At 45.1% G+C, this 56,405-nt stretch carries 58 protein-coding genes, 1 tRNA gene and 1 other RNA gene (1 of these 60 running past the window's edge); 29 read left to right on the forward strand and 31 right to left on the reverse strand.

What is annotated here, in order from left to right:
• Positions 1-115: 115 nt before the first annotated feature.
• The 4 genes from AB6D93_RS19260 to mutY form a co-directional block, all read right to left on the reverse strand.
• Positions 116-191: transfer RNA gene (locus AB6D93_RS19260), tRNA-Phe, on the reverse strand.
• 103 nt (positions 192-294) lie between these two features.
• Positions 295-1,428, reverse strand: a complete 1,134-nt coding sequence (gene mltC / locus AB6D93_RS19265; RefSeq protein WP_017063191.1) for a membrane-bound lytic murein transglycosylase MltC — start codon at positions 1,426-1,428, stop codon at positions 295-297.
• A 69-nt stretch (positions 1,429-1,497) separates the two neighbouring features.
• Positions 1,498-1,770, reverse strand: a complete 273-nt coding sequence (locus AB6D93_RS19270; protein WP_010435637.1) for an oxidative damage protection protein — start codon at positions 1,768-1,770, stop codon at positions 1,498-1,500.
• A 28-nt stretch (positions 1,771-1,798) separates the two neighbouring features.
• Positions 1,799-2,860, reverse strand: a complete 1,062-nt coding sequence (mutY, locus tag AB6D93_RS19275; RefSeq protein WP_065584120.1) for an A/G-specific adenine glycosylase — start codon at positions 2,858-2,860, stop codon at positions 1,799-1,801.
• A 165-nt stretch (positions 2,861-3,025) separates the two neighbouring features.
• Between mutY and trmB the strand changes: the two genes are divergently transcribed.
• Together trmB and glsB are read left to right on the forward strand one after the other, a co-directional pair.
• Positions 3,026-3,745: a tRNA (guanosine(46)-N7)-methyltransferase TrmB gene (gene trmB / locus AB6D93_RS19280; protein WP_017062250.1), complete on the forward strand. Its 720-nt coding sequence runs from the start codon at positions 3,026-3,028 to the stop codon at positions 3,743-3,745.
• A 349-nt stretch (positions 3,746-4,094) separates the two neighbouring features.
• Complete coding sequence (gene glsB, locus AB6D93_RS19285; protein ID WP_017062249.1) at positions 4,095-5,015, forward strand: glutaminase B; 921 nt, start codon at positions 4,095-4,097, stop codon at positions 5,013-5,015.
• Between the two features lie 67 nt (positions 5,016-5,082).
• On the opposite strand, the gene hemW is transcribed toward glsB, so the two are convergent.
• The 7 genes from hemW to AB6D93_RS19320 form a co-directional block, all read right to left on the reverse strand.
• Positions 5,083-6,270, reverse strand: a complete 1,188-nt coding sequence (gene hemW, locus AB6D93_RS19290) for a radical SAM family heme chaperone HemW (RefSeq protein WP_017062248.1) — start codon at positions 6,268-6,270, stop codon at positions 5,083-5,085.
• Entirely contained in the window at positions 6,270-6,869 is a 600-nt protein-coding gene (locus tag AB6D93_RS19295; RefSeq protein WP_017062247.1) for an XTP/dITP diphosphatase, read from the reverse strand. Before AB6D93_RS19295 ends, hemW begins: the two co-directional genes overlap by 1 nt.
• A 48-nt stretch (positions 6,870-6,917) precedes the next feature.
• On the reverse strand, positions 6,918-7,349 hold the full coding sequence (locus tag AB6D93_RS19300) for a DUF4426 domain-containing protein (RefSeq protein WP_017062246.1): 432 nt from the start codon (positions 7,347-7,349) through the stop codon (positions 6,918-6,920).
• Between the two features lie 28 nt (positions 7,350-7,377).
• Positions 7,378-7,668, reverse strand: coding sequence for a DUF167 family protein YggU (gene yggU, locus AB6D93_RS19305; protein ID WP_102333140.1), 291 nt, complete (start codon positions 7,666-7,668; stop codon positions 7,378-7,380).
• A 29-nt stretch (positions 7,669-7,697) separates the two neighbouring features.
• Entirely contained in the window at positions 7,698-8,255 is a 558-nt protein-coding gene (locus AB6D93_RS19310) for a YggT family protein (protein ID WP_017067798.1), read from the reverse strand.
• A gap of 76 nt (positions 8,256-8,331) precedes the next feature.
• Entirely contained in the window at positions 8,332-9,150 is an 819-nt protein-coding gene (proC, locus tag AB6D93_RS19315) for a pyrroline-5-carboxylate reductase (protein WP_102321471.1), read from the reverse strand.
• A gap of 78 nt (positions 9,151-9,228) precedes the next feature.
• Positions 9,229-9,933, reverse strand: a complete 705-nt coding sequence (locus AB6D93_RS19320) for a YggS family pyridoxal phosphate-dependent enzyme (protein WP_017062243.1) — start codon at positions 9,931-9,933, stop codon at positions 9,229-9,231.
• Between the two features lie 26 nt (positions 9,934-9,959).
• Here AB6D93_RS19320 and AB6D93_RS19325 point away from each other — a divergent pair, with 26 nt between their 5' ends.
• Both AB6D93_RS19325 and AB6D93_RS19330 read left to right on the forward strand, forming a co-directional pair.
• Positions 9,960-10,997 (forward strand): type IV pilus twitching motility protein PilT, encoded by a 1,038-nt coding sequence (locus tag AB6D93_RS19325; RefSeq protein WP_017062242.1) that lies wholly within the window; start codon positions 9,960-9,962, stop codon positions 10,995-10,997.
• A 14-nt stretch (positions 10,998-11,011) separates the two neighbouring features.
• A complete protein-coding gene (locus AB6D93_RS19330; RefSeq protein WP_017062241.1) occupies positions 11,012-12,121 on the forward strand; it encodes a PilT/PilU family type 4a pilus ATPase in 1,110 nt (369 codons plus the stop codon).
• Between the two features lie 74 nt (positions 12,122-12,195).
• Here the strand turns inward: AB6D93_RS19330 and AB6D93_RS19335 are convergent, their stop codons facing one another.
• From AB6D93_RS19335 to metK, 9 genes are all read right to left on the reverse strand, one after another.
• Entirely contained in the window at positions 12,196-12,333 is a 138-nt protein-coding gene (locus AB6D93_RS19335; protein ID WP_170967430.1) for a hypothetical protein, read from the reverse strand.
• Positions 12,334-12,432: 99 nt separating this feature from the next.
• The gene (gene ruvX / locus AB6D93_RS19340; protein ID WP_017062240.1) at positions 12,433-12,855 is read right to left on the reverse strand and encodes a Holliday junction resolvase RuvX; all 423 of its coding nucleotides are present in this window, start codon (positions 12,853-12,855) and stop codon (positions 12,433-12,435) included.
• Positions 12,856-12,915: 60 nt separating this feature from the next.
• Positions 12,916-13,479: a YqgE/AlgH family protein gene (locus AB6D93_RS19345; RefSeq protein WP_102333139.1), complete on the reverse strand. Its 564-nt coding sequence runs from the start codon at positions 13,477-13,479 to the stop codon at positions 12,916-12,918.
• A 116-nt stretch (positions 13,480-13,595) separates the two neighbouring features.
• Complete coding sequence (gene gshB, locus AB6D93_RS19350; RefSeq protein ID WP_004735482.1) at positions 13,596-14,546, reverse strand: glutathione synthase; 951 nt, start codon at positions 14,544-14,546, stop codon at positions 13,596-13,598.
• 9 nt (positions 14,547-14,555) lie between these two features.
• Complete coding sequence (rsmE, locus tag AB6D93_RS19355; protein ID WP_017062238.1) at positions 14,556-15,287, reverse strand: 16S rRNA (uracil(1498)-N(3))-methyltransferase; 732 nt, start codon at positions 15,285-15,287, stop codon at positions 14,556-14,558.
• A gap of 153 nt (positions 15,288-15,440) precedes the next feature.
• Positions 15,441-16,172: an endonuclease gene (locus AB6D93_RS19360; protein ID WP_102333138.1), complete on the reverse strand. Its 732-nt coding sequence runs from the start codon at positions 16,170-16,172 to the stop codon at positions 15,441-15,443.
• Positions 16,173-16,323: 151 nt separating this feature from the next.
• A complete protein-coding gene (locus AB6D93_RS19365) occupies positions 16,324-16,824 on the reverse strand; it encodes a SprT family zinc-dependent metalloprotease (protein WP_017067801.1) in 501 nt (166 codons plus the stop codon).
• An 80-nt stretch (positions 16,825-16,904) separates the two neighbouring features.
• The gene (locus AB6D93_RS19370) at positions 16,905-17,702 is read right to left on the reverse strand and encodes a DUF2189 domain-containing protein (RefSeq protein WP_102333137.1); all 798 of its coding nucleotides are present in this window, start codon (positions 17,700-17,702) and stop codon (positions 16,905-16,907) included.
• A 368-nt stretch (positions 17,703-18,070) separates the two neighbouring features.
• Entirely contained in the window at positions 18,071-19,225 is a 1,155-nt protein-coding gene (gene metK, locus AB6D93_RS19375) for a methionine adenosyltransferase (protein WP_017062234.1), read from the reverse strand.
• Between the two features lie 357 nt (positions 19,226-19,582).
• On the opposite strand from metK, the gene tkt reads away from it, so the two are divergent.
• The 5 genes from tkt (at position 19,583) to mscS (ending at position 26,644) form a co-directional block, all read left to right on the forward strand.
• Entirely contained in the window at positions 19,583-21,577 is a 1,995-nt protein-coding gene (gene tkt / locus AB6D93_RS19380; protein ID WP_102333136.1) for a transketolase, read from the forward strand.
• A 211-nt stretch (positions 21,578-21,788) separates the two neighbouring features.
• Positions 21,789-22,838, forward strand: coding sequence for an erythrose-4-phosphate dehydrogenase (gene epd / locus AB6D93_RS19385; protein ID WP_017066020.1), 1,050 nt, complete (start codon positions 21,789-21,791; stop codon positions 22,836-22,838).
• Between the two features lie 166 nt (positions 22,839-23,004).
• Positions 23,005-24,168 carry a phosphoglycerate kinase gene (locus AB6D93_RS19390; RefSeq protein ID WP_017059064.1) on the forward strand — a complete coding sequence of 388 codons (1,164 nt, stop codon included), beginning with the start codon at positions 23,005-23,007 and terminating at the stop codon, positions 24,166-24,168.
• Positions 24,169-24,323: 155 nt separating this feature from the next.
• Positions 24,324-25,400, forward strand: coding sequence for a class II fructose-bisphosphate aldolase (gene fbaA / locus AB6D93_RS19395; RefSeq protein ID WP_010435694.1), 1,077 nt, complete (start codon positions 24,324-24,326; stop codon positions 25,398-25,400).
• A gap of 377 nt (positions 25,401-25,777) precedes the next feature.
• Positions 25,778-26,644: a small-conductance mechanosensitive channel MscS gene (gene mscS / locus AB6D93_RS19400; RefSeq protein WP_017063201.1), complete on the forward strand. Its 867-nt coding sequence runs from the start codon at positions 25,778-25,780 to the stop codon at positions 26,642-26,644.
• Positions 26,645-26,740: 96 nt separating this feature from the next.
• Here the strand turns inward: mscS and AB6D93_RS19405 are convergent, their stop codons facing one another.
• A complete protein-coding gene (locus tag AB6D93_RS19405; protein ID WP_017059061.1) occupies positions 26,741-27,370 on the reverse strand; it encodes a LysE/ArgO family amino acid transporter in 630 nt (209 codons plus the stop codon).
• A 142-nt stretch (positions 27,371-27,512) separates the two neighbouring features.
• Between AB6D93_RS19405 and AB6D93_RS19410 the strand changes: the two genes are divergently transcribed.
• Both AB6D93_RS19410 and AB6D93_RS19415 read left to right on the forward strand, forming a co-directional pair.
• Positions 27,513-28,409: a LysR family transcriptional regulator ArgP gene (locus AB6D93_RS19410; RefSeq protein WP_017068706.1), complete on the forward strand. Its 897-nt coding sequence runs from the start codon at positions 27,513-27,515 to the stop codon at positions 28,407-28,409.
• Positions 28,410-28,520: 111 nt separating this feature from the next.
• Positions 28,521-29,234 carry an oxidative stress defense protein gene (locus AB6D93_RS19415; protein WP_017059059.1) on the forward strand — a complete coding sequence of 238 codons (714 nt, stop codon included), beginning with the start codon at positions 28,521-28,523 and terminating at the stop codon, positions 29,232-29,234.
• Between the two features lie 112 nt (positions 29,235-29,346).
• Here AB6D93_RS19415 and serA read toward each other — a convergent pair whose 3' ends face one another.
• The 5 genes from serA to zapA all read right to left on the reverse strand — a co-directional run bounded on the left by serA (position 29,347) and on the right by zapA (position 32,728).
• Positions 29,347-30,576, reverse strand: a complete 1,230-nt coding sequence (serA, locus tag AB6D93_RS19420; protein ID WP_017059058.1) for a phosphoglycerate dehydrogenase — start codon at positions 30,574-30,576, stop codon at positions 29,347-29,349.
• Positions 30,577-30,837: 261 nt separating this feature from the next.
• Positions 30,838-31,494: a ribose-5-phosphate isomerase RpiA gene (rpiA, locus tag AB6D93_RS19425; RefSeq protein ID WP_017059057.1), complete on the reverse strand. Its 657-nt coding sequence runs from the start codon at positions 31,492-31,494 to the stop codon at positions 30,838-30,840.
• Between the two features lie 124 nt (positions 31,495-31,618).
• Positions 31,619-32,218, reverse strand: coding sequence for a 5-formyltetrahydrofolate cyclo-ligase (locus AB6D93_RS19430; protein ID WP_065584112.1), 600 nt, complete (start codon positions 32,216-32,218; stop codon positions 31,619-31,621).
• Positions 32,219-32,224: 6 nt separating this feature from the next.
• Positions 32,225-32,408: non-coding RNA, 6S RNA (gene ssrS, locus AB6D93_RS19435), on the reverse strand.
• A gap of 11 nt (positions 32,409-32,419) precedes the next feature.
• On the reverse strand, positions 32,420-32,728 hold the full coding sequence (gene zapA, locus AB6D93_RS19440; RefSeq protein ID WP_004735366.1) for a cell division protein ZapA: 309 nt from the start codon (positions 32,726-32,728) through the stop codon (positions 32,420-32,422).
• A gap of 308 nt (positions 32,729-33,036) precedes the next feature.
• On the opposite strand from zapA, the gene AB6D93_RS19445 reads away from it, so the two are divergent.
• From AB6D93_RS19445 to AB6D93_RS19455, 3 genes are read left to right on the forward strand one after another with little or no spacing between them, the layout of a single operon-like run.
• Positions 33,037-33,612: a YecA family protein gene (locus AB6D93_RS19445; RefSeq protein ID WP_017070457.1), complete on the forward strand. Its 576-nt coding sequence runs from the start codon at positions 33,037-33,039 to the stop codon at positions 33,610-33,612.
• Between the two features lie 24 nt (positions 33,613-33,636).
• Positions 33,637-34,815, forward strand: coding sequence for a 2-octaprenyl-6-methoxyphenyl hydroxylase (gene ubiH / locus AB6D93_RS19450; protein ID WP_017059054.1), 1,179 nt, complete (start codon positions 33,637-33,639; stop codon positions 34,813-34,815).
• Between the two features lie 11 nt (positions 34,816-34,826).
• Positions 34,827-36,050 carry an FAD-dependent 2-octaprenylphenol hydroxylase gene (locus AB6D93_RS19455; protein ID WP_017063203.1) on the forward strand — a complete coding sequence of 408 codons (1,224 nt, stop codon included), beginning with the start codon at positions 34,827-34,829 and terminating at the stop codon, positions 36,048-36,050.
• 111 nt (positions 36,051-36,161) lie between these two features.
• On the opposite strand, the gene AB6D93_RS19460 is transcribed toward AB6D93_RS19455, so the two are convergent.
• The 3 genes from AB6D93_RS19460 to ygfZ form a co-directional block, all read right to left on the reverse strand.
• Positions 36,162-36,368, reverse strand: coding sequence for a DUF1107 domain-containing protein (locus AB6D93_RS19460; RefSeq protein ID WP_009847660.1), 207 nt, complete (start codon positions 36,366-36,368; stop codon positions 36,162-36,164).
• A 557-nt stretch (positions 36,369-36,925) separates the two neighbouring features.
• Positions 36,926-37,387 carry an aminoacyl-tRNA deacylase gene (locus AB6D93_RS19465; RefSeq protein WP_029235114.1) on the reverse strand — a complete coding sequence of 154 codons (462 nt, stop codon included), beginning with the start codon at positions 37,385-37,387 and terminating at the stop codon, positions 36,926-36,928.
• 4 nt (positions 37,388-37,391) lie between these two features.
• Positions 37,392-38,363 carry a tRNA-modifying protein YgfZ gene (gene ygfZ / locus AB6D93_RS19470; protein WP_017070455.1) on the reverse strand — a complete coding sequence of 324 codons (972 nt, stop codon included), beginning with the start codon at positions 38,361-38,363 and terminating at the stop codon, positions 37,392-37,394.
• Between the two features lie 167 nt (positions 38,364-38,530).
• Here ygfZ and AB6D93_RS19475 point away from each other — a divergent pair, with 167 nt between their 5' ends.
• Together AB6D93_RS19475 and AB6D93_RS19480 are read left to right on the forward strand one after the other, a co-directional pair.
• Positions 38,531-38,791, forward strand: coding sequence for a succinate dehydrogenase assembly factor 2 (locus AB6D93_RS19475; protein ID WP_004735374.1), 261 nt, complete (start codon positions 38,531-38,533; stop codon positions 38,789-38,791).
• Positions 38,739-39,158 carry a protein YgfX gene (locus AB6D93_RS19480; protein ID WP_346763705.1) on the forward strand — a complete coding sequence of 140 codons (420 nt, stop codon included), beginning with the start codon at positions 38,739-38,741 and terminating at the stop codon, positions 39,156-39,158. The genes AB6D93_RS19475 and AB6D93_RS19480 overlap by 53 nt, the downstream gene beginning before the upstream one ends.
• Before the next feature lie 135 nt (positions 39,159-39,293).
• On the opposite strand, the gene nadB is transcribed toward AB6D93_RS19480, so the two are convergent.
• Positions 39,294-40,910 (reverse strand): L-aspartate oxidase, encoded by a 1,617-nt coding sequence (nadB, locus tag AB6D93_RS19485; RefSeq protein ID WP_017059049.1) that lies wholly within the window; start codon positions 40,908-40,910, stop codon positions 39,294-39,296.
• Positions 40,911-41,299: 389 nt separating this feature from the next.
• Here nadB and rpoE point away from each other — a divergent pair, with 389 nt between their 5' ends.
• The 11 genes from rpoE to acpS all read left to right on the forward strand — a co-directional run bounded on the left by rpoE (position 41,300) and on the right by acpS (position 50,562).
• A complete protein-coding gene (gene rpoE, locus AB6D93_RS19490; protein WP_008223963.1) occupies positions 41,300-41,878 on the forward strand; it encodes an RNA polymerase sigma factor RpoE in 579 nt (192 codons plus the stop codon).
• Between the two features lie 26 nt (positions 41,879-41,904).
• Positions 41,905-42,528 (forward strand): sigma-E factor negative regulatory protein, encoded by a 624-nt coding sequence (locus tag AB6D93_RS19495; protein ID WP_017063205.1) that lies wholly within the window; start codon positions 41,905-41,907, stop codon positions 42,526-42,528.
• Complete coding sequence (gene rseB / locus AB6D93_RS19500) at positions 42,525-43,487, forward strand: sigma-E factor regulatory protein RseB (RefSeq protein ID WP_017059047.1); 963 nt, start codon at positions 42,525-42,527, stop codon at positions 43,485-43,487. Before AB6D93_RS19495 ends, rseB begins: the two co-directional genes overlap by 4 nt.
• Positions 43,484-43,954: a SoxR reducing system RseC family protein gene (locus AB6D93_RS19505; protein ID WP_017059046.1), complete on the forward strand. Its 471-nt coding sequence runs from the start codon at positions 43,484-43,486 to the stop codon at positions 43,952-43,954. Before rseB ends, AB6D93_RS19505 begins: the two co-directional genes overlap by 4 nt.
• 137 nt (positions 43,955-44,091) lie before the next feature.
• The gene (gene lepA, locus AB6D93_RS19510; protein WP_017059045.1) at positions 44,092-45,885 is read left to right on the forward strand and encodes a translation elongation factor 4; all 1,794 of its coding nucleotides are present in this window, start codon (positions 44,092-44,094) and stop codon (positions 45,883-45,885) included.
• A 97-nt stretch (positions 45,886-45,982) separates the two neighbouring features.
• The gene (lepB, locus tag AB6D93_RS19515; RefSeq protein WP_016792824.1) at positions 45,983-46,879 is read left to right on the forward strand and encodes a signal peptidase I; all 897 of its coding nucleotides are present in this window, start codon (positions 45,983-45,985) and stop codon (positions 46,877-46,879) included.
• 26 nt (positions 46,880-46,905) lie between these two features.
• Positions 46,906-47,583, forward strand: a complete 678-nt coding sequence (gene rnc, locus AB6D93_RS19520; RefSeq protein ID WP_017066012.1) for a ribonuclease III — start codon at positions 46,906-46,908, stop codon at positions 47,581-47,583.
• Positions 47,576-48,547, forward strand: coding sequence for a GTPase Era (gene era / locus AB6D93_RS19525; RefSeq protein WP_017059042.1), 972 nt, complete (start codon positions 47,576-47,578; stop codon positions 48,545-48,547). Before rnc ends, era begins: the two co-directional genes overlap by 8 nt.
• 102 nt (positions 48,548-48,649) lie before the next feature.
• Positions 48,650-49,378: a DNA repair protein RecO gene (gene recO / locus AB6D93_RS19530; protein ID WP_019826299.1), complete on the forward strand. Its 729-nt coding sequence runs from the start codon at positions 48,650-48,652 to the stop codon at positions 49,376-49,378.
• Positions 49,375-50,112 (forward strand): pyridoxine 5'-phosphate synthase, encoded by a 738-nt coding sequence (gene pdxJ, locus AB6D93_RS19535; RefSeq protein WP_017059040.1) that lies wholly within the window; start codon positions 49,375-49,377, stop codon positions 50,110-50,112. Before recO ends, pdxJ begins: the two co-directional genes overlap by 4 nt.
• A gap of 69 nt (positions 50,113-50,181) precedes the next feature.
• Positions 50,182-50,562, forward strand: a complete 381-nt coding sequence (gene acpS, locus AB6D93_RS19540) for a holo-ACP synthase (RefSeq protein WP_017059039.1) — start codon at positions 50,182-50,184, stop codon at positions 50,560-50,562.
• A 125-nt stretch (positions 50,563-50,687) separates the two neighbouring features.
• Here the strand turns inward: acpS and barA are convergent, their stop codons facing one another.
• Positions 50,688-53,501 carry a two-component sensor histidine kinase BarA gene (barA, locus tag AB6D93_RS19545; RefSeq protein ID WP_102333134.1) on the reverse strand — a complete coding sequence of 938 codons (2,814 nt, stop codon included), beginning with the start codon at positions 53,499-53,501 and terminating at the stop codon, positions 50,688-50,690.
• 165 nt (positions 53,502-53,666) lie between these two features.
• Between barA and rlmD the strand changes: the two genes are divergently transcribed.
• The gene (gene rlmD / locus AB6D93_RS19550; RefSeq protein WP_102333133.1) at positions 53,667-54,986 is read left to right on the forward strand and encodes a 23S rRNA (uracil(1939)-C(5))-methyltransferase RlmD; all 1,320 of its coding nucleotides are present in this window, start codon (positions 53,667-53,669) and stop codon (positions 54,984-54,986) included.
• Positions 54,987-55,120: 134 nt separating this feature from the next.
• Positions 55,121-56,405, forward strand: partial view of a GTP diphosphokinase gene (gene relA, locus AB6D93_RS19555; RefSeq protein WP_017059036.1) — the 5' portion only. Its footprint extends 938 nt past the window's final position; only the first 1,285 of its 2,223 coding nucleotides appear in the window; the start codon lies at positions 55,121-55,123; its stop codon lies beyond the right edge, outside the window.

Here is a 56,405-nt window from a genome sequence, read left to right on the forward strand (position 1 = left end):
TGATTACAAGTCAGTTGCTCTACCTACTGAGCTAAGTCGGCACACTAAATTCTTTATGCTTTTGTCCGTGTTGTTACTCCCTGTTAAAGAGTGTTGACACCAACAAATCAAATTGTGGTGCCCGGAGGCGGAATCGAACCACCGACACGAGGATTTTCAATCCTCTGCTCTACCGACTGAGCTATCCGGGCAACGGAGCGCTATTAAACGGATTTTCTGCATAACCGTCAACTCCTTTTTTGAAAATAACTAAAAAAACCGTTCGTTCGTTGTTTTTTTATTCAAAAGTGAGGGTTATGTTTTACCTTGGTTAAATTCTTTTTTGAATTGCGTTACTTTTTCGAGGTATCGGCGCGACTCTTTATTTGGATGCTTCTTGGTAAGCGCCCAGTAGGCTTGGCTCGGTTGCAGCGAGTTTAAGTCTTGCATTGCTCGCTTTCTGTCCTTACTGAAGGTATTGAGTACGCCACCAGTACCGCCGTTATAGGCTGAAATCATACTGTATTCAAGCGTTAATGGGTTTTTTACGTCTTTCAAATAACGATTTTTAAGGATGTAAAAGTATGCGGTGCCAGCATCAATGTTGTTTTCTGGATTGAATAAGTACTCAGGGCTTGGTTCACCAGGTTTCTTTTTGACGTGTTCAAATACATCTCGACCAGCGGTTTTAGGTACCACCTGCATAAGACCATAAGCATTAGCCCAGCTTACGGCGTACGGGTTGAAGCTACTCTCTGTCTTGATGATAGCGTAGATTAAATCTTCAGGGATGTCATAACGCTGAGACGCTCGTCGAACGATGTCGGCATATTGATAACTACGCTGGCTAGCGTGGTCGGCCACCATTGGGATTTCAACGTAGTAGGCTTTTTTAAAGTCGACTTCTTTGGTTTTTAGGTTATTCGCGATCAGGTAATCCGCAAACTGGTTCGCTCGCCAAGTCCATTGAATGGGCTTTTTTTCTTGGTCTACGACCTGATTATAGAGGAAAGGTTTGCCTTCTAGCTTGATGCTTTTAGAAGAGAATAGATCGACATGCGCCGGATCATCTGGCGTCAAAAGGGTCGTCATGATCGCATTTTTGAGGTGTTTTTTCGGTTCGGTAGAGGAAACCGTTTCCACCGTTATCAGGCCTTGGCTAAAATTCACTTCTGAACGACTTAAGTAATTATCTATGTATTTCACATAGTTACTCTTACCTGCTATCTTGATTTCACTGCTACCCCAACGTTTTTGAATGTTGCCTGAAAAGCTATCTATTAATGAATCTAGCGCCCCGGTATCTTTTTCAAATTGTCCGGGTAGCTCAGCTAAATTCTTCACAAACCGGTTGGTTGGCTCGTAATTGACATCATAAATGCTTTCGACAAATTCACGGCTGCAGCCAGTTAATAACATGGCTGTTAGGAAGTAACTTAGCTTTTTCATAGTTCCTCATACAAAAATGACATCGCAGCGTTAACCATGATGTCATTAAAAATTGCTTAAATAAATGTCTTATTCGCTTGGTGGAGTATAGCCATCAATTACGACATCTTTACCTTCAAAAAGGAAGTTAACCATCTCAGTTTCAAGAAGTTTACGATGCTCAGGATCCATCATGTTTAGCTTCTTTTCATTGATAAGCATAGTTTGCTTGCTTTGCCATTGTCCCCAAGCTTCTTTAGACACGTTGTCAAAGATACGCTTACCTAAGTCACCTGGGTAAAGTTGAAAATCTAGGCCTTCAGCATCTTTTTGAAGGCGAGCACAAAATACAGTGCGGCTCATAGTGGTTCCTCTTATCGCGTTCGTTGATTCAAACGTCGTCGTTCAGTTCAAAGGGTAGGCTCTCAATAAGCTGCTTTACAGGAGCGGCTAGGCCAATTTCTTCCGGTTTTGATAAGTTATACCAGAGACCTTTAGCCCCTTCCATTATCAAATCTGGTTGTTTATCTAATTTCACTAATACTGGCGTGATATCTAAGTGGTAGTGGCTGAAAGTGTGTCTAAACGCAATCATGGTCTTGATCGAATTGGTTTGAGTGTCTTTGATCGAACGAAGATCTAGTTGATGTTCGATCTCTGCGTTTTCATTTTGAGGGAAACAAAACAATCCGCCCCAGATACCAGATTGAGGGCGCTGTTCGAGCCACACTTGGTTGTCGTGATACAGAATCACAAACCATGTGTCTTTTACTGGCTTTTCTTTCTTAGGCTTTTTGCCAGGGAAGTCGAGCTGTCTATCGAGCTTCTTGGCCTCACACATGCTTTCAATCGGGCACAAGGTGCACTTAGGCTTGCTACGGGTACAAACCATGGCACCCATGTCCATCATTGCTTGGTTGTACTTATCGACATCTTTGTTCGGAGTATGTGCTTCGGCGTGTTCCCAAAGCTGGTTTTCGACTTTCTTTTGCCCCGGCCAACCTTCAACGGCAAAACTTCTCGCAAGCGTTCGTTTTACATTGCCATCAAGAATCGCATGAGGAAGTTTATGAACCGATGATAAGACGGCTGCTGCTGTTGAGCGACCAATCCCCGGTAGCGCGTTCATCTCTTCGATAGACAGCGGAAATTCACCACCATATTGCTCAGCAACGATCTTGGCTGCTTTATGTAGATTGCGAGCTCGTGCGTAATAACCAAGCCCTGTCCATAAGTGGAGTACCTCATCTTGTTCGGCGTTCGCTAGGTCGATAACCGTTGGAAAGCGTTCTAAGAAGCGTTGGTAGTATGGAATCACCGTAGCAACCTGAGTCTGCTGAAGCATGATTTCAGATAGCCAAACGGTGTAGGCGGTTTTGTTTTGTTGCCAAGGCAATTCTTTACGCCCGTAGGCGTCATACCACTTTAATATGGCGGTTGCGAAAGGAGTCACGACATGCTCTATGCTTTGCTATTATTAGAAGCGAAATTGCACCACACTTAACGTTGGATGTAAAACAGACAAATTGTGTGGGAATTTATCCACGGAAAGACTTGCACCGAAGGCAATTCTTTGGATAATCCCCGCTTTGATTAATCAATGTGCAGGCAAAAATCAATGAGTGAAGTGACCACTAACGAATATACTGAAGACGGCAAACTGGTTCGTAAGATCCGTAGTTTTGTTCGCCGCGAAGGCCGCTTAACAAAAGGCCAAGAGAACGCGATGAATGAATGTTGGCCAACAATGGGTATCGACTACAACCCAGAGCTTCTTAACTGGAAAGAAGTATTTGGCAACGATAACCCAGTTGTACTAGAGATTGGCTTCGGTATGGGTGCATCACTGGTTGAAATGGCAAAGAACGCACCTGAGAAAAACTTCTTAGGTATTGAAGTTCATAGCCCGGGTGTTGGTGCGTGTTTAGGTACAGCTCGCGATGCTGGCGTAACTAACCTGCGTGTAATGTGTCACGATGCTGTAGAAGTATTTGAACACATGATCCCAGATAGCAGCCTGCATACTCTGCAACTGTTCTTCCCTGACCCATGGCACAAAGCTCGTCACCATAAACGTCGTATCGTTAAGGCTGAGTTTGCAGAGATGGTTCGCGGCAAGCTTCAACTTGATACTGGTGTTTTCCACATGGCAACAGACTGGGAAAACTACGCAGAACATATGATTGAAGTGATGAACGTAGCTCCAGGCTTCGAAAACATCGCTGAAGATGGTGATTACATCCCTCGTCCGGATGAGCGCCCGCTAACTAAGTTTGAAGCGCGTGGCCACCGTTTAGGTCATGGTGTTTGGGACATTAAGTTCAAGCGTACTAAGTAACTTCGAATCAAATTAAGTGAAGGGTAATCCGACTTAGGGTTTAACCCCTACACTTTATGGGATTGATTAAAGCCAACATTATTGTAATGTTGGCTTTTTTGTCCTTAGGCTTTTATTTCAGTAAAGGCTTAACGACAGAAAGTAATACCAATCACAGTAAGTAAGTGATCAGAAATAGCGTAGGAAAAAGGCTTGAGAACAAGGCAGCATTTTTCGATAAGTAGTTACTCTACAATCAAAAATTCTAACGCAGTTATCGAGCATTTTAACAAGCTAGAGTGAGCAGTTATTTACTACGATTGGTATATGTTACACCCCTGCAAAAATAACAATATAGAAGTAAGCGCACATGAAACCAACTCAAGCTATTTTGGCCGAGATCTTAGACGAAGTTCGTCCTTTAATTGGACAGGGAAAGGTCGCTGATTATATCCCTGCACTGGCTCGCGTATCGAACCAGAAACTGGCGATCGCGGTATACACCAATGAAGGTGAGGTGATTAAAGCAGGCGATGCTGAAGAAGCATTTTCTGTGCAATCTATTTCTAAAGCCTTGAGCCTGACGCTAGCTATGGTGCTATATAAGCCTGAAGAGATTTGGCAAAGAGTAGGCAAAGAGCCTTCTGGTCAAGCCTTTAACTCGATGATTCAGCTTGAGATGGAGTATGGTATTCCCCGCAACCCGTTCATCAATGCGGGGGCAATTGTCGTTGCAGACCTACTACAAAGCCGCTTGTCTGCGCCTAGGCACCGCTTGTTAGAGTTTGTGCGTCAGTTATCGGGTGATACTCATATTGTGTATGACAAGGTGGTAGCGGCTTCAGAAATGATGCACAGCGATCGTAATGCTGCCATTGCTTATTTGATGCGTTCATTTGGTAATTTTGAGAATGATGTTATCCCAGTTCTGAATAACTACTTCCACGCTTGTGCGCTTAAAATGACGTGTGTGGATTTGGCAAAAACCTTTAGCTATTTAGCAAACAAAGGCGTGTCGGTTCAAACCAAGAAAGAGATCATCACGCCAGTTCAAACCAAGCAGTTGAATGCTTTGCTTGCGACGTGTGGCTTGTACGATGGGGCTGGTGAGTTTGCCTACCGTGTTGGTATGCCAGGAAAATCGGGCGTTGGTGGCGGTATTATTGCTATCGTTCCTGGCGAAATGACGATTGCGGTGTGGTCTCCAGAGCTTGATCCTTCTGGCAACTCGCTCGCAGGTACTAAGGCTCTAGAGTTGCTTTCAGAACGTATTGGTCGTTCTATTTTTTAGTACTTTCGGTATGCTGATTTCTATAAAAAGCCTCTCGTTGATGAGAGGCTTTTTTGTAGGTTCTAGGTTACTCGTCTTCTTCTGCCATAAAGGCTTCTAACAGATCATTGAGAAACAGCTTTCCTTTTTCAGTGATCTGCCAGTGAGTGTCGGTTTCCTTCAAGTAGCCTAGCTCTTTTGCCCATTCAATCGTTTTTTGAATCGAGTCAAAACCAAGCCCTGTCGTATCAATGAAATCCTGCTTTGGACATGCTTCCATTAACCTAAAGCGGTTCATGAAAAATTCAAAAGGGCGGTCTTCATTCGGCACTTCAAATTCATCTGATAGATAAGGTTTTACCATGTTTTGGTACGCAGCTAGATAGCCTCTAGGGTGCTTAACCTTAGTGGTACGAACAATGCGTCCATCTGTAAAGCTCAGCTTGCCATGAGAGCCACAGCCAATACCTAGATAGTCACCAAAGCGCCAGTAGTTGAGGTTATGTTGGCACTGATATCCCGGCTTGCTGTAGCCTGAAATTTCGTACTGCACATACCCTGCGTCTGCGAGCTTCTTATGGCCTAGGTCGAAGATATCCCAAAGGTCATCATCATCAGGCAGCGTTGGTGTTTTGTAATAGAACATGGTGTTAGGTTCTATTGTTAGCTGATACCAAGATAAGTGCGGAGGGTCGAGTTCTATCGCTTTATCCAAATCAGCCAACGCTTGTTCAATACTCTGATCGGGTAAGCCGTGCATTAAGTCTAAGTTGAAACTATTCAATCCAATCTTATGCGCTAAATGAGCGGCATTTACCGCTTCATCTTGACCATGAATACGCCCAAGTCTTTCCAGTTTCTCTTGCTCAAAACTTTGCACACCCACCGAGATTCGAGTAATGCCTGCCTTTTGGTAACCTGCAAAACGCTCAGCTTCGATAGTTCCCGGGTTGGCTTCCATGGTGATTTCTATTTCAGGTTTGAACGGGATGCGCTGTTCAATGCCTTGTAACAATCGGCCAATTCCTTCAGGAGAAAACAGGCTTGGGGTACCGCCACCAATAAAGATCGAATGCAGTGGGCGAGGCATACCATTGAGCTGATATTTTTCGATATCAGTATCGAGATCCTCAAGCAGTGCATCGATGTACTCTTTTTCAGGGATCTCGGCTTTCAGAGCGTGAGAGTTAAAATCACAATACGGACACTTTTGTACACACCATGGGATGTGTACATAGAGGCTAAGTGCGGGTGGTATTAGCGCTGCATTGTGCATTACAGAGCTTGCTCCTTGAGAGTCTTGAATAGTGACGCAAGCGCTTTACCACGGTGTGATAGTTGCTTCTTACGCGAAGATTCAAGCTCTGCTGAGGCGCAGTTATCTTCTGGTACAAAGAACACAGGATCGTAGCCAAAGCCATTCTCACCGTGTTCTTCAGTAAGAATACGACCTTCCCATTTACCGTGACACACTAGAGGTGTTGGATCATTCTCGTGACGCATTAGCACCAACACACAGTGGAAACGCGCAGTACGCTTTTCAGTTTCGACACCTTGCATCGCATCTAATAGTTTTTTGATGTTCTGCTTATCGGTTGCCCCTTCACCTGAGTAACGCGCTGAATAGATACCTGGCGCACCATTTAAGTAATCAACCTCTAAACCTGAGTCGTCAGCAATGGCTGGCAGCCCTGTTTCTTTCGCTGCGTGGCGAGCTTTGATGATGGCATTTTCAATGAAAGTCGTTCCTGTTTCAGCGACTTCTGAAACGTTAAATTCACTTTGCGCGACAACGTCAAAACCAAACTCAGACAGAATATCTGCCATCTCGCGAACTTTACCTTGGTTGCCTGTTGCTAAAACAATCTTACTCATGGGAATGTAGCTCTAAATAAGTTAATAAATGAAAAGTAAGGTTTGAGCTTACTCTTCTATATAGAATTTCTGTGTGAAACGCAGTGGACCAGTGCCTTTTAGGCCTGCGTTCACATCGATGTCGAAGGTGATGTTTTCTTCGTGAGTTACGGGGAACTCAGCAAGGTAATAAATCGCATCGCCTTCTTTGATTTCTCGAAACTTCAAAGTACGGGTGTTTCCAACGAGGTTCTTCGCTGTTCCCGTAATTTTAGCCGTTGTCGCAGGCTTGCCTAGAGAAGCCTTGTCTAACACGCTGATGTTGAGGATTGCTGAGTATCCATTTCGCTTAAGTTTGTATTGCTTAGCGACTTGCGAAGTTAAGAACGTGGAATTAAAAGCCGAGTAATGAACCTCGACATCCTTAATGTTCTTAAATTGCCCTGCTGAGCTTGGTAAGGCAACAAGAGCGGTGAGTAGTGCTGTTATCCATAAACGCATAATGACTCCAATAAATAGCAAAAAGCCATCATAGGATGGCTTTGACTTCAGTTGGGATTTGGCTTGGCGAGCATATTCGAACTTGCTTGTGCCTACCGAGATCTCCCTTTTCTATCTTAATTTGCCCTTTTGCGACCTTAAACTGTTTCGCAAGGTATTTCGCTAAGTGGGCGTTGGCTTTGCCATCTACTGGTGGAGCAGTTATGGCAATTTTGAGTTCCTCACCATGCAAGCCAACAATCTTGTCTCGGCTTGCTTTGGGTTGGATATAGAGCTTAAGAAGAATATCGTTTTCCTCGGCCCAAACCGCTTTTGGCATCGTCAAAGTACCTGATGTTCGTACTTGAATTATAGCTGATACCAAATAGGACCAATCATGTCGCCCATTAGGAAGTTCGCAAACTGTAGAACAATGAACAGAACCAGAACGCTTAAGTCGAAGCCACCCATATCCGGTAGGATACGGCGGATAGGCACTAGCATTGGTTCAGTCAGTTGATGGAATACGTACTCGATTGGACTACGACCTTGGCTTACCCAGCTTAGGATTGCACGGATAAGTAGAACCCAGAAGATCAAACCACCAGCCGCTTTGAGCAGAGACAGTGCACCAAAGATAAGGAAGCTAATATCGAAAACGGCAGCGCCGCCAGAGATAATCAGGTTTAGAGCAACGAACTTAAGTACACACAGCACATAAGCGAAAACAACGGTCGCTAGATCAAGGCTGCCGATTGATGGAATAACTCGGCGTAGTGGGGCAACAACCGGTTGTGTCGCTTTTACGATGAATTGTGAGAATGGGTTGTAGAAATCTGCACGTGATGCTTGTAGCCAGATACGCAAGATCACAACCATGATGTAAAGATCAAAAACGGTCGAGATCAGAAAGCTCATCGAGTTCATATTGTTTCCTTTTTCGGATTTACTTGTCGCTTAGATATAACCAGAGCGGCAAAATGCTTGTTTACCTTGATTGGTACTAAAACAGTTTTTCCATCTCTTCAGCTCGAGCAACCGCCGCTTGCATGGCTTTGGCTACGATGTCTGATAGTTGATGTTCGTTAAACGTGCGTAGTGCTTCTGCGGTCGTGCCGCCTTTGGATGTCACTTGTTCACGCAGTGTTGATAATTCAGTATCTTGGTTTGCTACCACCATCTCTGCCGCGCCTAATGCAGACTGCTGCACTAGCTTACGAGCGGTTTCTTGGTCAAAACCTTGCTTGATTGCTTCAGCTTGCATCGCTTCCATAAACAGGAAGAAGTAAGCCGGAGCACTCCCCGCCGCCGCAATGATGTTGTTGATACCAGATTCTTGTTCAACCCAGCTCACTTCACCTACAGCTTGCATCAGCTGAGATGCAAAGTCTTTATCATTTTGGCTGACCGTTGAATCGGCATAAAGACCGCTCATTCCTTTACCTAGCAGTGATGGCGTGTTTGGCATCACACGAACAAGGTTCAGTTGGCAGTTTAACATCTCATTGAGTCGATTCGCATTAATACCCGCAGCAATGGAGATAACCAGTTTGTTGCTAAAGTCGATGCTTTGTAAGGGTTTACATACATCAGCCATCATCTGTGGTTTCACTGATAACACAACAACGTCTGCTTTTTCAGCTGCGGCAATATTATCGCTGGTGGTATTGATGCCGTATTCTTGTTCTAACGGCAGCCTTCTGGTTTCTGAAGGTGCTGTCGCAGTAATCTTTTGCGCTGGGTAACCACTAGCAACTAAGCCAGCTACAATTGAGCGAACCATGTTTCCCGCCCCAATAAAGGCGATGTTCTTATGTACCATATATAAAATCCTGAGCGTGTCGCTGCGCGGATAAGGCGAAGCGGTATCAATACTTGTACTTGTCGTTACTTACTACGGCTATTTCGCGTAATCACGAGCGCCGAAAATAGCTGTTCCAATACGAACCATGGTGCTGCCAGCCTCAACTGCTGCATCCATATCACCACTCATCCCCATCGAAAGGGTATCAATGTCTGAATACTTCGCGGCTAGCTTGTCTTTAAGCTCTGCCAGTTGAGAAAATGCATTAAGCTGAGATTGATAGTCAGATACGTTTGCAGGAATCGACATCAATCCTCTTAAGGTGAGGTTGGGGAGCGATGAAATCAACTCCGCGAGTGCAAAAACTGTCTCTTCTGAGGTTCCAGATTTGGACTCTTCACCACTGGTGTTTACCTGAATCAACACTTGCAAAGGTGGAAGTTCGCTTGGTCGTTGATCATTAAGCCTTTGTGCGATCTTATCGCGATCGACGGAATGCACCCATTGAAAGCTTTCCGCGATTGGGCGGGTTTTATTGGATTGAATTGGACCAATAAAATGCCACTCTAAATTTAGGTTAGAATGTTGTTCTGAAAAGTGTTTTACTTTATCTACACCTTCTTGAACATAGTTTTCACCAAAGGCAACTTGGCCTCCGAGTGCGGCTTCTAGAATCGCATCAATAGGTTTAGTTTTGCTGACGGCTAAAAGTTGCACGGACTCTGGAGCTCGTCCGCACTTTTGCTCAGCACTACGAATCTGTGAGGTGATTTGTTCGATATTTTGTTGAATACTACTCATAGCTGACTTTACTTAAGGGAAAATAAATGGATATCACTGAGTTACTAGATTTTAGTGTAAAGCATAACGCGTCAGATCTACATCTTTCTGCGGGTGTATCTCCAATGGTACGTATAGATGGTGAAGTAAGGAAGCTTGGAATCCCAGCTTTGAGTCATGCTGATGTGCATCGTTTGGTTTTTGAGATCATGAGCGATTCACAACGCGGCGAGTTTGAAGAAAAACTGGAAGTCGACTTCTCTTTTGAATTACCCAATGTTGGTCGCTTTCGTGTTAATGCGTTTAACCAAGCCCGTGGCTGCTCAGCTGTCTTTCGAACTATCCCTGTCGAAATCCCGACTTTAGATCAGTTAGGTGCACCTGAGATCTTCGAAAGGATTGCTAACTACGAAAAAGGGTTAGTGCTCGTCACTGGTCCAACTGGCTCTGGTAAATCAACGACTCTTGCGGCGATGGTTGATTACGTAAATCGCAACCACAATAAGCATATTCTGACGATTGAAGACCCGATTGAATTCGTTCACACCAATAATAAATGCCTAGTCAACCAGCGTGAAGTTCACCGTGATACTCACAGTTTTAAAGCGGCACTGCGCAGTGCCTTACGTGAAGACCCAGACGTGATTCTGGTTGGTGAACTTCGTGACCAAGAGACGATTAGCTTAGCGTTAACCGCAGCAGAAACGGGTCACTTGGTCTTTGGTACTCTGCACACCAGTTCTGCGGCTAAAACGATCGACCGTATTATCGATGTGTTCCCAGGTAGCGATAAAGATATGGTTCGTTCGATGTTGTCTGAATCACTGCGCTCGGTGATAGCCCAGAAGCTGCTAAAGCGTGTTGGTGGTGGTCGTGTGGCGTGTCATGAAATCATGATGGCAACACCGGCGATCAGAAACTTGATTCGTGAAGATAAGGTCGCTCAGATGTACTCGATCATTCAAACGGGCGCAGCGCACGGCATGCAGACCATGGAACAAAATGCGAAGCAGCTGATGGCGCAGGGCTTGGTTGATTCGGAAGAGGTCGAGAAAAAGATCGAAATTGAAACCTCAATGTTTTAATCAAGGTGGACACAATGGAATTGAATCAAATCCTTGAGGGAATGCTTTCTCAAAAGGCATCGGATCTTTATATCACGGTTGATGCGCCAATCCTTTTTCGTGTGGATGGTGAATTACGCCCCCAAGGAGAGAAGCTGAATGCGGCTCAAGTTGCTCAATTACTTGATGCGATGATGGAACAAGACCGACGTGATGAATATCAGCAAACGCGTGAGGCTAATTTTGCGATTGTGCGTGACTTTGGTCGTTTTCGTGTCAGTGCATTCTTTCAGCGAGAGCTACCTGGAGCGGTCATTCGACGTATCGAGACTAACATCCCAACCTTTGAGCAACTAAAGCTTCCTGATGTACTACAGGACCTATCAATAGCTAAGCGCGGACTTGTGCTGGTGGTTGGTGCGACAGGCTCTGGTAAGTCGACCTCAATGGCTGCAATGACAGGCTATCGCAACACCAATCGCTCGGGACATATCTTGACGGTTGAAGACCCGATTGAATTTGTGCATGAACATAAAAAGTGCATCGTGACACAGCGTGAAGTTGGACTCGACACCGAGAGCTATGAAGTCGCGCTTAAGAACTCGCTACGCCAAGCACCAGACATGATCTTGATTGGCGAAATCCGTAGCCGTGAGACCATGGAATACGCGATGACCTTTGCTGAAACGGGTCACTTGTGTATGGCAACCTTGCACGCCAATAACGCTAACCAAGCGCTAGAGCGTATTCTTCATTTGGTGCCGAAAGAGCAGAAAGAACAGTTCTTGTTTGACCTATCGATGAACCTGCGTGGTGTCGTCGCTCAGCAACTCATTCGCGACAAGAATGGCAGCGGGCGTCATGGTGTATTCGAGATTCTGCTGAATAGCCCTCGTGTTTCTGACTTGATTCGTCGTGGTGAACTGCACGAACTGAAAGCAACCATGGCTAAATCGAAAGAGATAGGTATGCAGACCTTTGACCAAGCTTTGTATGATTTAGTGATAGCAGGCAAGATCAGCGAAGAGGATGCGTTCCACAGTGCCGATTCTGCTAATGACTTGCGCTTAATGCTCAAAACTAGACGTGGTGATGACGACTACGGAACTGGGGCGTTGGCTGGTGTGAAGATAGATATGGGGTGATAAAAAACGCCTGATTTGATTCTAGGTTAAAATCAGGCGTTCATCATATTCATCGTTCGACTGCGTCTGTATTATCAACGCTTCTTGTTCTTAGGCTCGCTGATTACGTCTGCGTCAGTCGAAGTATGATTAATATAACCTGCATTATTGGAGCTTGTCGAACTGCATGCTGATATTGCTAGAGCTACGAAGATTGCTAGAAAAATTTTCATGTGAACTCCCACTTACCTAATAATGAATTGCTTCGACATTACGTCGTAATATCATTATAGGATCACAAAGGAGTTTAATCTTTGAGCTCTTAATTTTCGTTATGAATATTGTGCTTCAAACCAGCTCTCTAAAATGACGACTGCAGACTGGTTATCGACATTGCCTTTGCTTAGCGCTTTATAGCCGCCCATTTCAAAAAGGTCGGCTCTTGCTTCTGTGGTCGAGAGTCTTTCATCATGTAGTTCAACATCGACACCAAATCGTCCTTTAAGGCGGTTAGCGAACTTCTTCGCTCTAGGTGTAATGGTTGCTAAGTCTTTACCATGAAGGTCGGTAGGAAGGCCGACTACAATCAGGTTCGGCTGCCACTCCTTAATTTGTTTTTCGATATCGTCCCAATTTGGGATGCCATCTTTGGCTTTAAAAGCTTTTAGAGGGCTTGCGGTGCCCGTGATTTCTTGTCCTATCGCACTGCCGATACTTTTTGTACCGTAGTCAAATGCCATAATTGTTCGTGACATGGGGTTTCCAAATTTATCTGTGTTTGAGAGTGTCTGTTTATTTTATTTAGCTGATTTGAACTAGGCGTGGCCAGCGTCTGCTGAAAGCTGAGCCGCATTTATTCCTAACATCTGCACGGCGACTTTCCAGCGGTCAGAAATCGGTGTATCGAAGATGACCTTCGGATCGGCTTCAACGGTTAACCATGAGTTCTCGGTCAGTTCGGTTTCCAGTTGTCCCGGTTCCCATCCTGCATACCCAAGTGCGACTAAATAATTCATCGGCTCATCTTCTGTGCCCAACACCATCAAGATATCTTTTGAAGTCGTCACCGAGATTTGATCTGTCATGTTGATGCTGGATTGATAGCTGCCTTTAGGTTTGTGCAAAATAAATCCACGGTCTTCTGCGACCGGTCCACCATTCAATACAGGCTTATCAAGACTTGCTTGGTTGGGTTTTGGCTGATCAGAATCAACCTCAACTTGCTTAAGCATGCTACCGACAGTGACATCAATAGGGGCGTTGATCATCAAACCCATCGCGCCTTCGTCATTGTGCTCACAAAGGTAAATCACCGAATTTTGAAAGTATGGGTCTTTCATTCCGGGCATAGCAACCAGAAAGTGGTTCGTTAAATTCATAGAGCCTCCTGCCAGTGTGTTCCCAGTAAAGGAAAAAGAGCGGCGTAAAGCCGCTCATTGTTCTTTGCCTAGATATTTCTGTGTTTTCGAATAGCTAAGGCTTTCTTTAGTTTAGGCTATTTAGCGTTAACGCGACGCTCAATTGCATCCATTAATTTACCTGTAACTGAAATATCAAAAGCGGCTTCAATTTCACGGATACAAGTAGGGCTAGTCACGTTAATTTCAGTCAGCTTGTCGCCGATAACATCAAGCCCAACAAAGATTAAGCCTTTCTCTTTCAGTGCTGGAGCAACTGCTCTTGCGATAGCCCAGTCTGTTTCACTTAGAGGACGAGCTTCACCTGTACCGCCAGCAGCAAGGTTACCTCGAGTTTCCCCTTTTGCAGGAATACGCGCTAGACAGTAAGGCATTGGCTCACCGTCAACCACAAGAATACGCTTATCACCATTGCTGATGTCTGGAACAAAAGTTTGTGCCATTGCGTAGTTCTGACCGTGGTTGGTCAAGGTTTCAATAATAACTGATACGTTTGGATCGCCTTCTTTCACACGGAAGATAGACGCGCCGCCCATGCCATCAAGTGGTTTTAGAATCACGTCGCCGTGTTCTTCTCGGAACGCTTTAATTTTTTCAGCTTTACGAGTCACGATGGTGGTCGGTGTCAGTTCAGGGAACCATGCCGTGAACAACTTCTCGTTACAGTCACGTAGGCTTTGTGGTTTGTTGACGATCAGTGCGCCGTTCTCTTCAGCACGCTCAAGAATGTAAGTTGCGTAGATGTACTCAGTATCAAACGGAGGATCTTTACGCATTAGTACCGCATCTAAATCGGATAGCGCGATAGTCTGTTCTGATTTGAACTCGTACCAACCGTTTGGATCTTCTTTTAGTTCAACAACCTTAGTGTCAGCAATGGCTACGCCTTGATCTAAATGTAGATCATCCATTTCCATGTAATGGATTTCGTAACCACGACGCTGAGCTTCAAGCATCATGGCAAAGCTAGAGTCTTTTTTGATGTTAATGGATGAAATTGGATCCATTACGATGCCAAGTTTGATCATTTTTTTCTCCTAGCCTAGATCGCCAAAACGGACTTGTAAGGCAGTAATTGCGGTTAGAGCTGCTGTTTCGGTACGAAGTACACGTGGGCCGAGTAGCGTCTCTTCAAATTTGTATTGTTCTGTCATGCCGATTTCTTCAGCCGACAAGCCACCTTCAGGGCCGATCAATAGGCGTACCTTACTGATAGGTTCTGGAAGGGTATTAATTGAGTATTTTGCACGAGGATGTAAGTTCAGCTTTAATGCTTCACTCGGTTCGCTACACCACTCTTCAAGTTGCATGATAGGGCGAATGACTGGAACCGTATTGCGGCCACACTGTTCACACGCCGCGATAGCAATCTTTTGCCACTGTGCGAGTTTTTTCTCGAAGCGTTTTGTATCAAGCTTAACGCCACAGCGCTCTGAAATTAAAGGGGTAATGGTGTTCACACCAAGCTCAACCGATTTCTGAATCGTGAACTCCATTTTGTCGCCACGTGAAATCACTTGGCCTAAATGTAAGTCTAACGGAGATTCGCTGCTGCGTTCGATGCGTTCAGAAACATTAACGGTGACATTTTTCTTTGATACTTCGGCTATCGTCGCAGGGAATTCAGCGCCACTGCCATCAAATAGAAGGACTTCTTGGCCTTCTTTCATGCGAAGGACACGACCAACATGACCCGCGGCATCTTCGCCTAAAGCGAGTGAACCTAACTGATGAATGCGTTCTGGGTGATGAATACGAGGGATTCTCATGCTGGTAAACCTATAAATATGTTCATTTGGGTATTTTGTCTCTGCCTAACATGGATGCTTTTAGTTGAAAAAACAAGGGTAGAGCAAGAGTTTCAGGGGCAATTCTGAAACTCTTGTTTGAGATAGTTAGGAATGTTGATTGTACGAGCGACGTTATTTACAAGCAGGGTAAACAAATGGGTTGTGATTACCTTGGATGGCATAGATTCGCTCATCACGAGTACATTCCCACTTGTCGACAGGAAATTGCTTGTTCCACGCCATCATTAGGTTGGTTTGTTGCTTAGATAGTTTGAAACCATACTCTTGGCTCATGTAAAGGTAAGTACGCGCGATAGAGCCTTTTGCTCTGTCTGGCGGCATAACTTTACGCTGCTTGAAGTTGACCTGCATTTCGCACTGACCATAGCTCACGCCATCCATTCCATTCCACTGGCTGAAGTTGTAGTTCGAACGGTCACCATTTACTTCACCGATAGCTGGCGTTAGGTTGTGGAGATCGGCTTCCATGGACTTGAATACTTTGTCATTGCGAGTGCAGTTCTTGCGCCCGCCATCTTGCCAGCACTGACGCTGGTGGCCGAATTGCCAAGCTGGAACCACGTGTTCCCACTCAATTCGACTCGCTCGCTTTTGTTGTTTTCGGACTTGATAACCACAGCCGTCAAGGTCGGGAATCCCTTTCTTTTTGTCCTTCCATGTAATGTCACAACCACAATAAAATGAAGTCGGGTGGTCGAGATAAATCTTCACCGCTTCTCTTTTTGCTTTGGAGAATGAGCTCGGTGGTGCGGCGAAAACGCTTTGGGTTACCAGTAGGCCAAATACTATTGATAAGTAAAAAGACACAGGTAGGCCAAATGCTTTGATGGTGAGTTTTTGCATAGAAAAAGACTGATAAAAGTATGATAAACATCAGTCTAGCACTCAAAGGATGAGTTTCTCCATTACATTTCTATCATCAACTTAATCGAGTGTTGCTTTCTGAAATAAAAAGGATGGGGTTACCAAATCGAATAGGTGCGAGTCTAGGACTTTAGCTGAGCTGTGTGCCTGTGAAGGATAAGGTTTGATTGCACAGCTGGCAGCGATAGGTCGATTGATTTCGAAGCACTTTATTGTGTCGTCTGATTGATAATGGGTAAGTGGTGCACTCACATCGATATTCAAAGGTTTTCCCTTGAACTGAAGCTATTTCAAAGCTGTGAGTTGTTTTGGCTGGAACGTTGAATACCTTTTCCATCACGTATTTCCACTCGTTTCCGTGAGGCCTAACACGTCCGAAAACCTGATGCGTGATTAGGTGTGCGAGCTCATGCGGCACAACTTCGTTGATGAAGGCGTCTTCATTTTCAGAAAATAGTACGTGGTTGAGCTTAATTTCGTTGAGCTGAAGGTAGGCCTTTCCCGCTGCTTTACCTCTTAACTTGAAGGTGATAGTTGGGTGTGGAAATTCACGAGAGAAATGTTGATTTGCGATAGCTAGGCACTCGGCCAATTTCTTATTTGCTCGATGTTGTTGCGGGGTGTAAGACAAACGTTGTTAACTCCAAATAAAAGACCTCAGCGTTTAAGCCAAGGCCTCATCATAACATTGCTTTTTGATCTAGCGATGCTTTACACGTGATGTTTTTTCTTAATGATCTCGTGATAAGCGTGCCATGTACCATAACCAAGTAGCGGCATGGTGACGATCATTCCGATGCCGTAGGTGGCAAAACCCACCAGAATACCGGCACAAATAATACTTGCCCAAACCACCATTGCAGGAATGTTCGATTTCACGGCATTAAAGCTAGTGAAAATTGCACTCATCACATCAACGCGTCTCTCCATCATTAACGGAATTGAAAATGCTGAGATGCTAAATATGAGGCTTGCGATGACAAAACCAATCACAGAACCCGTAATTAAGAAGGGAGCGAACTCAGCCAATGGTGCGCCTTGCACTGAAGGGTAGAGCGCGTGCAATAACGCAGCGATACGCATCCAGAATATCATCGCAACCATCAACACAATCGCAAAGGCCCATTGGTGGGTCGAGTTGCGAGTGATGGCTTTCATTGAGTGCAGTAGGCTGGCGTTATGGCCTTTTTCTCTTTCCCAAGCTGCGTCATACAAGCCTAGGGCAAGAAACGGCCCTATCAGCATGTACACGATCAGGCTTGGCATCACGACTAAGTGTGTTCCTTGCCATTGGACAAGTTGAACAATCGCAATTGCCGCTCCCATAAAGCACAATCCGTAAAATGCGCTGATTAATGGCATTCTTACTAAGTCATACAGAGCAAGCGACAACCAATGAAAGGGTGCGGAAATACTGATTTGGTTGCAAGGAATGGTGCGAGCGTAATCCTTATCGCTGACCTTGTGTTTTTTATCGTTCAGTTCGGATGGGTGCGCGGTACGAGGCATAGATCCCCCTAGTTAAATAACGTCCTAGTTATAATTCCATAAGGCTCATCGATGTGGCTTGTGTGAGAGTTATGGTGTTGAGCTAAATTGCTCTTTGTCATCCCAGTTATTGTTCTAGCGTGCATTTAACGAGCGTTATCAGACTGAATTAATTTAAGTTAAATGTGAGCTTGATCGCCTAGGAGTTACCTTAACTATTGTCAGTAGTGCTAGAAAACACAAATTATCAGCGGCTTTTTATACTAAGTGGTTAACGGTAAAGAAGGGCGTTAGGGAAGGGTATTGTGAGTGAAAGTTCGGTAAGTACATAAAAATAAAGCCCTTACTAAGCAGTAAGGGCTTTAAAGGAACACATCGCAGTGGCTAAATTATTTTAGGCCAGCGAAGTCCGCAAGGATTGCTGCTTTGTCAGTCGCTTCCCAAGGGAACTCTTCACGACCGAAGTGACCGTATGCAGCAGTTTGCTTGTAGATAGGCTGAAGAAGGTTCAGCATCTCTTGAAGGCCGTATGGACGTAGGTCGAAGTTTTGACGAACAGCTTCAATGATGATTTCGTGTGCTACTTTCTCAGTACCGAACGTTTCAACCATGATAGATGTTGGATCAGCAACACCGATAGCGTAAGACAGTTGAATCTCACAACGGTCAGCCATACCAGCAGCAACGATGTTTTTCGCAACGTAACGTGCTGCGTAAGCTGCAGAACGGTCAACTTTTGATGGATCTTTACCTGAGAATGCACCGCCACCGTGACGAGCTGCGCCGCCGTAGGTATCAACGATGATCTTACGACCAGTTAAACCACAGTCACCCATTGGGCCACCGATTACGAAACGGCCTGTTGGGTTGATGAAGAAGTTAGTATCTTTGTTGATCCACTCAGCAGGAAGTACTGGCTTGATGATTTCTTCCATTACTGCTTCGCGTAGGTCAGGCGTTGTTACTGAATCACAGTGTTGAGTAGAAAGAACAACAGCATCGATACCAACGATCTTACCTTGGTCGTATTGGAAAGTAACTTGAGATTTCGCATCTGGGCGAAGGAAGTCAAGCTTACCGCTCTTACGTACTTCAGCTTGCTTCTTAACAAGAAGGTGAGAGTAAGTAATTGGAGCTGGCATTAGGATAGGAGTTTCGTTAGTCGCGTAACCAAACATGATGCCTTGGTCGCCTGCGCCTTGCTCTTTAGGGTCTTCTTTATCAACACCTTGGTTGATGTCTGGAGACTGCTTACCAATTGTGTTTAAAACAGCACAAGAGTCAGCGTCAAAGCCCATGTCAGAATGAACGTAACCAATTTCACGTACTGTTTCACGAGTGATTTCTTCGATATCAACCCATGCAGACGTTGTTACTTCACCGCCAACCATAACCATGCCGGTTTTAACGTAAGTCTCACAAGCAACACGTGCTTTTGGATCTTGTTCCAAGATGGCATCAAGAACAGCATCAGAGATTTGGTCTGCAATTTTATCTGGATGGCCTTCTGAAACAGATTCAGAAGTGAATAGGTGCTTAGCCATGAGAGCTCCACTTTTAGTTTTTGGTGTAAATAGTTTATGGCGTCGCAAGCTAGGAAGCGCCGCCATTAAATACAGTATATTTTGTAGGTGTTTCTACATCTAGACGGCTATTCTAAATTCCAGCGGTCGAATTACAAGCTCTTTTTTATGATATGTCATAACTAATCGTTTGCGTATCGATCGAGATAAGCCACTGCCAAGTGATGTAAATGTTCGAAAATTGCGAAAAATGACCGTTAAAATGCCAGTAAAACGTTTGCAGTCGCAATAGTCGTTTGAGAGAATACCCGCGCTAATAAAAATGAAAACTTTAGCAATTATCTCTTTTTTAAATCGCTTATGTATCCAGGAGCAGACATGCCTTCTCGTAAAGATCTAGCCAATGCAATCCGCGCACTTAGCATGGACGGTGTTCAACAAGCAAATTCAGGCCACCCAGGCGCACCTATGGGCATGGCTGACATCGCTGAGGTTCTTTGGCGTGGCCACTTGAACCACAACCCAGCAAACCCAGAATGGGCTGACCGCGACCGTTTTATCCTGTCTAACGGCCATGGTTCAATGTTGATTTATTCTCTGCTTCACCTTGCAGGTTACGAGCTTTCAATTGAAGACCTGAAAAACTTCCGTCAACTGCACTCTAAGACTCCAGGTCACCCTGAGTACGGTTACGCTCCTGGTATCGAAACAACGACTGGTCCTCTAGGTCAAGGCATCACTAACGCTGTTGGTATGGCAATGGCTGAGAAAGCACTGGCTGCACAGTTCAACAAAGAAGGCCACGACATCGTAGACCACTACACTTATGCATTCATGGGTGATGGCTGTCTGATGGAAGGTATCTCTCACGAAGCATGTTCACTAGCTGGTACGCTAGGTCTTGGTAAGCTAGTTGCTTTCTGGGATGACAACGGTATCTCTATCGATGGTGAAGTGGAAGGTTGGTTCTCTGACGATACTCCTAAGCGTTTTGAAGCATACGGCTGGCACGTAATCCCAGCAGTAGACGGTCACGATCCGGAAGCAATCAATGCAGCTATCGAAGCAGCTAAAGCAGACCCTCGTCCAACGCTTATCTGTACTAAAACTATCATCGGTTTTGGTTCTCCAAACAAAGCGGGTACGCACGACTGCCATGGCGCTCCACTAGGCGCTGATGAAATTACAGCAACTAAAGCAGCACTTGGTTGGGAACACGGTCCTTTCGAAATCCCAGCAGATATCGCAGCTGAGTGGAATGCGAAAGAAGCGGGCGCAGCAAAAGAAGCGGCGTGGAATGCTAAGTTTGACGCATACGCAGCGGCTTACCCTGAGCAAGCAGCAGAATTCAAACGTCGTACTAACGGCGAGCTACCCGCTGAGTGGGAAGAGAAAGCAAACGCAATCATTGCTGATCTTCAAGCTAACCCAGCAAACATCGCTTCACGTAAAGCATCTCAAAACGCACTAGAAGCGTTTGGTCAAATGCTTCCAGAATTCATGGGCGGCTCTGCTGACCTTGCGCCTTCTAACCTGACTATGTGGTCTGGTTCTAAGTCTCTTGAAGCAACTGACTTTTCTGGTAACTACATCCATTACGGTGTACGTGAATTCGGTATGACGGCTATCATGAACGGTATCGCTCTGCACGGTGGTTTCGTGCCATACGGCGCAACGTTCCTAATGTTCATGGAATACGCGCGTAACGCAATGCGTATGGCTGCTCTGATGAAAGTTCAGAACATCCAAGTTTACACGCACGATTCTATCGGCTTAGGCGAAGATGGCCCTACTCACCAACCGGTTGAGCAGATCGCTTCTCTACGTCTGACTCCAAACATGAGCACATGGCGTCCATGTGACCAAGTTGAATCTGCAGTGGCTTGGAAACTGGCTATTGAGCGTAAAGATGGTCCTTCATCTCTAATCTTCTCTCGTCAAAACCTTGCACAACAAGATCGTAATGCTGAGCAAGTTGCTAACATCGCTAAGGGTGGTTACATCCTGAAAGATTGTGAAGGCAAGCCAGAGCTAATCATCATTGCAACTGGTTCTGAAGTTGAGCTTGCAGTTGAAGCTGCTGCACAACTAACCGCTGAAGGTAAAGCTGTACGCGTAGTATCTATGCCTGCAACTGACGCATTCGACAAGCAAGACGCTGAATACCGTGAGTCTGTACTTCCATCTGATGTTACAGCGCGTATCGCAGTAGAAGCTGGCATCGCTGACTTCTGGTACAAATACGTTGGCTTCGGTGGCAAGATCATCGGTATGACAACGTTCGGCGAATCTGCACCAGCAGGTGAGCTATTCAAGATGTTCGGTTTCACTACTGAAAACGTAGTAAACACAGCGAAAGAGCTTCTTGCTTAATCATTGACTGATGGCCTGTGCTAACAGTTAAATGAAGGAAAAACCGAGCGCTGAGCTCGGTTTTTTGTATCTGGGATTTGTTTCTTCTAGGCTTATCTCTACAAGCAACAGATTAACCTGTCCTAACTAAACGGGGTTATTCAAGTAATGCCTTTTGGGTAGGATTCAGTTATCATCTGTTGCACGAAATTTTGGTTAGATGTACGGAAATATGCTAAAAGTCGCGATAAACGGATTTGGAAGAATAGGGCGTAATGTATTACGCGCTGTCTATGAAAGTGGCAAAAGCCAACAAATCAAAGTAGTAGCTGTTAATGAGCTTGCTCAGCCTGACGCTATGGCTCATCTATTGCAGTACGACACTAGTCACGGCCGCTTCGGCAAGAAAATCTCCAACGATCAAGAGCACATCTATGTCCATCACGGCATTGGTGCGGAAGATAAAGGTGAGTTCGATACCATTCGTATCTTACATCTTGCTGATATTGAGCTGTTGCCTTGGCGTGACCTAGAAGTGGATATTGTTCTCGACTGTACCGGTGTTTATGGTTGCCGAGATGACGGCCTAGCGCACATTGCTGCTGGGGCAAAAAAGGTACTGTTTTCTCACCCTGGTGCCAATGACCTCGATAACACCATTATCTATGGTGTGAATCACGATACCATTGAAGCGGGCCACCGAATCGTTTCCAATGGTTCATGCACCACCAACTGTATTGTTCCTATCATTAAGGTTCTTGATGACGCCTTTGGCATTGAGTCCGGTACTATTACAACTATTCACTCTTCAATGAATGATCAACAAGTTATCGATGCGTACCACAGCGATTTGCGTCGTACTCGAGCGGCAAGCCAATCGATCATTCCTGTCGATACCAAGTTGCATAAAGGTATTGAAAGAATCTTCCCGAAATTTTCCAACAAATTTGAAGCTATATCTGTGCGTGTGCCGACGGTAAACGTAACAGCGATGGATTTAAGTGTCACAATTAATGCAAATGTGAAAGTTAATGACGTAAATCAAACCATTGTTAATGCATCCCAGTGTACATTACACAATATAGTTGACTATACTGAAGCGCCGCTCGTTTCCATCGACTTTAATCACGATCCCCATAGCGCAATCGTTGATGGTTCACAAACTCGAGTGAGCAACGGCCACTTAGTTAAAATGCTAGTGTGGTGTGACAATGAATGGGGCTTTGCGAACCGAATGCTGGATACGGTTCTTGCAATGCAAGCTTCTGAAGGCAAGAAGTAAGACCTAGAAGCAAATGTGCGGATTATTTATTTTTTAGCTTGAAATAAATACTAAGAGTCCACATATTATTGGTAGTGAAAGAATTACCAGTTGAATAATTTATAGGCTTAGCAGGGTTGCTGAGTTTCCAAAACTTTATATTTATTTAAATTTGAGAGGACAAATCATGTCTGTGATCAAGATGACTGACCTGGAACTTGCAGGTAAACGCGTATTTATCCGTGCTGACCTAAACGTACCAGTAAAAGACGGTAAAGTAACTTCAGATGCACGTATCCTTGCATCTCTACCAACTATCAAACTTTGCCTAGAAGCTGGCGCAAAGGTAATGGTTACTTCTCACCTTGGTCGTCCTACTGAAGGCGAATACAACGAAGAGTTCTCTCTAGCTCCTGTAGTTAACTACCTAAACGACGCACTAGACTGCGAAGTTAAACTAGCTAAAGATTACGTAAACGGCCTAGAGCTAAACGCTGGTGAACTTGTTGTTCTTGAAAACGTTCGCTTTAACAAAGGCGAAAAGAAGAACGAAGAAGCGCTTTCTAAGCAATACGCTGCACTATGTGACATTTTCGTAATGGATGCATTCGGTACAGCTCACCGTGCTCAAGCTTCTACACACGGTGTTGGTACTTACGCTCCTGTAGCATGTGCTGGCCCTCTTCTAGCTGCTGAGCTTGAAGCGCTTGGTAAAGCAATGGACAACCCAGCTCGCCCACTAGTGGCTATCGTTGGTGGTTCTAAGGTTTCTACTAAACTAACAGTTCTAGAATCTCTTTCTAAAATTGCTGACCAGCTTGTTGTTGGTGGTGGTATCGCGAACACATTCATCGCTGCTGAAGGCCACAACGTAGGTAAGTCTCTATACGAAGCTGACCTAGTTGAAACGGCTCAAAAGCTAATGAAAGAGTGTGCTATCCCAGTAGCAACTGACGTTGCATGTGCTAAAGCATTCGACGAAAACGCAGAAGCTGAAATCAAGCACGTTTCTGAAGTTCAAGACGACGACATGATCTTCGACCTTGGTCCAGATTCAACTGCGGCACTAGCTGAAATCATCGGCAACGCGAAAACAATCCTTTGGAACGGCCCTGTAGGCGTATTCGAATTCAAGAACTTCGAAGCGGGTACAGCTGGTATCTCTAAAGCAATCGCTGAGTCTGCAGGTTTCTCTGTAGCAGGTGGTGGTGACACGCTAGCAGCTATCGATAAGTTCGGTATCAAAGCTGACGTTTCTTACATCTCTACTGGCGGTGGCGCTTTCCTTGAATTCGTTGAAGGTAAAGTACTTCCTGCAGTAGCAATGCTTGAAGAGCGTGCTAAAGCATAATTGATTTAGAAAGGCGAGATGTGAATCTCGCCTTTTAACGTTTGCTGCATATCACACTTTTTTGCTAGAATGGCATAAGTTGTGAGCAAACGATTGCAAGTTTTTAAACTTAAGTTTTTTAATCTTAAAACGATAGAATAAATAGGACTATTTCCATGTCTAAGATCTTCGATTTTGTAAAACCTGGTGTGATTTCTGGCGATGACGTACAGAAAGTATTTGAAGTAGCAAAAGAAAACAAATTTGCTCTTCCTGCTGTAAACGTTGTTGGTACTGACTCTGTAAACGCAGTACTAGAAGCAGCTGCTAAAGTTAAAGCTCCAGTAGTTGTTCAGTTCTCTAACGGCGGCGCTGCATTCTTCGCAGGTAAAGGCGTTAAACTTGAAGGTCAAGGCGCACAAGTTCTTGGCGCTGTAGCTGGTGCAAAATACGTACACGCTGTAGCTGAAGCTTACGGTGTTCCAGTTATCCTGCACACTGACCACGCTGCTAAGAAACTTCTTCCATGGATCGACGGTCTACTAGACGCTGGTGAAGAGTTCTTCGCACAAACTGGTAAGCCTCTATTCTCTTCTCACATGCTAGACCTTTCTGAAGAGTCTCTAGAAGAGAACATCGAAACATGTGCTAAGTACCTAGAGCGCATGGCTAAAATGAACATGACAATCGAGATCGAACTTGGTTGTACTGGTGGTGAAGAAGACGGCGTTGATAACTCTGATATGGACGCATCTGAGCTTTACACTTCTCCAGAAGACGTAGCATACGCTTACGAGAAACTAATGGCTGTTAGCCCACGTTTCACTATCGCTGCATCTTTCGGTAACGTACACGGTGTTTACCAAGCTGGTAACGTTGTACTTACTCCAACTATCCTACGTGACTCTCAAGCATACTGTGCAGAGAAGTTCGGTATCGCACCTAACGCTCTAAACTTCGTATTCCACGGTGGTTCTGGTTCTTCTGAAGCAGAAATCCAAGAGTCTATCGGCTACGGTGTTATCAAAATGAACATCGATACTGATACACAGTGGGCAACTTGGGACGGTATCCGTCAGTACTCTGCTGACAACTTCGATTTCCTACAAGGTCAAATCGGCAACCCAACTGGCGAAGCTGCTCCAAACAAGAAGTACTACGATCCACGCGTATGGCTACGTGCTGGTCAAGCTTCAATGGTTGCTCGTCTAGAGAAAGCATTTGCTGACCTTAACGCTGTAGACGTACTATAATTCTTTGAATTAAGTACTCTTTAAGTTTTAAAAACCCGCTCATTGAGCGGGTTTTTTTATATCTGATAAAAACTTGTACTAAATATGTGAAAAACCTAGCGTGCGGTGAATAAATTTCGTAGTCTTTTAGTTATCGGTATTTGTGTTTATCGGTAAGTTTTAATAATTCAAAAGCTTACATAAATATGACTTTGCAATCTGTCAAAGATAGGATATCGTGCCGAAAAACTGAACTTGGTTCAGTTTATAAAAAGGACTTGGCTTTAATTTACTTTTAACACAATGACTTAACGGTAATTACACTGTTTATTATATTGCAGAGTAAATGAGGCTTAAGGCAGTTTAGCCCATAGCATATTATATAGAGGATGCACATTATGGCTGATAGTTCGACAGCGATTGAGACTCCACTTGTGGATGGTTTGTCTCAAGCAGAGCAGTGGTTAACAAATAATTCAGATTTATTTATCCAATATGGCGTAAATATCATTTCAGCACTGATAATTCTATTTATTGGTAACCTTATTGTTAAAGCAGTAGCGAATAGCGTGTCTAAGGTTCTTCAGAAGAAGAAAATGGACCGAGCAGTTGTGGAGTTCGTCCATGGTTTAGTTCGTTACTTGTTGTTTGTGATTGTTTTAATTGCTGCACTTGGTCGTTTAGGTGTTCAAACGGCATCTGTAGTTGCTGTTATTGGTGCGGCTGGTTTAGCCGTTGGTCTTGCACTACAAGGCTCACTATCTAACTTTGCTGCTGGTGTACTTATCGTTGCATTCCGTCCATTTAAGTCTGGTGACTATGTGGAAATTGGTGGTGTGGCAGGTTCAGTTGATTCTATTCAAATCTTCCAAACGGTTCTAACAACGCCAGACAACAAAATGGTTGTAGTACCTAACGGTAGCGTTATCGGCAGCCCAATCACAAACTATTCTCGTCATGCGACGCGCCGTATTGATCTAATGATTGGTGTTTCTTACAACGCTGATCTTCAGAAGACAAAAGCGCTACTGACTAAGATCTGTGAATCTGATGAGCGTGTACTGAAAGAACCTGGCGTTCAAGTTGGTGTTCATACGCTTGCTGATTCTTCAGTTAACTTCGTTGTTCGTCCATGGGTTAGCACTGCTGACTACTGGAATGTTTATTTCGACCTGATGCAAGCAATCAAAGAAGGCTTGGATAACGAGGGTATCGAAATTCCATTCCCGCAAATGGATGTACACATGAATAAAGTAGAAGCTTAATTCCTAGTTAGTTTTTATAACTATAAGCTTTTATAAGGAAAGGCGGATAACTTAGGTTATCCGCCTTTTTTGTTGGTTTCATGAAGCTAAATAGATTTACCAGTATTGCTCAATAAGTCCATCGGTAAGCACCGTTGCTATGGCGAACATCATGGTTGCGACTGCGATATCAATGCCTTTCTTAACCTTAGGTTTAGATAGCGTCGGGCCTAGTTTTGCAGCGCCTAATGACAAAGAATAGAACCAGACGAACGAAGCCAATATAGTCCCCATAGCAAATGCAATTCTGTCGTTGCCTTCAAATTGCCCACCAATGGATCCAAGAATTACCACGGTATCCAAATAGAGATGTGGGTTTAATACTGTTACTGCCAATGCCCCTAAAATAACGGTGCGCTTGCCACGCGCTAATATCTCACCTTTCGACTCATCACTGGTGCGCACTTTGAATGCACTGCGTAGTGAGAGCAAACCATACACAGTCAGAAAAGCGATGCCACCTAGTGTCACTGAGGTAAGCAGTAATTCATTTTGCGACAAGATCGCTCCGCCGCCAAAAATGCCTAATGAGATAAACAGAGTATCGAGCAGGCTACAAATCGTTGCTGTCGTTAAATGATGATTGCGTTTTATCCCTTGATTTAGGACGTACGCATTCTGAGCGCCAATAGGGATAATCATACTTGCCCCTAGACCAAAACCTTGTAATAAAACCCAAAAACTCATTTTAACCTCCACTTATTTAACGATATTTACGTGCTATATGGCGAAGATACTCTGACCCTTTAAATAAGTATAATTAATGATTTTAATCCATTATTAGAGTTGCTAATGTGGTGATGAGTTAGCTTAAAAAGGAAGCAAATTGATGCGCGGATTGGATTATAAATGGATTGAAGCACTGGATGCTGTAGTAAAACAACGTAGCTTCGAAAGGGCTGCTGAGCAGTTATATATCTCCCAGTCGGCGGTATCTCAACGCATCAAACAGCTGGAAAAGTGGTTGGCTCAGCCAGCCTTGGTGAGAGAAAGCCCGCCTAGGCCAACGCCTGCGGGTAAAAAACTACTGGGCTTATATCGCCGTGTTCGTTTGTTAGAGCACGAGCTTGTGCCTGAGTTGATGAATGAAGAGGGTAATCAACCACTATCGATATCCATAGCCACCAACGCTGATAGTTTGGCGACATGGTTGCTACCAGCTTTGTCGGATGTGATTAAGTCTCGCCAAGTCGAGTTGAACCTCGCGATTCATGGTGAGTCGAGAACCATTGAAAAGATTAAAAGTGGCGAGGTGGCCGGTGCAATCAGTTTGGAGTCTCAAGCGATTCCTGGCTGCAGTGCTGACTATCTCGGTAGGATGGATTATGTGTGCGTGGCTAGCCCTGACTTTCATCAGCGTTACTTTGCAGAGGGCGTAAACTACGCCACCTTAAGCAAAGCACCTGCGGTTTCCTATGATCAATACGATGATCTGCATAAGAAGTTTCTGCATGATCATTTTAACGTCCCGAGAGACAGTGTGATCAATCATACAGTCGGCAGTTCAGAAGCATTTGTGCGCTTGGCATTATCGGGTGTAGCCTATTGCTTGATCCCCCGATTACAGATTATCGATGAGCTCGAGTCTGGTGCTCTGATTGATATTACCCCTGGCTTTCTGCTCTCTTATCGCATCTATTGGCACCATTGGCAGCTTGAGAGCGGAGTATTAAAAGAGGTATCCCAAGCAATATTGAGTTTTGCTCACAATCACTTACCTCAGTAAACTGTTGGTTTTTTCAGCGTCAAAGTTCTGTTAGAAGTGTGTGCTCTGGATTGGCTAAACGAAAAATTGCTCTATGATGAAAGGACATTTGTTTAGCATAGGTCATACCTAATGAAGCTTGTACCAAAGATGTTAGCAACGTCTCTTACTCTTACTGCGGCGTTGAGTGCTGTGAGTTTTCCATCATTGGCTGACTCTCCATCCTTTCCTCATATTTCAACGACAGGCTATGGTGAAGTGATCGCTACACCTGATATGGCGACATTCTCTGTGAGAGTCGTGGAATCGACGATGACTGCTGAACAGGCTAAAAATACCGTTGATAAAGTCGTGACAGGCTTTCTAAACAAGCTACATCAAGCTGGTGTTGATGAGGCGAGTGTACACAGCTCTAACCTGTATTTATCTCCTCAATATCATTACCCGAAAGATGGCAAACCGGAACTGGTTGGCTACCGCGCCTCACGTAATGTGACCGTTCAAGTGACTGAGCTAGCTAATCTTAATGAGTACATGGATATTGCGATTGGAGAAGGCATTAATCAGATCGACAACATCCAACTGCAAGTTCGCGACCAAGCTAAGTATCAAGAGCAAGCGCGCTTAGAAGCCATTAAAGATGCGACATCAAAAGCTAAATCATTGGCGAGTGGTTTTGAGCGCGAGTTAGGTGATGTATGGCGCGTGGATTACAACGCCCAATCTTCTCAGCCAGTACTCATGCGTTCAATGGCGATGGATGCAAGAACAGAATCGAACTCTTATGAAGACTCAACGATCACCATTCGTGATCGCGTGAATGTGATCTACCAGATCGAAGAGTAATGACAGTGCTATAGAAGGTTTTGGATCATGACGACCTAATTACCTACGATAGGCCAAATGCTAAAAAGGCTCTCATGATGAGAGCCTTTTTTATGCATTTTGAGTGCGATGATTAGTGAAGAAGACGAGCACGGATTGTGCCTTCGATCTCTTTCAGTTTAAGCAGTGCTTCTTCAGAGCGATCGGCTTCTACATCGATAACGACATAACCCATATCAGCCGCAGTCTGTAGGTATTGACCCGCGATGTTGATCCCTTCCTCAGCGAAGATGGTGTTGATCTGAGTTAGGATGCCTGGGCGGTTTTCGTGAATGTGTAATAAACGAGACGTTCCAGTATGCAGTGGTAGTGATACCTCAGGGAAGTTAACACTTGATAGCGTAGAGCCGTTATCAGAGTATTTCGCTAGCTTACCAGCAACTTCAACACCAATGTTCTCTTGTGCTTCTTGAGTTGAACCACCCACGTGAGGCGTTAGGATCACGTTATCGAACTGCATTAATGGAGACTCAAACGGGTCTGCATTGGTTTTTGGTTCTGTTGGGAAAACATCAATAGCCGCACCTGCAAGGTGTCCAGACTCCAGAGCGCCACACAGAGCAGGAATATCGACTACCGTGCCACGAGCTGCGTTGATAAAGATAGAACCAGGCTTCATGCGCTCGAACTCTTCTTTACCCATCATGTCTTTTGTTTCGTTGGTTTCAGGTACATGCAAAGAGATTACGTCACACTTGTTCAGTAATTCCGTCATGGTATGAACTTGCGTTGCGTTACCCAGAGACAGTTTGTTTTCAATGTCGTAGAAGTAAACACGCATGCCAAGGTTTTCAGCAATAATACCCAGTTGAGTACCGATGTGACCGTAGCCAATAATACCTAAACGCTTACCACGGGCTTCGTAAGAGTTGTCGGCACTCTTTTTCCAGATGCCACGGTGTGCAAGCGCGTTCTTTTCTGGAATGCCACGTAGTAGCAATAGAACCTGACCAAGAACGAGCTCAGCAACGCTTCGAGTGTTTGAGAACGGTGCGTTGAACACAGGGATACCGCGTTTTGCTGCTGCTTGAAGGTTGACTTGGTTAGTACCAATACAGAAACAACCGACGGCAACCAGCTTTTCAGCTGCATCAATAACTTCTTGGGAGATATTAGTGCGAGAACGAATACCAATGAAATGAGCATCTTTTACTGCTTCAAGAAGTTCATCTTCCGGTAGCGAGCCTTTGTGGTACTCAATGTTTGTGTAACCAGCGGCTTGCAGTACTTCTACAGAAGAAGGGTGAAGACCTTCTAGAAGTAGAATTTTAATTTTTTCTTTTTCCAGTGAAACTTTGGCCATTGTTCTCGTCCTTAAAATGGAAAGGTTGGGCAAATGCGGCGCACGTGCTACAAAATGGCTGAAAGGGGAACAAATTCACCACTTTGTTAGGAGACAAACGTTTTCTCTGTGCGTCTTCTGAACAATAAAGTAACAAAAAAAAAATGTTTTGGGTAAGAAAATTACGGAATAAGACATAATTTTACAGCAATAAAGCAAAAAAAACGGCGCCCTAGGGCACCGTATGTAATGAAGTAACAGAAAAACTCAATCTTCTATTATTTATTCTTCGATTTTTGCACCTTCAGGCGTGCCGGTGATAACCACATCAGCACCACGGTGAGCGAACAGACCAACCGTCACCACACCAGCTATACCATTGATGATATCTTCTAGTTGTTTCGGGTTTTCGATCGCCATGCCGTACACATCTAGGATCACGTTGCCGTTATCGGTTGTGCAGCCTTCGCGGTAAACTGGGTCACCACCAAGCTTAACCAACTCACGTGCCACGTATGAACGTGCCATTGGGATTACTTCAACAGGCAGTGGGAATTTACCCAACACATCAACTGCTTTAGTACCGTCAACAATACACACAAACTTATCAGAGATAGCCGCTACGATTTTTTCACGAGTCAAAGCAGCGCCGCCGCCTTTGATCATATCGCGAGTTGGGTTGATTTCATCTGCGCCATCAACATAGATGTCTAGCTTAGCGACATCGTTACACTCATACACTTTGATCTCTAGCTCTTCTAGTCGCTGCGTTGAAGCAACAGAGCTTGAAACCGCACCTTTGATTTTGTCTTTCATTGTGCCTAGTGCGTCGATGAAGTGATTTACTGTAGAGCCAGTACCTACACCTACAATGCTGCCTTCTTCAACATATTGAAGTGCTGCCCAGCCAGCTGCTTTTTTCATTTCATCTTGAGTCATGCCATTCTCCTGAATAAGGTCTTGCGCTTTGAATTGATCGTTTGCGTAATGATGAAGTTAACGTTTAGATATTGAGTTAACGTTTCTATATCGAGGTTAACGTTTGCGGCGCGATTATAGCGCTTTAATGGTTGCTTTCCCATTGCCAAGTTTTACTCGGAGTCACGATTTTAGGTAACGGAATGTCCCATTCTTCAATCGGTAGCGTATCAACATGTTGGCAATCATGAGCCAAACCAATAGGAGCTGCACCTTCGCCCGTCTCGAACCACTTTGCCAAGGTGCGATCGTAATATCCGCCGCCCATACCTAAACGATGGCCATGGGAGTCAAAGCCGACAAGGGGCGTAAGAATAAGGTCGAGTTGCTGACAAGGTTTAACCAGCATTTGATTGAGCTGAGGTTCGACAATACCGTACTTATTCAAGACCGTCGGTGTGGTTGGCGAGTAGTGTAAAAACAGCAGGTGCCCGGCAGAGAAGGGGTGCAATACTGGTAAATAAGTTTGCTTACCTTGCGCCCATAACCATTCGATTAAAGGCTGAGTATCGAGTTCGCCATCGATAGAGATATAGAGGGCAATATGCTGAGCAGACTGAATTTCATCAAGCTGCATGCACTGCTTAACTAAGTCGATACCGGATTGAGTTTGTTGGTCGCCAGATAAGGCATTGCGTTTGATACGGATCTGTTTGCGAAATTCGCTGCGTGTGAGCGTCTTCATAAGAAGGGATACCCCAAAGTGCCGTTGAGAATAGATGGCCCTTGAACCAGCGAGTTCAAGGCGGATCAGCAATGATTACCGTAGGCTTCTCGGTCGGGCCGAGCATGCTCAATAGCACTCAAGTACTAACCCTTAGGGATTGCTTATCGGCTCGGGGACGTGAATCCTCTGACAAACACTCCAGGGTAAATTTTGTGTACGCTATTGCTGTCCGTGCTTAACTTTACTGAGGACATCTGAAAGTGATGTCGTGAGCTGTTCCATTCGCTCGGTCAGTGCGTTTTGTTCATCATTTGCTTCAAACTTCTTGGTTTGTAATTCGTAGCAAATATTCAGAGCTGCGATAGTCAGCAGCTTCACTTCATTGGTTACCTTAGTACGTTCAGCCATCTCTTTCAATCGATTATCAAGATCGGCCGCCGCTGCAATCAATGACTCTTCTTGCCCTGGTGGACAATTCACTCGAGTCAGTTTTCCTAATATTTCAACGTCTACCGCTTGATTACTCATGATGGATGAACTCTTTAACGCGCTATTTTAAGGCTGTTGCCCTTCGCCATTTTTTGAGAAAGAAAAAGTGCAAGTACCGATGAGGAAGCAATCTCCTCTGAGGGAGAAACTATAGGTAAACCGCTATTAAGATTCAAGCTTTTCAGAGTGACTGTTTGTAAATGAGAGCTTGAGCACACAGTAATTCAGCAAATTGAACAATTGGTAGTCAGTCATCCTTCAATTGCTGGGGATCGATGCTTACCAGAATTGGGGTGAAGTGGTACGATTATACTATCGATATAAAGAATAACTGAGCGAGCTATCTGATGAGCGAAACTACTTTACCTGACTACCTAACGGTTGCGACTGAACTTCAATCGGCAAGTCTAGCCGTAACCCCTGCTGAGATGCACGGTTTATTAACGGGTATGTTAAGCGGAGGCTTAAGCCTTGCAGATAAAAGCTGGCAACCACTGATCTTCGATTACACCAATGAAGGCATGGGTTGGCCAGATCGCGCATTAACGCTAGCGGAAGCGACACTGAAAGTAACGACCAGTGAAATCACAGGTTCGGGTATGGAATTGTCTATGTTGCTGCCTGACGAAGACGCAAGCGCAAGCCTATTTGACTTGGCTGATGGTGTGTCTGATTGGATTAACCATTTCATTTCTGGTCTAGGCTTGGTTGGCGCTCAATTGAACAAAGCGTCTGACAGTACAAAAGAAGCATTAGCTGATCTAGAAGAGATGGCTAAGCTAGGCATTGACGAAGAAGATGATCTGGAAGAGCAAGCGCAGCTTCTAGAGCACGTTATTGAGCACGTAAAAGCGTGTGCACTAACGATTCATGCTGAATTTGGTGCTCGCCCATCTGAAGATGCGGCGCCTACCATTCATTAATTCGTTGGCCGGTTTGAGGTTATGATGGCTCAGTATGATGTTGTAATTGCTGGTGGCGCAATGGCAGGGGCAACCTTAGCCCTTGCTTTGAATCACCTAAGCCAAGGTTCACTGTCGATTGCGGTAGTGGAGCCTTATCAGGTTGATCATCAAGCTCACCCTGGGTTTGATTCTCGTTCGATTGCTTTGTCCTATGGCACGGTGCAGATCCTGGATTCTTTGCGCTTATGGCAATCTATCGCTCCGGTCGCGACCCCGATTAAAGATATCCATGTTTCGGATCGCGGGCATGCCGGAATGACAGACATCTACAGTGAAGAGCTTGCTGTAGATGCGCTTGGCTACGTGGTCGAGTTAGCAGATGTGGGTCGAATCTATCAGCAGAAACTTGAATCAGAAGCGGCAATTACCATGCTTTGTCCTGAGTCTGTTAGTAAAGTTGAACGTGAAGAAGCGTTGACGACGATTGAACTGACAAGTGGGCAAACAGTAACCACTAAGTTACTGGTTGCTGCTGACGGTGCAATCTCAACCTGTTGCCAACAGCTCAATATCTCATTGAGTGAGCATGACTTTGAGCAAGTCGCTGTGATTGCCAATATTGTGGCGAGTGAACCTCACCAAGGTCGCGCATTTGAGCGTTTTACCCATCATGGGCCAGTTGCTCTATTACCGATGAGTGACAACCGTTTATCGCTGGTTTGGTGTTTAACACCAGAGCAAGCACAAAAAGTGATGACGCTAAACGACAATGAATTTCTTGAGCAATTGCAGAATGACTTTGGCTGGCGACTTGGCCGATTAGAGAAGGTCGGCAAGCGCGCGAGTTACCCTCTGATTCTTCGTCACCGACAGCAAAATATCTCTCATCGATTTGCCATTGTTGGTAATGCTGCTCAAACGCTTCACCCAATTGCGGGGCAAGGCTTTAACCTAGGCATCCGAGATGTGGCTTCCTTGGCAGAAGAGTTGTGTACCCAGTTAGATGATGTAGGTCGTTACCGTGGTCTTGTTAACTTTAGAAAGCGTAGAGAACAAGACCGAGACGCAACGATCACGTTGACTTCAAGCCTAGTTCACCTGTTCTCAAACGATTATATGACCGCTCGCATTGGGCGTAATCTTGGGTTAGCCGTAATAGATAACCTTCCACCACTTAAAGGTCCACTTTTGCGTCATACGCTTGGCCTAGTAGAAAGATAAGGTAATAAATAATGATGCAAAGTGTTGATATCGCGATTGTTGGTGGTGGCATGGTTGGCCTAGCGCTTGCTGCTGCCCTAAAAGACAGTGACCTAAGAATCGCTGTCATTGAAGGCAGAGCGCCTAGTGAAGGGCTGAGTGAGCTGCCTGATGTGCGTGTATCCGCGTTGAGTCGTTCTAGTGAAGTGATTCTTCGTAATCTAGGTGCATGGCAAGGTATCGAACAAAGACGCGCTGCACCGTATCAAGCGATGGAAGTGTGGGAACAAGACAGTTTCGCTCGTATTGAGTTTGACTCGACACGCTTGGCTCAGCCTAATCTTGGTCATATAGTTGAAAACCGTGTGATTCAATTAGCGCTGCTTGATCAGGTTAAGAAACAAGACAACGTCAGCCTGTATATGCCCGCAACGTGTAAAACGATGGCGATTGGTGAAAGTGAAGCTTGGTTAACATTGGACAATGGTCAAGCACTGACAGCTAAGTTAGTTGTTGGAGCAGACGGCGCAAACTCTTGGGTTCGTAAGCAGCAAGATATCCCATTAACACATTGGGATTACGGACACAGTGCGATTGTCGCGAACATCAAAACCACAGAGCCGCACCACAGCGTTGCTCGTCAAATCTTCACGCCTCAAGGCCCATTGGCATTCCTACCAATGCAACCAAGCAACATGAGCTCGATTGTTTGGTCTACGGAACCAAATCGTGCCGAGAACCTCGTATCAATGTCGGATGCTGAATTCAACAAGCAGTTAACAGCTGAGTTCGATGCAAAGCTGGGCTTATGTGAAGTGGTTGGTGACCGTTTTGCCTTCCCACTGCGCATGCGTTATGCGCGTGACTTTGCGGTAGAGCGTGTGGCTTTGGTTGGTGATGCTGCTCATACCATTCACCCATTAGCAGGGCAGGGCGTGAACCTTGGCCTATTAGACGCAGCAAGCCTAGCGCAAGAGCTGTTAAAGCTATGGTCTGCGGGTGAAGACATTGGCACCAAGCGTAATCTTCGCGGCTACGAGCGCTGGAGAAAAGCAGAGGCGGCGAAAATGATTGCTTCAATGCAGGGCTTTAAAGATCTGTTTGAAGGCGATAACCCAGCTAAGAAGCTGATTCGTGGCATTGGTATGAAGCTTGCGGGCCAATTACCGGGTGCGAAAGATGAGATCATGAAGCGCGCACTGGGTTTGTCTGGCAATCTTCCTGACTTAGCTAAGCGTCCAGTGACTCATCGATAATGACATAGTGTTCTGGTGGTATATCGAATCATCATTGATACGAAAATTGGTACGAAAAAAGGGTTGGCATAATGCCAACCCTTTTTGTTTTTAATTCTGTAGATAATCAGGTCATGCGTACGCGCAGCGCAGTTTCATGATTTCACTATTTATTTCTTTCACTGTTTGAAAGTGACGTTTTTCTGCTCGGTCTGGTAGCACTAGCTTACCGTTATCAAACTCAAATTTTCCTACGCCGTAAATGTAGATTCGTCCTTTGAAAAGTCGACTTACATGTTTAGCAATCATACTCGGTGTATAGCGCTTAAACAGTCTCATTCTTAATTATCCTTATATTTACCTAGCCTGCATATTATAGAAAAACTCCGAGATAATAATTGTGATAAGCATGGAGTTATATGCAGTAGCGTTGACGTTAATTAGATATTTGTGCTGTTCTAAGCACTTTCTTCAGTAAATATCTATTTTTACGTGAGCTCCTCCCCAAAATAATACTGAGTAGTGAACTGCCGTGAACTTTTCTGTTCAGTATTAAGCAGTGATAATGTTACAAGTATAAGAATAGGCGGGATTTTTTTGTTTGTGTAATCAAATTGTAAATTTCGGACAAAAAAAAGCCCGTCTAAAACGGGCGAATAGTCACAGATGCATTACACAAAAGTGGATACTGATGTTACTCAGTGGATTCACTTGCACTGATTTGCTTAATAGCTAGTCAGTAAATTTACAATAACGCAAATTTAACTTTGTGACTACTTATGCTTTTATTTTGAGTAACTATTTATTAATGGTGTGTTCTTCTTATGACGAGGTTCACACTAAAAATGTACTCAATGAAATATTAAAATGAAGTTTGCGAAGCATGATCTAAACGATCATCGACTGATGTCCGCGACGGTCGGTGCACATAGCGCCATAAGATCATTGAGATCCAGCGCAACGCCAGCCATTCGGTCGCCGGAGCTAATGGTTACGGTCGAGTTGTTTTGAATGGAAGGATCAAAAATGATCGGCATGTGTCTCTTGAGAGCGAGCGGACCAACACAACCCACTTTAAAACCGGTGATCGCTTCAACATCAGCGAGCGACACGCAGGTCATTCGACGGCAATTCAGTACCGAGCGTACTTTCTTGGGGTCGACAGAGCGATCGCCAGCAGTACAGGCTAACGCATACTGGTTGCCCATATCCTTGAGCAGGATGCACTTCACCATTTGAGAGGCGTCGATGCCTCGCTCTTGTGCAGTTTCTTCAATGCTGGTGGTTGGCTTGCTTTGCATCAGCAGGCGATAATTCACCTGCTGTTGATCCAGCCATTGTGTAATCTGCGTTTCCACGTGGTTACTCGTCGTCAAGGCTGTACGGCAGTGGCAGGATATTCCATGTTTGATCAGGCTGCGCGGTCAGTCGCAGCTGAACATCGTCATCAAGGTTGTTTGGCAGTACCATCAAACCAATCGCTCGGTTATCAGCAAATTGATAGACGTTTAATAGTCGGCCTGCGCCACGCCAGTTCTCACCCACGCTACGCTCTAGTTCAATTGGGTTCTCTAGAGACAATACCTCTGCTGTCGTTCCTGAAACAATGCGCATCTCACGCTTGTTCATGCCACGGTACTTAGCACGAGCAACCGTTTCTTGACCTGTGTAACAGCCTTTTGAAAAGCTGATACCGCCAATCGCTTGCAGGTTAAGCGCTTGAGGGATGTGCTCGTTTTGCTCTGCTTTCGATAGGTTAGGCTGAGCATCAAGAATTTCATGATATTGCCAAAGTGTTTCTGATACTTTCTCCGCAGCGCTGTTTGATACCAAGGCTTCAGCGGCTTCTTCTGTCACAAGTAGAGCCCAGCGGTTATCTGCAACTTGAACCGCTGTACCACCAGAGATAGCACGCACATTACCTTGGCTTTCTGAAATAGAATCAATGTATTGATTAGCTGACGAACCCATCACACCGATAACAACGTCAGACGTTTGCTCGATATCGACCTTAGAGAACACCGCGTACTTCTTGATTTCAACGAGCTCGACTTCAATCGCTGATTTAGGTTGCATGAGTGCGTAGCCACCGTTGTGGTGGAACAAACGAAAGATACTCCATACCTTTCCTTTTGCATCACAGTGCGCGCCTAATGTGGATTCATCATTAGGAAGAGTGACGACATCGCACGTTACTTGACCCTGTAGGTACGACTTTTTGTCATCGCCTATCATGGTAATTGCACTCCAGTCTGATACGTGTGTCATCATCAGTTCTGGAAGCGATTCATTTTGCGTATGAGCGAGTGGCTGAAATATGTTTTTCCAATCCATTTTATCTTTCCTAAGAATTTTATTTGGCTCTATGTTAATCCGGTTCTGTTTCTTTGTCAGCCTAGGTTTTTTTGTGAGCTTAGATAGGGACTGTGACTCACATAGTAGTTGCAGGGCGTATGACTTGTTACACTCCGAGAAAGAAAAATTATAGGTGAGGATAGCCAATGTACACTGCAGAGCAGAAAGCACGAATTAAATGGGGTTGCCGTCGCGGCATGTTAGAACTTGATGTAGTCATCATGCCATTTTTCGAAGAGTGTTTTGATTCATTGCAAGAGCAGGAACAGCGCGAGTTTGTTTCTCTATTAGAGTGTGATGATCCAGATTTGTTTACTTGGGTAATGGGCCACGGACGCAGTGAAAACCTAGGCCATGCATCAATGGTTGATAAAATTGTCGCACACAACCTCAGCAAGGTTCGTTAAGCTTCAGCTTAACCCTTCGTATTCCGCATTATTTGCAAAAGGCACTATTTTTGGGTGCCTTTTGTTTTTCATCGTCCTGTCTTCTATTCCACTTGCCGCCAGCCTTTATTGCTTAGCTTTAATGATCCGCTTGTTCAGAAACAATCATGTGATTCTAAATAGTGTCTATGGGTGTTTTGATTACAGAGAGGATGGTGATATTCGACTCAATGACCGAACTTACCGACTCAAGTCCGTTGATAAGATCTGGGCGCAGTTCTTCGTTAAATTGCAGTTTGAATGTGGGCACTCGGTACTGCTTTGGCGGGACAGCTGTTGCGAGCGAGAATATCGCCATTTTCTGGCGAACTTACAACGAGCGCGCTAGAGAAGCCAAACTATTCGATGAAAGAAAGTATTAGATAAAAGAAAGCGTTAGACAAAAGAAAAGGGAGCACTCGGCTCCTTTTCGTTTAATCATTTTCCGCTGACGGCTAATTCGCTAAGCACGTTTAACCAATTATTATGATTGGCGTTTCTCTGGCGTCAGAATCGTTGGGCCACTGTCTTCTGCAAGTTCAGGGTAATCCAACGTGTAGTGGAGGCCGCGGCTCTCTTTACGTTGCATTGCACAACGAACCATTAGCTCTGCCACTTGTAGCAAGTTACGCAGTTCTAATAGGTTATTCGAAACCTTGAAGTAGCTGTAGTACTCATGAGTTTCTTGTTGCAGCATCTGAATGCGACGCAATGCTCGCTCTAGTCGTTTATCCGTTCGAACAATGCCCATGTAATCCCACATGAATAGGCGCAGTTCGTGCCAGTTGTGTTGAATGATAACTTCTTCATCACTGTTGGTGACCTGGCTTTCATCCCATGCTGGCAGTTCAGCGCACAGTTGAGATTGGTCGATGTTCTCAACGATATCTTTTGCTGCTGCCCATGCGTAAACCACACACTCAAGCAGTGAGTTAGAAGCCATTCGGTTTGCACCGTGTAAGCCGGTGTAGCTCACTTCGCCAATCGCATACAAGTTCGTTAGGTCGGTTTGACCCTGCTTATTCACCATGACACCACCACACGTGTAGTGAGCGGCTGGTACGATAGGGATCGGCTCTTTGGTCATGTCGATGCCCAAGTCCATCAAGCGAGTATGGATCATCGGGAAGTGCGCTGTGATGAATTCTTCAGGCTTGTGGCTGATATCAACATACATACAGTCGGCACCTAAGCGCTTCATTTCGAAGTCAATTGCACGAGCAACCACATCACGTGGCGCCAGTTCACCGCGCTCATCGAAGTCCTTCATAAAGCGAGAACCATCTGGACGACGCAAGTAAGCACCTTCACCACGCAGTGCTTCCGTTAGTAGGAAGTTACGCGCTTCTGGGTGGAATAAACAAGTTGGGTGGAACTGGTTGAACTCAAGGTTTGCCACACGACAACCCGCACGCCAAGCGATAGCAATACCATCACCTGAAGAAACATCTGGGTTAGAGGTGTATTGGTAAACCTTTGAAGCGCCGCCTGTTGCTAATACAACAAACTTAGCGCGCACGGTTTCAACATGTTCTTGGTTACGGTTCCAAATGTAGGCACCGATCACCTTGTCTTTTGAACCACCAATCTTATCTTCCGTGATCAAATCCAGCGCATTGTGGCGCTCGAAGATCTCGATATTTGGGTGGTTGTTGACGTTATCTTGTAGTGAGGTTTGCATCGCCATGCCAGTTGCATCGGCAGCGTGCAGAATTCTGCGGTGACTGTGGCCACCCTCACGAGTGAGGTGATATTTTGGTTGGCCTTCTGTGCTGTTCTCATCTTTATCAAATGGAACACCACCATCAATCAGCCATTGCACACACTCTTTCGCATTTTCAGCAATGAATTGAACTGTATCTTCTTCGCATAACCCAGCCCCAGCGATTTGAGTATCCTCTACATGAGACTCAATACTGTCCGACTCATCGAACACCGCGGCGATACCACCTTGTGCGTAATACGTCGATCCTTCGCTGCGTGGTCCTTTGCTTAATACAATTACTTTTGCATGTTCTGCTACGCGTAAGGCTAATGACAAGCCTGCCGCACCACTTCCTACCACTAATACATCACACTGATGTTCACGGTTTGCGTTCATAAAACTTATTAAATCCCGGGCTATAGTCGAGTTGTCCACTCTCAATTGACTTTGTCTTGTTTTAGGAGTTTGGCTAAGACTGTTATAATCTCTCCAGAGTCATCCTTAAACGCTATGCAAAATCAATATATAGACAGCTATCTAGAAATATTTAATTGCTCAATACCATTGCTTTTGCTCAAGTTTCCCCAAATTGATAGGGATAGCTATTTTTATTACATCACATTGTGAAACAATAATGGCAAATAATTTTAAGAAAGTTGGAACTTTCGGTATTTGGCTTAGTCACAATAGTGCTCTTGTAGACGGTGGTGTCAATACTACATTTCGCATAATTAGTACCCATATCTGTGAAGGTGAGGGTTATAACAATAGGAGTACCCGCTCGAATGAACGAGCAGCTAACCGATCAAGTGTTGATTGAGCGAGTTCAGAGTGGAGATAAGCAGGCATTTAACTTACTAGTGGTTAAGTATCAAAACAAAGTTTGTAATCTTATCTCTCGATACGTGAATAATTCCGGTGATGTACCTGATGTAGCACAAGAAGCTTTTATTAAAGCTTACCGCGCGATACCTAACTTTCGTGGCGAGAGTGCCTTCTATACATGGTTATACCGAATTGCCGTGAACACCGCTAAAAATCATATCGTTGCCCAAAGCCGTAGGCCGCCAGCAACCGATGTAGATGCAGAAGATGCAGAATATTACGAAACAGGCAGCGCGTTAAAAGAAATATCGAACCCTGAGAACTTAACGCTGTCTAAAGAATTGAAACAAGTTGTTTTTGGAGCGATTGAAGCGCTACCAGAAGACTTAAAAACTGCAATGACGTTGCGAGAGCTCGAAGGTTTGAGCTACGAAGAGATTGCAGAAGTAATGGATTGCCCTGTAGGAACCGTACGTTCGCGTATTTTCCGAGCTCGTGAAGCGGTGGAAAAGAAAATCAAACCTCTTTTGCAACGCTAGAACTTGTAATAATTATGGTGAAAATAATGGCTGATAAAGAAAAGCTTTCGGCACTCATGGATGGTGAAACGATCGATAAAGCTCTCATTGTAGATCTAGAATCTGATCAAGAAAGCATGGATACTTGGCAGAGTTACCATTTAATTGGTGATGTTATGCGTGGGGATTCGCCAGAAACTCCAGAGTGGAACATTGCTAATAGTGTAGCGGCAGCGCTTGAGAACGAGCCTGCACATGGTTCAATGTCGAACCTGCACCAAGTGAATGTTGAACCTACTGTTGCTCCAATTGAAGAGCAACCTAAACCTCAGCAAGCGAAGCGTCAGCTTCCGGCGTGGTTACAACAGTTTGGACAAGTTGCCGTGGCAGCGTGTGTTTCATTAGCCGTTGTATTAGGTGTTCAACAATATGGTGGTAGCGACCCTGCAGCACCAGAGCAGTTGCCTGTACTCCAGACGATTCCATTTGCCGGTTCTGCGGAACCAGTAAGTTTAACGCGTGACTCTGTTGAGAAACCAGCATCTGAAGCTAACTTGCAAGAGCAGCGCAAACGCGTTCATGCATTGTTAGAAGATTATGAGCTGCAGCTAAGATTAAACAGTGATGCATCGCCAATGCAAGATGCACATCTAGAATCGGACATTGAATGAAGAAAATCCTGGTCAGTGCACTGACACTGTTCAGCTTGATGTCTCCAACAGCCTTTGCAGAGGAAACCACTGCAAAGGCCTTGTTGCATCAAATGAACGAGGCCAGTCAGCATCTAAATTACGAACTCTCCTACATTTTGATAAAGAAGAGCAGTATTGAGCCTCTTGTTTATCGCCATGCGGTTAACGACGACCAACAACTTGCACACCTTGTTTATCTAAGCGGCCCTGTTCGTGAAGTCATTCGACGTGGCAACGAAGTTAGCTACATCGAGCCGGGTACAGAGCCATTTACGATTCAGTCAGGCAGCATGGTTGCGCCTGTTATTCCGATGATTAATCGAGATATCGAATCTCTGAATCAGTACTACGACTTTGTGAAAGTTGGTCGCTCTCGTGAAGCAGGTAGCACCACTCAAGTGCTGCGTGTCGTGCCGAAAGATGGCCTTCGCTACTCTTACGTGGTTTGGGTAGACGAAAAAACCAATCTTCCTTTGCGTGCCGACCTTTTGGATCGTGATGGCGAAGTGCTTGAACAGTACCGCACTATCTCTTACGTGGTGAACGATAAGATTGCTGAGGCTATGGGTGGCTTGAGCCAAGCTCAATTGCCGAAAGTTTTATCATTACCGGAAGGCTTAGTGAGTGAAACTAACTGGCAAGCGTCGTGGATTCCTGAAGGGTTTAAATCAAAAGAGCTTAGCCGCTATCAAATGGCTGCGACCGATAAAATGGTTGAAAGTCAGCTTTTCAGTGATGGACTGTTTAACTTTTCGGTTTATATCGCGGAAAAAGATGAGCATTCATTGAAAGGGCAGCTGGTGCGTCAAGGGCGTAGAACCTTGCACAGCTTAGTGATTGGCGATAAAGAGATCTCTGTGGTTGGTGACATTCCGCCGGCAACTGCAAAACGTATTGCTCAGTCAGTTACATTTAATAAATCGGTACAAGCGCAATGATGACCGCGCTGGCGACCGTTAGCTCGGTTGAACAAAAAGGTAAGCAATACTTTGTTCAATTGAGCTGCGAACAACAAACCAGTTGTAGCAGCTGTTCTTCTCAAAAAAACTGCGGTACGGGTATTGTGACCAAGGCTGTTGGCAATAAATCTTTGTTTTGGCAGCTTAAAACCAAAAGCTTAGTCAAAGCTGGACAAATCGTAGAAATTGGCTTTCCAGAAAAAAGCCTACTTCAGTCGGCGGCGATTGTTTATCTCATCCCACTTTTCATGTTGATGATTGGTGCTGGTTTTGGGCAACTCTTGTTACAACCCTTACTCCAGGGGGGCGAGGGCATTGTTATCTTAAGTGCAGCACTGTTTACTGCTGGTGGGATTGCCTTAGCGAAGCGGTTAGCCAAACCCATGGAAGACAAATCCAAGCAAGAAGTCGTCTTGATTCGAATCCTAGGTGAGTCTCTCGTCTAATTTATGATGCTTCTTGCCCTTAAATTGGGTAGAATCTGCCAACTTGATTGAAATGCCGCCACCAATGCTGACTGTAGATTGGACGCGTCGCGGCTTTCTTATTATCCCTATTCAAAGAGTTTAGTCACACCAAGCCTATGAAGCACATTCGTAATTTTTCGATTATCGCCCACATCGACCACGGTAAGTCGACCCTTTCTGACCGCTTAATCCAAGTTTGTGGAGGATTAAGTGAACGTGAGATGGCAGCTCAAGTCCTCGATTCTATGGATATAGAACGCGAGCGTGGTATTACAATTAAAGCGCAGAGTGTGACTTTAGATTACAAAGCTAAAGATGGTGAAACTTACCAACTTAACTTTATCGACACTCCTGGACACGTAGACTTCTCTTACGAAGTATCTCGTTCTCTAGCGGCTTGTGAAGGCGCACTACTTGTAGTGGATGCTGGCCAAGGTGTTGAAGCACAAACTCTAGCAAACTGTTACACAGCAATCGAAATGGAACTGGAAGTAGTGCCAATCTTGAACAAGATTGACCTACCAGCTGCTGAACCAGAACGTGTTGCTGAAGAAATCGAAGAGATCGTTGGCATCGATGCGATGGAAGCGACTCGCTGTTCTGCGAAAACAGGTTTGGGTGTTGATGATGTTCTAGAAAACATCGTGACGGCAATCCCGCCACCGGAAGGTGATCCTGAAGCGCCTCTACAAGCGTTGATCATTGACTCTTGGTTCGATAACTACCTTGGCGTAGTTTCTTTGGTTCGTATCAAAAACGGTAAGCTGAAGAAGAACGATAAGATCAAAGTAATGTCGACAGACCAAGTATGGGGTGTTGACCGTCTAGGTATCTTCACGCCTAAGCAAATCGATACTACAGAGCTAAATACTGGCGAAGTAGGTTGGGTTGTTTGTGGTATTAAAGACATCCTAGGTGCACCGGTTGGTGATACGTTGACGCTTGCAAAAGGCGGCAGCACTGAACGTCTACCTGGTTTCCAAAAAGTGAAGCCTCAGGTATACGCTGGTCTATTCCCTGTATCATCTGATGACTACGAAAACTTCCGTGACGCGTTAGGCAAATTAAGCCTGAACGATGCATCACTGTTCTTTGAACCAGAAAGTTCAGCAGCACTTGGTTTTGGTTTCCGTTGTGGCTTCTTAGGAATGCTTCACATGGAGATCATCCAAGAGCGTCTAGAGCGTGAATACGACCTAGACCTAATTACGACTGCACCAACAGTAGTATATGAAGTTGTAAAAACAGATAAAACGGTTCTGTACGTTGATAGCCCGGCTAAACTGCCAGCAGTTAATGACCTAGAAGAAATTCGCGAACCAATTGCACGCTGTAATATTCTGGTACCTTCTGATTACCTAGGTAACGTAATTACACTGTGTGTTGAGAAGCGTGGCGTACAAGTCGACATGGTTTACCACGGTAACCAAGTTGCTGTGACGTATGATCTTCCTATGGCAGAAGTCGTTCTAGACTTCTTCGACCGTCTGAAGTCAACGTCTCGCGGTTACGCATCATTGGATTACAACTTCCAACGCTACGAGCCATCAAACATGGTACGTGTCGACGTATTGCTGAATGGCGAAACCGTTGATGCATTAGCGATCATTACGCATAAAGATATTGCCCAGTCTCGTGGTCGTCTACTGGTAGAGAAGATGAAAGAATTCATCCCTCGTCAGATGTTCGATATCGCGATTCAAGCAGCGATTGGTAACCACATCATTGCTCGTTCTACAGTGAAACAACTGCGTAAGAACGTAATCGCAAAATGTTATGGTGGTGATATCAGTCGTAAGAAGAAACTTCTTAAGAAACAAAAAGAAGGTAAGAAGCGTATGAAGCAGATCGGTAACGTTGAACTGCCTCAAGAAGCTTTCCTTGCAATCCTTCATGTTGGAAAAGACTAACTTTATCCAGCATTAAACGAATAATTTAGAGTGAAAGAGTAGCTCGCTACTCTTTCACTTTCGTTATTTTTAAAGAAATGAAATTTAAGGGATATCAATGGCTAACACATTTTCGCTTATCTTAGTGATCGTAACTCTAGTAACCGGCATTGTATGGGCGTTGGAAAAGTTTGTGTGGGCGAAGAAGCGCCAGCAAAAGCTTGCTGACGTTGAAGCACAATCGAATGGCCTAGACGCTGAAATCAGCGCAAAAGTTACGGCTCAGCCTTGGTGGGTTGAGAACAGTGTGTCCATTTTCCCGGTAATTGCATTTGTTTTGATCTTGCGTTCATTCATCTATGAACCGTTTCAAATCCCTTCTGGCTCGATGATGCCAACCCTTTTGGTTGGTGATTTCATCTTGGTAGAGAAGTACGCGTACGGTCTGAAAGACCCAGTATGGCGAACTCAATTGGTAGAAACAGGCAAACCAGAACGCGGTGACTCAATCGTATTTAAGTATCCACCTCAGCCGAACATTGACTACATTAAGCGTGTTGTCGGTATGCCAGGTGATACGATTCGCTACAGCAGTCGTAAAGAGATCTGTATTCAGGCGAAGGGTACAAGTAGCTGTGAACCAGTGAAACTAAGTAACGTTGAAGAAAGTCAATTTATTCAAGATGGTGTGCCTCTGATTCAGCTGAACGAACAGCTTGGAGACGTAGAGCACCAGATTTTAGTTAACCCATTACGTCGTGATCGTGTGCAAGCATATCAGCCTCGCAATGGAGTTAATGAATGGGTCGTTCCAGAAGGCCAGTACTTTGTGATGGGTGATAACCGTGACAACAGTGCCGATAGCCGTTACTGGGGCTTTGTCCCTGAAGCAAACCTTGTTGGTAAGGCTGTTGCTATTTGGATCAGCTTCGAATTCGAACGCGGTTCAGACAGTATACTTCCAACATGGATTCCTACTGGTGTGCGTTTTAATCGCATCGGTGGGATTCATTAATCGATCACATAACACATCGAGAGAGCATGAATTCTCCAATTGATAAACTAGAGAGAAAGATTGGCTATCAGTTTAATGATGCCGATCTTATCCACTTGGCGCTGACTCACCGCAGCGCCGCAGGTAAACATAACGAACGTCTTGAGTTTCTGGGCGATTCAATTTTAAGTTTTGTTATCGCTGATGATCTTTACCACCGTTTTCCTAAGGTAAACGAAGGTGATATGAGCCGCATGCGCGCAACATTAGTACGTGGTCATACATTGGCAGAACTAGGTCGTGAATTCGAACTAGGAGATTACTTAAAATTAGGTCCAGGTGAGTTGAAGAGTGGCGGTTTCCGTCGTGATTCTATTCTAGCGGATGCGGTTGAAGCGGTCATCGGCGCTGTCTATTTAGATAGTGATACCGAGACGGTTCGCGGCATTATTTTAAGCTGGTACCAATCTCGCCTAGATGCTATTCAGCCTGGAGTATCTCAAAAAGATCCGAAAACTCGCCTACAAGAGTTTTTGCAAGGTCGAAGAAATCCTCTACCTGTCTACACAGTGACTAATATTAAAGGTGAAGCACACAACCAAGAGTTTACGGTTGAGTGTGAAGTGGCAGGTGTGGATAAACCTGTTATCGGTAAAGGCACTAGCCGCCGCAAGGCAGAACAAGCGGCTGCTGAAACAGCATTAGAGCAACTAAGCAATGTCTGATAACAACCAAGATTTCGATATCGATGCATTCTTTTCATCTGATAGCAAAAAAACAGGCCTACCGGAAAACCAACACTGTGGCTTCATCGCTATTGTCGGTCGCCCAAATGTAGGTAAGTCGACGCTTCTGAACCATATTCTGGGTCAGAAGATTTCTATTACATCACGTAAACCACAGACGACACGTCACCGTATTATGGGCGTTGAAACTGAGGGTGATTACCAAGCGATCTTTGTTGATACTCCTGGACTTCATATTGAAGAAAAGCGTGCCATCAACCGCTTGATGAACCGTGCGGCGAACAGCTCATTGAGTGATGTAAACCTAGTATTCTTCCTTGTCGATGGTACTCACTGGACTGACGACGATGAGATGGTTCTGAACAAACTGAAGAAGACTGACTTCCCAGTTGTACTTTGCATCAACAAAGTAGATAACGTTCAAGACCGTACTAACGTGATGCAGCACATGATGGAAGTCTCTAAGAAGATGGACTTCATTGATGTAGTGCCAATCTCAGCGAAGCAAGGTAAAAATATTGATGTACTGCGTAAGCACGTACGTGAACATTTACCTAAAGCGACACACCACTTCCCTGAAGAATACGTGACTGATCGCTCGCAACGTTTTATGGCCTCTGAAATTATCCGTGAAAAGCTGATGCGCTTTACGGGTGACGAGCTACCTTACTCGGTAACGGTTGAAATCGAACGTTTCGATTACAACCCAGATAACGATGGCTTCCACATCAATGCACTGATTCTTGTTGAGCGTACAGGCCAGAAGAAAATGGTGATTGGTAAAGCGGGCGAGAAGATCAAAACGATTGGTCGTGAAGCGCGTATCGATATGGAAGAGCTATTCGGCCGTAAGGTTTACCTAGAGACTTGGGTCAAGGTTAAATCTGGCTGGGCTGATGATGAGCGTGCACTTCGCTCGTTAGGCTACATCGACGATCTATAATATATTGAACGTCACTTTCTGAGATTAAGAAAGTTGAACTGAAGATAAACCCAAGAGAGAGTGCGAACTCTCTCTTTTTGTATCTGTAATAAGGGTAAGTGATTGAGCGAAGGGTTACAGCGATGCTTTGTGTTGCACCGTCGACCATACAGTGAGTCGAGCCTGATCTTGGACGTCTTCAGCGAAGAGTTCGGTCGGGTGACGTTGATGTCTAAAGGCGCTCGCAGCAAGCGTTCCAATTTGAAAGGTGCATTACAACCTTTTACGCCGCTATTGCTTAAGTGGTCTGGTAATGGTTCGATGAAAACCTTACGCCAAGCTGAACCCATCAGCTTGGGGCTCCCTCTCGCCGGTATTAATCTGTATTCAGGCATGTACGTGAACGAGCTTATCGGTCGGGTATTGATGGCGGAAGTACCGATGCCTGCACTTTTTCACGACTATCTTCATGCTTTAACAGAGCTGGCGCATAATGATAATCCTGAGCCAGCACTGCGTCGCTTTGAGCTGGCTCTATTATCTGCTATGGGTTACGGCGTCGACTTTTTACACTGCGCGGGCACTGGCGAAGCGATTGATCCGAGCATGACTTATCGCTATCGAGAGCAGAAAGGTTTCATCGCTTCAGTACGTCGAGATAACCTGACTTTTATGGGCGATGAACTTATTGCAATCAGCGAACGTAGGTTTATCACTAAAGAGCAGTTAAAAGCGGCAAAACGCTTTACACGCATAGCCTTAAAGCCGTATCTTGGCGGCAAACCATTAAAAAGTAGAGAGCTATTTATGCCAACAATAGCCCTCTCCAGAGCACGGAGTATTGGAAAATGAGCTCAATCCTTTTAGGCGTTAATATCGACCATATTGCAACACTACGTAATGCACGTGGTACTAAATACCCAGATCCAGTACACGCAGCTGAAATCGCTGAACGTGCTGGTGCAGATGGCATTACTATTCACCTGCGTGAAGACCGTCGTCACATCGTTGATCGCGATGTGCGTATTCTGGCTGAAACACTTCAAACTCGCATGAACTTGGAGATGGCCGTAACGGACGAGATGGTTCAAATTGCACTCGATACTAATCCTGAGTTTGTTTGTCTGGTTCCTGAAAAACGTGAAGAGCTAACCACTGAAGGTGGCTTGGACGTAGTTGGTCAACTAGAGAAGATCAAAGCGGCGACACAAAAACTGTCTGCAGCAGGTATCAAGGTATCTCTGTTTATCGATGCTGACCGTGAGCAAATCGATGCTGCAAAAGCGTGTGGCGCACCGTTCATTGAACTGCACACGGGTCACTATGCTGATGCTAAGACAGAAGAAGATCAACAAGACGAGCTTAAGAAGATCGCAGCAGGCGCAAGCTATGCAGATGACTTAGGTATCACAGTCAATGCGGGTCATGGTCTGACTTACCACAACGTAGCACCGATTGCGGCACTTCCAGAGATCTACGAGCTGAACATCGGTCACTCGATCATGGGACGTGCAGTGTTTGATGGCTTAAACAAAGCCGTTGCAGACATGAAAGCAATCATGGAAACAGCACGTAACAACGCTTAGTTCGGCAAGTCGTCGGCACTAAGCGATGTACAGTTAATCATTAGACAGAAGTTAAGTAGTAGAGGAAACATGGCAGTTGTTGGATTAGGTACAGATATCGCAGAAATCGAACGTGTCGAGAAGGCGCTGTCGCGAAGTGGCGACGCTTTTGCTCAGCGTATTTTGACGGATTCTGAGTTTGAAGTATTCCAACAGTTGAAGCAAAAAGGCCGTTACCTTGCAAAACGTTTTGCTGCTAAAGAAGCTGCATCTAAGGCGTTAGGTACGGGGATTGCGCTGGGTGTTACCTTCCACGACTTTGAGATTTCAAACGATGAGCATGGTAAGCCAGTATTGAGCTTACACAAGAAAGCGCGTGAAATCGCAGAGGCGAATGGCACAACATCGATTCATCTGACTATCTCGGATGAGCGTCACTACGCTGTGGCAACGGTGTTACTCGAATCGTAAACAGATTATCGCGACTTTATATCTAGTGCTCTTGGCTCTAGACAGAAAAAAGCAGAGCTCATGAGCTCTGCTTTTTTATTGGCGGGTAAACCCTCTAAAGAATACTAGTGAGTAACAAGTACCCGCTAGGCCTTCGCCTGTTTCAAGTAGTGAATCGCGGTTGCTTGAACCTTATCTAATTCATCCTGAAGCTCGAAAAGCTCAGGTTCAATGTCTTCAACAGAAGTACCTGAACGCAGCTCTTTCTCTATTGTCGCACATACCGATTTTAGCCTTGGTACGCCGCTGTACGAGCTGCTGCCATGCATCTTGTGAATGATGTGTATCAGCTCTTCAACTGGATAGTCACTGTCTTCTATCGCTTTGTCTGCTGCCTCATACACCTCTGGAATAAAGTCGACGAGCATTTGCAGCATATCGCGTGCGAGGTCTTCTTTATTGGCGGCTTGTTTCATCGCAGCTTGCCAATCAATGATGATGTTTGTGTGCACGCTGGCTTCAGTTTCTGACACCGGAACGTTGTCGACTTCAGCAGAGACCGCTGGGTGGTCTGGATCTATTTTTTCGATGAGCTCAACCTCAGAGGTCGAGCTCCAATGAATCAGAACCTGCTGTAAAACATGCTCTTCAATAGGTTTGGTTAGGTAGTCATCCATGCCCGCTTCAAGCAGTCGATCTCGTTCGCCAATCATTGCATGTGCGGTCACGGCAATTACAGGTGTATTCGCATTGTTCGCCAGTTTTTTGATGTTCTGACAAGCGGTTACACCGTCCATCTGTGGCATTTGAATATCCATGAAGATGATATCAAATGGCGTCTCTGTCGCTTTGTCTATCGCCTGCTGACCACTGGTACAACTGATGACGGTTTCTACACGCTCTTTAAGCAGCGCGGTAATCAACTTAAGGTTGGCTGGGTTGTCGTCTACTGCCATCACAGTAAGCGGTAACTTCTCTTCAGAATGCGTTTCAATCGCTGGTGCAATCAAGGTAGGTGCCTGATTCGATACCAGAGTTTGCAGCAACTTCTTACGAGAAAGAGGCTTGGTGATGCACTGAACATCGACCTCTTTCATTAGTTGCTCACCCAACGCTAGCTCGGTACTTGGTGTACCAATAATCACGTTTTGAGCAATCTTCTTCGCACCGATCGCCCAACCACTCACAGTATCAAATTGATACTCTTGGTTGGCGGCTAGGTTAAGCAGAACGTAGTCATACGAGGTCGTCTCATCTGGCATCACCGAACGATACGTTACCACTAAGCCTTCTTGGGTTAGGATTTGCTGAGTAATCGATGCCGCTTGCATGTTTGGCTCGATAAGCAGCAGTTGTTTGTCTTGCAGACACTGCGTCTCAATCAGCTCTGTCATCGGCATATCAGTCGTTGATAGTCTCAAGGTGAACCAGAAGGTAGAGCCTTGGTGAAGACGACTGGTTAGGCTGATCTCTCCGCCCATTTGGCTGACCAGTTTTTGGGTGATAACCAGACCTAAGCCTGTACCGCCGTAACGACGAGAGATACTTGCATCGGCTTGGCTGAAAGCTTGGAAAAGCTGAGCTTGTTGACGCTCAGAAATACCAATACCCGTATCGCGAACCATGAATTGCAGCTCGATGTTGTCTTCACTTTGTGAGCGAAGCTCAACGCTGATATCAATGTTGCCGCGTTCGGTAAACTTGATTGAGTTACCAACAAGGTTGGTTAGGATCTGCTGAATACGCAGTGGATCGCCCACCACACCTGGCGGTACTTTAGGGTCGATCTTCAGTGTCAGTTCTAGGCCTTTCTCATGAGCGTTGGTTGCTTGAAGGTTTACTACCTCTTCAAGGCTGGCTTGGAATTCAAATGGGATGTTCTCTAGGGCTAATTTACCGGCTTCAAGTTTCGAGAAGTCCAAGATATCGTTGATGATGCTAAGCAGGTTGTTTGCCGAGCGTTCAATGGTTTGTAGGTAATCGGTTTGACTGTTCGATAGGTGAGTCTTGAGCATTTGACGAGTAAAGCCAATCACACCGTTCAGCGGCGTTCTCAATTCGTGAGACATATTCGCTAAGAACTCAGACTTAACACGAGCCGCTTCTTGAGCGCGTTTCTTCGCGATGTCTAACTCAACGTTTTGAATCTCTAGCTGTTCAAGAGTTTCACGCAAATCTGATGTGGCCTGGTCGATACTGTGCTGCATCTCGACGTGATACTCTGATAGCGATACCGCCATCGCATTGATACCGTTTTTCAGCGAGTCTAGCTCACCATGCATCTTACCTTCGATACGCACATCTAGGTGACCTCGACGAATTCGGTCGACCATGTTTTTCATGTGTGTGATCGGTTGAGTGACATCGTGCATTAAGCGGAACGCAAACACGCCCGATAAACCAAGCCCGAGAATCAACACTAAGAATGCAGAGAACACTTCTTGATATTGCTGCAATCGAAGTGATGAAAGATCTAATTCAATCGCAATGTAGCCGATCGCTTGATTAGCTTGAGACTGACCGTTGGCTGAATTGATGTACTGGCCTTCGGCGATGATAGGTGTCCGCAGAATCAGCGTATTATCGAGAAGGTTCGATGAGCTTAAATGCGGGATCGGTTTATCTTTGGGGTAGGTCAGGCTTTCAAAATCGGGGTGGAAGTTTGAGGTTACAAACAACTCATGACGCTCATCAAACACCGCGATACTGCGCACTAGCTTAGAATTCTTTCGATGCGCATAGCTAATAAGCTGACGAACAGACTCTCGACTTTCGAGCTTCATGCCTGATTCACTCGCAATCGCAAGTGGCTCAATGATGCTAGTACCAGTGTTAACCACTTGACCTTCAAGGTCTTGATAGCGGTTAAATGAGAAAAATGCACTCAATAGCAACCCAATAATCAGGGTTGGAGCTAGAGTTAAGGTAATTACACGGGCTCTTAAGCCATATCTGGTCATGTTCTTTAATTACATCGAGGTCTGGATATGGGAAAATAACGCACACAATGGCGGTTAAGTGAACGGTAAGCTTAATCAAAGCCGTGACGTTCGACAATGATTCCAAGACATAATAGTGAGTCCTGGATACCAATTACTTATTAAAAGATACATTAGGCACAAGCAATGGCACGTTTTTTCCAACCAAAAAAGAAAACTCAACTCGAGACCAAGCATCAATCGGTTTTGGTTGAACGAATGGATCACAATGGCGCTGGCATCGCTTATCAAAAGAATAAACCGGTTTTCATTGATGGCGCATTGCCCGGTGAGCAGGTGGTTATTCAACTTACTGAGAGCAAAAGTAAGTTTTCGCGAGCTAAACTCATCAAGTTATTGAAGCCGAGCGAGCAGCGTTTAAAGCCGTTTTGTAAGCACTTTAATCAGTGTGGTGGCTGTCACCTTCAACACCTAGGTTACTCTTCTCAGGTTGAGCATAAATCGCAATCTCTGACGCACCTGATGAGCCAATACCAAACGGCGAACACTGAAGTTGCACAACCTATTGTCGGTGATGAAACCGGTTATCGACGTCGCGCACGTATCAGCCTATTTGTTGATAAGAAGACGCAACAGCTTCAATTCGGTTTCCGTAAGAAGCAGAGTAAGCAGATTGAAAACATCACCGACTGTGCCGTGCTTGATCCTCGCCTTAATGTGTTGCTGCCAAAACTGAAAAATTTACTGAACACTTTCAACAGCCTTACGTCTTTAGGACACGTTGAATTGGTGTTGGGCGATACTGGCCCTGTTATGGTGCTACGTCACCTTAAGCCTCTGGTTGAAAAAGATGAGCAAGCGCTGATTGCGTTAGCAAAAGAAGAAGGCGCTACGCTGTATTCGATGCCTGAAACCGATAAGTTGGTTCGCTTAGTCGGCGATACACCTTCTTACAGCGAAACTGGCGTGACGTTACCGTTTGAGCCAAACCACTTTATCCAAGTAAACCAGAAAGTGAATCGGCAGATGGTGGCTCAAGCGATTGAGTGGCTAGAGCCTCAAGCGGATGAGCGAGTGCTAGACCTGTTTTGTGGTCTCGGTAACTTTAGTCTGCCTATCGCGCAACAATCGGCGTTTGTGGTTGGTGTAGAAGGCGTTGATGAAATGGTTCAGCAAGCCGCATCTAATGCAGCGTTAAACCAGTTAAGCAATACAGAATTTTACCAAGCTAACCTTGAAGAAGACTTATCTTCACAGCCTTGGGCAAAAGAGAAATTCGATAAAGTATTGCTTGACCCGGCACGTGCGGGAGCGAGTGGGATCGTTGATCAAATTTCAGCGTTAGGAGCGAAGCGTGTGGTTTATGTTTCGTGTAATCCTGCTACTCTAGCTAGAGATTCTGAGAGCTTAGAAAAACAAGGCTATCAATTAGCCAAACTGGGTATGTTGGACATGTTCCCACACACCAGTCATCTAGAATCTATGGCTCTCTTTATCAAGGCTTAGAGGCCCTTAAACAAGGCTTCAAATGAATCACAAAGGCGCAGGGAAGCCTGCGCTGATATCAATATGGTCGAACTAACTTGGAACCAGTTAGTCATATTGAATTGGGTATAAAACATAATAACTAGGAAGGCATGATGGTTGCGGTACGAAGCGCACATTTAAACCCAAGCGAACAGTTTGAGCTAGAAAGTTGGATTGCGTCATTGAATCAAGACGCAAAAACCTCGAATAAACTGATTAAAGTTTATCGTCACTGTGAAGAACTTTTAAAAGATCACGAGCAAGCATCGCTCTTGCTTTGGCGTGGCCGTGAGATGATCGAAATCTTGGTCACCTTGTCCATGGACCGTGCCACTTTAATTGCTGCACAACTTTTCCCCGTCGTCTCAAGCGGCGTTTTTGAGCGCGAAGCGTTTGAAGAAAGCTACGGTAAAGAAACCGTAAAGTTGATCGATGGCGTTGAAGAAATGGCGGCCTTAGGCCAGTTAAACGTGACCCTTGAAGGCAGTGCTGCCTCGGGTCAAGTTGATAACGTTCGACGCATGCTACTGGCTATGGTCGATGATTTCCGCTGCGTAGTCATCAAACTCGCTGAACGAATCTGTAACCTTATCGAGGTAAAAAAAGCGCCTGATGCTGTGCGTCGCGCGGCCGCAAAAGAGTGTTCTAACATCTATGCCCCACTGGCAAACCGTTTAGGTATCGGCCAACTTAAGTGGGAAATCGAAGATTACGCATTCCGCTACCAACAACCAGATACCTACAAGCAGATTGCAAAACAGCTGTCTGAGCGTCGTATCGTTCGTGAACAATACATCACAGATTTCGTTGATGATTTAACCGCAGAAATGCAGCGTTCAAACATCAATGCTGAGGTGAGTGGCCGACCAAAACACATCTACAGTATCTGGCGCAAAATGCAGAAGAAAGGCTTAGCCTTCGATGAGCTTTTTGACGTACGAGCAGTACGTATTATCGCTGACCAGCTGCAAGACTGTTACGCCGGCCTTGGGGTGGTACACACTAAATACAAGCACCTCCCGAGCGAATTTGATGACTATGTGGCGAACCCTAAGCCAAATGGTTACCAGTCGATTCATACCGTAGTACTTGGCCCTGAAGGCAAGACCATTGAGATTCAGATCCGTACTAAGCAAATGCACGAAGACTCTGAGCTTGGTGTGGCGGCGCACTGGAAGTACAAAGAAGGAGCTTCAAGCGGCCGTAGTGGCTACGATGAGAAAATCACTTGGTTGCGTAAACTTATCGACTGGCAAGAAGAGATGTCGGACTCTGGCGAGATGCTGGATGAGGTACGCAGCCAAGTCTTCGATGACCGTGTATACGCATTTACTCCACGTGGTGACGTGGTCGACTTACCAATGGGCGCAACCCCGTTGGATTTCGCCTACCACATCC

Source organism: Vibrio sp. 10N.247.310.23 (assembly GCF_041467155.1).
GTDB classification, from domain to species: Bacteria; Pseudomonadota; Gammaproteobacteria; order Enterobacterales; family Vibrionaceae; genus Vibrio; species Vibrio crassostreae_C.

What these genes read in the sequence shown, in the direction of transcription:
- mltC (WP_017063191.1), bottom strand. Translation starts at nt 1,428, where the DNA reads ATGAAAAAGCTAAGTTACTTCCTAACAGCCATGTTATTAACTGGCTGC.
- AB6D93_RS19270 (WP_010435637.1), bottom strand. Translation starts at nt 1,770, where the DNA reads ATGAGCCGCACTGTATTTTGTGCTCGCCTTCAAAAAGATGCTGAAGGC.
- trmB (WP_017062250.1), top strand. Translation starts at nt 3,026, where the DNA reads ATGAGTGAAGTGACCACTAACGAATATACTGAAGACGGCAAACTGGTT.
- glsB (WP_017062249.1), top strand. Translation starts at nt 4,095, where the DNA reads ATGAAACCAACTCAAGCTATTTTGGCCGAGATCTTAGACGAAGTTCGT.
- hemW (WP_017062248.1), bottom strand. Translation starts at nt 6,270, where the DNA reads ATGCACAATGCAGCGCTAATACCACCCGCACTTAGCCTCTATGTACAC.
- AB6D93_RS19295 (WP_017062247.1), bottom strand. Translation starts at nt 6,869, where the DNA reads ATGAGTAAGATTGTTTTAGCAACAGGCAACCAAGGTAAAGTTCGCGAG.
- AB6D93_RS19300 (WP_017062246.1), bottom strand. Translation starts at nt 7,349, where the DNA reads ATGCGTTTATGGATAACAGCACTACTCACCGCTCTTGTTGCCTTACCA.
- yggU (WP_102333140.1), bottom strand. Translation starts at nt 7,668, where the DNA reads ATGCCAAAAGCGGTTTGGGCCGAGGAAAACGATATTCTTCTTAAGCTC.
- AB6D93_RS19310 (WP_017067798.1), bottom strand. Translation starts at nt 8,255, where the DNA reads ATGAACTCGATGAGCTTTCTGATCTCGACCGTTTTTGATCTTTACATC.
- proC (WP_102321471.1), bottom strand. Translation starts at nt 9,150, where the DNA reads ATGGTACATAAGAACATCGCCTTTATTGGGGCGGGAAACATGGTTCGC.
- AB6D93_RS19320 (WP_017062243.1), bottom strand. Translation starts at nt 9,933, where the DNA reads ATGAGTAGTATTCAACAAAATATCGAACAAATCACCTCACAGATTCGT.
- AB6D93_RS19325 (WP_017062242.1), top strand. Translation starts at nt 9,960, where the DNA reads ATGGATATCACTGAGTTACTAGATTTTAGTGTAAAGCATAACGCGTCA.
- AB6D93_RS19330 (WP_017062241.1), top strand. Translation starts at nt 11,012, where the DNA reads ATGGAATTGAATCAAATCCTTGAGGGAATGCTTTCTCAAAAGGCATCG.
- AB6D93_RS19335 (WP_170967430.1), bottom strand. Translation starts at nt 12,333, where the DNA reads ATGAAAATTTTTCTAGCAATCTTCGTAGCTCTAGCAATATCAGCATGC.
- ruvX (WP_017062240.1), bottom strand. Translation starts at nt 12,855, where the DNA reads ATGTCACGAACAATTATGGCATTTGACTACGGTACAAAAAGTATCGGC.
- AB6D93_RS19345 (WP_102333139.1), bottom strand. Translation starts at nt 13,479, where the DNA reads ATGAATTTAACGAACCACTTTCTGGTTGCTATGCCCGGAATGAAAGAC.
- gshB (WP_004735482.1), bottom strand. Translation starts at nt 14,546, where the DNA reads ATGATCAAACTTGGCATCGTAATGGATCCAATTTCATCCATTAACATC.
- rsmE (WP_017062238.1), bottom strand. Translation starts at nt 15,287, where the DNA reads ATGAGAATCCCTCGTATTCATCACCCAGAACGCATTCATCAGTTAGGT.
- AB6D93_RS19360 (WP_102333138.1), bottom strand. Translation starts at nt 16,172, where the DNA reads ATGCAAAAACTCACCATCAAAGCATTTGGCCTACCTGTGTCTTTTTAC.
- AB6D93_RS19370 (WP_102333137.1), bottom strand. Translation starts at nt 17,702, where the DNA reads ATGCCTCGTACCGCGCACCCATCCGAACTGAACGATAAAAAACACAAG.
- metK (WP_017062234.1), bottom strand. Translation starts at nt 19,225, where the DNA reads ATGGCTAAGCACCTATTCACTTCTGAATCTGTTTCAGAAGGCCATCCA.
- tkt (WP_102333136.1), top strand. Translation starts at nt 19,583, where the DNA reads ATGCCTTCTCGTAAAGATCTAGCCAATGCAATCCGCGCACTTAGCATG.
- epd (WP_017066020.1), top strand. Translation starts at nt 21,789, where the DNA reads ATGCTAAAAGTCGCGATAAACGGATTTGGAAGAATAGGGCGTAATGTA.
- AB6D93_RS19390 (WP_017059064.1), top strand. Translation starts at nt 23,005, where the DNA reads ATGTCTGTGATCAAGATGACTGACCTGGAACTTGCAGGTAAACGCGTA.
- fbaA (WP_010435694.1), top strand. Translation starts at nt 24,324, where the DNA reads ATGTCTAAGATCTTCGATTTTGTAAAACCTGGTGTGATTTCTGGCGAT.
- mscS (WP_017063201.1), top strand. Translation starts at nt 25,778, where the DNA reads ATGGCTGATAGTTCGACAGCGATTGAGACTCCACTTGTGGATGGTTTG.
- AB6D93_RS19405 (WP_017059061.1), bottom strand. Translation starts at nt 27,370, where the DNA reads ATGAGTTTTTGGGTTTTATTACAAGGTTTTGGTCTAGGGGCAAGTATG.
- AB6D93_RS19410 (WP_017068706.1), top strand. Translation starts at nt 27,513, where the DNA reads ATGCGCGGATTGGATTATAAATGGATTGAAGCACTGGATGCTGTAGTA.
- AB6D93_RS19415 (WP_017059059.1), top strand. Translation starts at nt 28,521, where the DNA reads ATGAAGCTTGTACCAAAGATGTTAGCAACGTCTCTTACTCTTACTGCG.
- serA (WP_017059058.1), bottom strand. Translation starts at nt 30,576, where the DNA reads ATGGCCAAAGTTTCACTGGAAAAAGAAAAAATTAAAATTCTACTTCTA.
- rpiA (WP_017059057.1), bottom strand. Translation starts at nt 31,494, where the DNA reads ATGACTCAAGATGAAATGAAAAAAGCAGCTGGCTGGGCAGCACTTCAA.
- AB6D93_RS19430 (WP_065584112.1), bottom strand. Translation starts at nt 32,218, where the DNA reads ATGAAGACGCTCACACGCAGCGAATTTCGCAAACAGATCCGTATCAAA.
- zapA (WP_004735366.1), bottom strand. Translation starts at nt 32,728, where the DNA reads ATGAGTAATCAAGCGGTAGACGTTGAAATATTAGGAAAACTGACTCGA.
- AB6D93_RS19445 (WP_017070457.1), top strand. Translation starts at nt 33,037, where the DNA reads ATGAGCGAAACTACTTTACCTGACTACCTAACGGTTGCGACTGAACTT.
- ubiH (WP_017059054.1), top strand. Translation starts at nt 33,637, where the DNA reads ATGGCTCAGTATGATGTTGTAATTGCTGGTGGCGCAATGGCAGGGGCA.
- AB6D93_RS19455 (WP_017063203.1), top strand. Translation starts at nt 34,827, where the DNA reads ATGATGCAAAGTGTTGATATCGCGATTGTTGGTGGTGGCATGGTTGGC.
- AB6D93_RS19460 (WP_009847660.1), bottom strand. Translation starts at nt 36,368, where the DNA reads ATGAGACTGTTTAAGCGCTATACACCGAGTATGATTGCTAAACATGTA.
- ygfZ (WP_017070455.1), bottom strand. Translation starts at nt 38,363, where the DNA reads ATGGATTGGAAAAACATATTTCAGCCACTCGCTCATACGCAAAATGAA.
- AB6D93_RS19475 (WP_004735374.1), top strand. Translation starts at nt 38,531, where the DNA reads ATGTACACTGCAGAGCAGAAAGCACGAATTAAATGGGGTTGCCGTCGC.
- AB6D93_RS19480 (WP_346763705.1), top strand. Translation starts at nt 38,739, where the DNA reads ATGCATCAATGGTTGATAAAATTGTCGCACACAACCTCAGCAAGGTTC.
- nadB (WP_017059049.1), bottom strand. Translation starts at nt 40,910, where the DNA reads ATGAACGCAAACCGTGAACATCAGTGTGATGTATTAGTGGTAGGAAGT.
- rpoE (WP_008223963.1), top strand. Translation starts at nt 41,300, where the DNA reads ATGAACGAGCAGCTAACCGATCAAGTGTTGATTGAGCGAGTTCAGAGT.
- AB6D93_RS19495 (WP_017063205.1), top strand. Translation starts at nt 41,905, where the DNA reads ATGGCTGATAAAGAAAAGCTTTCGGCACTCATGGATGGTGAAACGATC.
- rseB (WP_017059047.1), top strand. Translation starts at nt 42,525, where the DNA reads ATGAAGAAAATCCTGGTCAGTGCACTGACACTGTTCAGCTTGATGTCT.
- AB6D93_RS19505 (WP_017059046.1), top strand. Translation starts at nt 43,484, where the DNA reads ATGATGACCGCGCTGGCGACCGTTAGCTCGGTTGAACAAAAAGGTAAG.
- lepA (WP_017059045.1), top strand. Translation starts at nt 44,092, where the DNA reads ATGAAGCACATTCGTAATTTTTCGATTATCGCCCACATCGACCACGGT.
- lepB (WP_016792824.1), top strand. Translation starts at nt 45,983, where the DNA reads ATGGCTAACACATTTTCGCTTATCTTAGTGATCGTAACTCTAGTAACC.
- rnc (WP_017066012.1), top strand. Translation starts at nt 46,906, where the DNA reads ATGAATTCTCCAATTGATAAACTAGAGAGAAAGATTGGCTATCAGTTT.
- era (WP_017059042.1), top strand. Translation starts at nt 47,576, where the DNA reads ATGTCTGATAACAACCAAGATTTCGATATCGATGCATTCTTTTCATCT.
- pdxJ (WP_017059040.1), top strand. Translation starts at nt 49,375, where the DNA reads ATGAGCTCAATCCTTTTAGGCGTTAATATCGACCATATTGCAACACTA.
- acpS (WP_017059039.1), top strand. Translation starts at nt 50,182, where the DNA reads ATGGCAGTTGTTGGATTAGGTACAGATATCGCAGAAATCGAACGTGTC.
- barA (WP_102333134.1), bottom strand. Translation starts at nt 53,501, where the DNA reads ATGACCAGATATGGCTTAAGAGCCCGTGTAATTACCTTAACTCTAGCT.
- rlmD (WP_102333133.1), top strand. Translation starts at nt 53,667, where the DNA reads ATGGCACGTTTTTTCCAACCAAAAAAGAAAACTCAACTCGAGACCAAG.